This is a genomic window from bacterium (assembly GCA_021372615.1).
Lineage (GTDB): Bacteria > Armatimonadota > Zipacnadia > Zipacnadales > UBA11051 > JAJFUB01.
Genome location: JAJFUB010000037.1, coordinates 1 through 49,246, shown reverse-complemented (window position 1 = coordinate 49,246; position 49,246 = coordinate 1). Strand labels below are relative to the sequence as shown.

General features: G+C 69.3%; 31 protein-coding genes. 15 read left to right on the top strand and 16 right to left on the bottom strand.

Translation table 11 applies throughout. The features are described from left to right. Window positions 1–29: 29 nt before the first annotated feature. Both LLH23_06060 and LLH23_06055 read right to left on the bottom strand, forming a co-directional pair. Entirely contained in the window at window positions 30–2,354 is a 2,325-nt protein-coding gene (locus LLH23_06060) for a beta-N-acetylglucosaminidase domain-containing protein (GenBank protein ID MCE5238039.1), read from the bottom strand. Between the two features lie 99 nt (window positions 2,355–2,453). After that, complete coding sequence (locus LLH23_06055) at window positions 2,454–3,200, bottom strand: hypothetical protein (protein MCE5238038.1); 747 nt, start codon at window positions 3,198–3,200, stop codon at window positions 2,454–2,456. A gap of 214 nt (window positions 3,201–3,414) precedes the next feature. On the opposite strand from LLH23_06055, the gene LLH23_06050 reads away from it, so the two are divergent. The 11 genes from LLH23_06050 to LLH23_06000 all read left to right on the top strand — a co-directional run bounded on the left by LLH23_06050 (window position 3,415) and on the right by LLH23_06000 (window position 20,900). Beyond that, on the top strand, window positions 3,415–4,548 hold the full coding sequence (locus LLH23_06050) for an aldo/keto reductase (protein ID MCE5238037.1): 1,134 nt from the start codon (window positions 3,415–3,417) through the stop codon (window positions 4,546–4,548). Between the two features lie 144 nt (window positions 4,549–4,692). Next, a complete protein-coding gene (gene smc, locus LLH23_06045) occupies window positions 4,693–8,274 on the top strand; it encodes a chromosome segregation protein SMC (GenBank protein ID MCE5238036.1) in 3,582 nt (1,193 codons plus the stop codon). 29 nt (window positions 8,275–8,303) lie between these two features. Continuing rightward, complete coding sequence (locus LLH23_06040) at window positions 8,304–9,626, top strand: DUF3696 domain-containing protein (protein ID MCE5238035.1); 1,323 nt, start codon at window positions 8,304–8,306, stop codon at window positions 9,624–9,626. Window positions 9,627–9,630: 4 nt separating this feature from the next. Further along, the gene (locus tag LLH23_06035; protein ID MCE5238034.1) at window positions 9,631–10,083 is read left to right on the top strand and encodes a hypothetical protein; all 453 of its coding nucleotides are present in this window, start codon (window positions 9,631–9,633) and stop codon (window positions 10,081–10,083) included. Next, window positions 10,071–12,710, top strand: a complete 2,640-nt coding sequence (locus LLH23_06030; GenBank protein ID MCE5238033.1) for a right-handed parallel beta-helix repeat-containing protein — start codon at window positions 10,071–10,073, stop codon at window positions 12,708–12,710. The genes LLH23_06035 and LLH23_06030 overlap by 13 nt, the downstream gene beginning before the upstream one ends. 33 nt (window positions 12,711–12,743) lie before the next feature. Beyond that, complete coding sequence (locus LLH23_06025; GenBank protein ID MCE5238032.1) at window positions 12,744–14,261, top strand: hypothetical protein; 1,518 nt, start codon at window positions 12,744–12,746, stop codon at window positions 14,259–14,261. Window positions 14,262–14,298: 37 nt separating this feature from the next. Next, window positions 14,299–15,165 carry a signal recognition particle-docking protein FtsY gene (gene ftsY / locus LLH23_06020; protein MCE5238031.1) on the top strand — a complete coding sequence of 289 codons (867 nt, stop codon included), beginning with the start codon at window positions 14,299–14,301 and terminating at the stop codon, window positions 15,163–15,165. Between the two features lie 72 nt (window positions 15,166–15,237). Continuing rightward, window positions 15,238–16,689 (top strand): TldD/PmbA family protein, encoded by a 1,452-nt coding sequence (locus tag LLH23_06015; GenBank protein ID MCE5238030.1) that lies wholly within the window; start codon window positions 15,238–15,240, stop codon window positions 16,687–16,689. 283 nt (window positions 16,690–16,972) lie between these two features. After that, entirely contained in the window at window positions 16,973–18,298 is a 1,326-nt protein-coding gene (locus LLH23_06010; GenBank protein MCE5238029.1) for a TldD/PmbA family protein, read from the top strand. 42 nt (window positions 18,299–18,340) lie between these two features. Further along, on the top strand, window positions 18,341–19,627 hold the full coding sequence (locus LLH23_06005) for a glycosyltransferase family 4 protein (GenBank protein ID MCE5238028.1): 1,287 nt from the start codon (window positions 18,341–18,343) through the stop codon (window positions 19,625–19,627). Between the two features lie 274 nt (window positions 19,628–19,901). Next, on the top strand, window positions 19,902–20,900 hold the full coding sequence (locus LLH23_06000; GenBank protein ID MCE5238027.1) for an aldolase catalytic domain-containing protein: 999 nt from the start codon (window positions 19,902–19,904) through the stop codon (window positions 20,898–20,900). Between the two features lie 40 nt (window positions 20,901–20,940). Here the strand turns inward: LLH23_06000 and LLH23_05995 are convergent, their stop codons facing one another. The 11 genes from LLH23_05995 to dacB form a co-directional block, all read right to left on the bottom strand. Then, window positions 20,941–22,854 (bottom strand): hypothetical protein, encoded by a 1,914-nt coding sequence (locus LLH23_05995; GenBank protein MCE5238026.1) that lies wholly within the window; start codon window positions 22,852–22,854, stop codon window positions 20,941–20,943. 1 nt (window position 22,855) lies between these two features. Further along, the gene (locus LLH23_05990) at window positions 22,856–24,286 is read right to left on the bottom strand and encodes a hypothetical protein (protein MCE5238025.1); all 1,431 of its coding nucleotides are present in this window, start codon (window positions 24,284–24,286) and stop codon (window positions 22,856–22,858) included. 42 nt (window positions 24,287–24,328) lie between these two features. Then, complete coding sequence (locus LLH23_05985) at window positions 24,329–27,247, bottom strand: LamG domain-containing protein (protein ID MCE5238024.1); 2,919 nt, start codon at window positions 27,245–27,247, stop codon at window positions 24,329–24,331. Window positions 27,248–27,370: 123 nt separating this feature from the next. After that, window positions 27,371–29,167, bottom strand: coding sequence for a hypothetical protein (locus tag LLH23_05980; GenBank protein ID MCE5238023.1), 1,797 nt, complete (start codon window positions 29,165–29,167; stop codon window positions 27,371–27,373). A gap of 31 nt (window positions 29,168–29,198) precedes the next feature. Beyond that, window positions 29,199–30,032, bottom strand: a complete 834-nt coding sequence (locus LLH23_05975; protein ID MCE5238022.1) for a ribonuclease H-like domain-containing protein — start codon at window positions 30,030–30,032, stop codon at window positions 29,199–29,201. 14 nt (window positions 30,033–30,046) lie between these two features. After that, window positions 30,047–31,747 (bottom strand): tetratricopeptide repeat protein, encoded by a 1,701-nt coding sequence (locus LLH23_05970; GenBank protein ID MCE5238021.1) that lies wholly within the window; start codon window positions 31,745–31,747, stop codon window positions 30,047–30,049. A gap of 316 nt (window positions 31,748–32,063) precedes the next feature. After that, window positions 32,064–32,915, bottom strand: a complete 852-nt coding sequence (locus tag LLH23_05965) for a hypothetical protein (protein ID MCE5238020.1) — start codon at window positions 32,913–32,915, stop codon at window positions 32,064–32,066. A 2-nt stretch (window positions 32,916–32,917) separates the two neighbouring features. Continuing rightward, window positions 32,918–33,658: a hypothetical protein gene (locus LLH23_05960; GenBank protein MCE5238019.1), complete on the bottom strand. Its 741-nt coding sequence runs from the start codon at window positions 33,656–33,658 to the stop codon at window positions 32,918–32,920. A 170-nt stretch (window positions 33,659–33,828) separates the two neighbouring features. Then, the gene (locus tag LLH23_05955) at window positions 33,829–34,671 is read right to left on the bottom strand and encodes an ABC transporter permease (protein MCE5238018.1); all 843 of its coding nucleotides are present in this window, start codon (window positions 34,669–34,671) and stop codon (window positions 33,829–33,831) included. Further along, window positions 34,643–35,605, bottom strand: a complete 963-nt coding sequence (locus tag LLH23_05950) for an ABC transporter ATP-binding protein (GenBank protein MCE5238017.1) — start codon at window positions 35,603–35,605, stop codon at window positions 34,643–34,645. Before LLH23_05950 ends, LLH23_05955 begins: the two co-directional genes overlap by 29 nt. Beyond that, window positions 35,602–36,708, bottom strand: coding sequence for a D-alanyl-D-alanine carboxypeptidase/D-alanyl-D-alanine-endopeptidase (gene dacB, locus LLH23_05945; protein MCE5238016.1), 1,107 nt, complete (start codon window positions 36,706–36,708; stop codon window positions 35,602–35,604). The genes LLH23_05950 and dacB overlap by 4 nt, the downstream gene beginning before the upstream one ends. A 262-nt stretch (window positions 36,709–36,970) precedes the next feature. Here dacB and LLH23_05940 point away from each other — a divergent pair, with 262 nt between their 5' ends. Further along, the gene (locus LLH23_05940) at window positions 36,971–37,807 is read left to right on the top strand and encodes a ComEA family DNA-binding protein (protein MCE5238015.1); all 837 of its coding nucleotides are present in this window, start codon (window positions 36,971–36,973) and stop codon (window positions 37,805–37,807) included. After that, a complete protein-coding gene (locus LLH23_05935) occupies window positions 37,804–40,236 on the top strand; it encodes a ComEC/Rec2 family competence protein (GenBank protein ID MCE5238014.1) in 2,433 nt (810 codons plus the stop codon). Before LLH23_05940 ends, LLH23_05935 begins: the two co-directional genes overlap by 4 nt. On the opposite strand, the gene LLH23_05930 is transcribed toward LLH23_05935, so the two are convergent. The 3 genes from LLH23_05930 to LLH23_05920 are packed head-to-tail and all read right to left on the bottom strand — an operon-like array spanning window position 40,233 to window position 44,183. Next, the gene (locus tag LLH23_05930) at window positions 40,233–41,375 is read right to left on the bottom strand and encodes a uroporphyrinogen decarboxylase family protein (protein MCE5238013.1); all 1,143 of its coding nucleotides are present in this window, start codon (window positions 41,373–41,375) and stop codon (window positions 40,233–40,235) included. The genes LLH23_05935 and LLH23_05930 overlap by 4 nt on opposite strands. 12 nt (window positions 41,376–41,387) lie before the next feature. Further along, entirely contained in the window at window positions 41,388–43,451 is a 2,064-nt protein-coding gene (locus LLH23_05925) for a hypothetical protein (protein ID MCE5238012.1), read from the bottom strand. Then, window positions 43,452–44,183, bottom strand: coding sequence for a glycosyltransferase family 2 protein (locus tag LLH23_05920; GenBank protein MCE5238011.1), 732 nt, complete (start codon window positions 44,181–44,183; stop codon window positions 43,452–43,454). A 110-nt stretch (window positions 44,184–44,293) separates the two neighbouring features. Between LLH23_05920 and LLH23_05915 the strand changes: the two genes are divergently transcribed. Together LLH23_05915 and LLH23_05910 are read left to right on the top strand one after the other, a co-directional pair. Beyond that, window positions 44,294–45,478, top strand: a complete 1,185-nt coding sequence (locus LLH23_05915; GenBank protein ID MCE5238010.1) for a hypothetical protein — start codon at window positions 44,294–44,296, stop codon at window positions 45,476–45,478. Window positions 45,479–45,679: 201 nt separating this feature from the next. Next, a complete protein-coding gene (locus LLH23_05910; protein ID MCE5238009.1) occupies window positions 45,680–49,126 on the top strand; it encodes a heparinase II/III-family protein in 3,447 nt (1,148 codons plus the stop codon). Window positions 49,127–49,246: the final 120 nt, after the last annotated feature.

Genomic DNA, 49,246 nt, shown 5'->3' with positions numbered 1-49,246 from the left:
GGATGTCCCGGCCCACGCGACCGGTCGCCCTATGGTTTCTGCTGCAAGCTCGCGGCCTGGCTGCGGCCGACATAGACGTCGTCCACATAGACCTCGCCCAGCCCGCCGCCCTGGTCGGTGTAGCCGTCAATGTTGATCTTCAGGCAGCCACGCGCAGCCGTTAGCGGGGTCACGAACTTGCCGGTCACGCGCGTCCAGTCGGCGGTCGGAGTGACGGCTACCGGCTTGGCAGGCACGCTGACGCGACTCTCGCGGTCGCCCTTCTCATCCCAGGTCACGAAGCTGACGACGACCCGTGGCGCGGTGCCCTTCATCCAGAAGCTGTAGTAATAGCCGTGCAGCGGGAGCACCGGTGGGGTCTTCTCACCCACGAAGCCATTGCTGTCGCCGACCATCAGCGCGACGTTGATGGACTGGCGGCCATCGCCCCACTCATAGAGTTTGGTGGCCGTCAGCTTGCCGCACGAGCCGCCCTGGCGGCCCGGCGCCACGCCCAGCGTGCCGGAGCCTGCGCCCGTGTAGAGCCCCCACGACGCGGGTCGCCCGTCCGCGACTTGCTCGGCAGTGGCGTTGGGGGCGATGTTGGCGGCGTCGGCAGCGGTCAGCGGCGGCAGCTTGGCCAGCAGCGCGCACGCCTCGCGGTATGGATCGTGCAGTCTGCAGCGCTGCTGGATTTCCTCGGCGAGGGGCTTGTTGGGGCAGCCGGTGGCGATCTTGTCGGCGAGTGCCCTCTCCTGGTCCAGGGCCGCCGTCACCTCCGCCAGCCCGGCCTCGTCGAACGGCCGCGAGGTCATCTGCTTGACCCGGGCCAGGAAGGCCGTGCCCTTGCCGAACTGGGCGGCATAGCTGTCGTAGATGGTGTAGAAGGCATCGCGGAAGGCCAGAAGGTCGCCCACCTGGTCGGGGCCGGCCAGGGCGGCGATGGCGTTGCGGAGGGACTTCTCGGGGTCAAAGGCCTGCGGGTTCCACAGGTAGTCCGCCGCCGACAGCACCCCACACTTGTAGATGGGGCCGCCGCCAGTGTTCAGGTGCACCTCGCCGGTCGTCAGCTTCCAGAAGTCCTCGGCGTACTTGGTGTGGAACGTGTCGAGCAGATAGTGCGGCGGGTTGTGGTGCATGTAGATCGTGTTGTCCCACAGCATCACCTTGCGCCCGCCGAGCAGCCCCTGGTAGGTGTCAATCTGCGCCTTGCTGATGATCGCCGAGCGCACGCTCGGGCCGGTCCAGACGACCGTGACCGCCGGGTCGAGGCCCTGGCCCATCGCCTGCAGGTACTTCTCGCCCTCCTGGCGGTAGTAGCCGCCCGGGTTCCAGTAGTATGGGAGCACCACGTACAGCTTGCACTGCGGGTAGGCCTGCTTGAGGCGCCGGGCCAGGTCGTTGACCATGGCGAGGTTGACGGCGGCCAGATCGTCTCCCCAGCGCTCCTGGTCGCGCTTGCTGCGCACGTGGTAGAGCTTCGGCCCCTGCTTGTCCGGCTCGCTGGCGAAGTCATCCAGACAGAGCATCACCCGCGTGCCGCCGGCCTCCGGGCCGATCCGGCAGGCCTCGAAGAGCTTGGCGAGGTCGCCCTCGTCCGAGGTCTCGATGTGCTCCTTCCACAGGTAGTAGGGGTTCACGAAGGGCATGCAGTCCAGGCCACGCGCCTTCATGGCCCGCGTCGTGTCCGTCACGAACTGCCGGTACTCAGGGGAGGGGTTCACCCACTTGTCGGCCCCCAGGGCGGTATAGCAGGTGTTGTAGCAGTTGAACTTGGCGAAGGGCGCGAAGGCAGCCATGTCAGCGGCTTGCGACCCCGGATCGAAGGCCCCCCCCGTCTTGAACGAGCGCAGGGGGTAGACCGGCCAGTCGCGGATGGTCGCCGGGTGCAGCAGCAGCCGGTCGCCCTGGCGCTCGAAGAGCTGCACGAGGGTCTGGGCGGCGAAAGTGAGGCCGGCGGCGTCGCGGCCCAGGGCGACCAGGCCTCGCGCCCCGCCCTGCTCCCAGGGCCGGATGACATAGCCCTCGGGCCGCTCGGGCGGTGTGGCCGACCCGGGCAGGCCCAGGGCGATGAACGTGCCCCCGCCCCCGGTGGGCAGGCTACTCACGCGCCGCACCTGCGGCTCCGCCCCGCACAGGAAGCGCACGCGGGCGGCGATGTCCTCGGCCGCCAGCCGCTCCGCCTCCCCGGCCTCCCGAGGCAACAGCAAGGAGAGTTGAAGCGACTTGCCGGCGCCGATCTCCCAGGCCTGCGGGGCCATCGTCACATGCTGTGGCGTCGGGATGATCGCGCCGGTGTAGAAGCCGGCATAGGGGGCGGCGGCGCAGACCGCGCCGCACAGGAACAAGGCCGACAGCAGCAAGCAGTTGCGCACAGAGGGCACCTCGGGGGGACATTGGAGCGCGGCCGCGGGCTGGGAAGCCCGCGCTCCGACGGCTACGGCTGCGGGCTGGAAAGCCCGCGGTCCAGCGGCTCAGGCGAACAGGTCGGCCGGCCAGTGCTCCGCCCAGCAGGGGCCGGGGGCGTCGCCGCTCAGGATGGCGGCCAGGTCGAGCACGCAACGGCGGGCATCGCCCAGCGGATAGTACGAAGCGTGCCAGTCCTCGCTGCCCTCGCCGTCGTGGTTGGGCAGCACCCAGTCAAACAGGGGGGCGTACTGCAGCTCGGCGTAGGCCGCGCCACAGCGGGCCTCGATGTCGCGCAGGTCCGGCTCCCCCAGGAGGCCCTTCTGCATCTGGGTGCGGCGCAGCAGCTTCCGCCGCATCAGATCGCACACCAGCCGTTCGAGGCTCACATGGGGCTGGCCGCGCAGGAACTGCACCTCGTCGAGGGCCAGGGGGGACAGGAAGACAGATACCTTGGGCACGTCCGCCAGCTCCGGCGCCCGCAGAAGCGCCTCGGCGATGTAGACATTGCCCTCAAAGAACGGTTCGCGCCCGGCTTCGAGGATCGCCCGCACTTGCGCCATCTCCAGGGCCTGCAGGTCGTGCCGCACGGGCAGCACGACAAAGCCCGGCTGGCCCCGCAGGGCCTCAATGGCCTCACGCGGGCGGAAGTGATATGTGACACCGTCTTGCTCCCCCGGACGCGGCTCACGGTCGTTGTAGAGCACCAGCGGGTGCATCCGCTCGGCTAGCTCCGGGTAGAACTTCCGCAGCGCGGCCAGCAGCGGTGACTTCCCCACACACGACGGGCCCGTCAGGATCAGCAATCGTGACATGCCTACCCCCTCCCTCGATCACCAGTACAAGCTTGTCTGCGCCCACCTGAAGGTTCCGCGGACGGTCGGCAGCCTCCTGCCCGAGCTTGCCTTTTGGCGGCGTTTTGTGTACCTTACGGACATGGGGCGCGCCTGCCCGCCGGTGCTCCGGCGGGCGCATGTTATGGCGCGTGGGCGCGCTAGCGCCCACCCGTGGGTTCTCGTGGAGGTTCCCGTGAAGTACCGCCGCGTCGGACGCACCGACCTCGAGTTCTCCGTCATCTCCTTTGGCGGCATGCGCTACGGCCACGACGACCTCGAAGAAGAGGGTATCGCCATGGTCCACCGGGCGCTGGACCTGGGCGTCAACTTCTTCGAGACGGGGCCGCTGTACAAGAACAGCATGGCATGGTTGGGCAAAGCTTTCCGCGGGCGCCAGGAGGAGATCCACGTCTGCTCGAAGGCCATCTGCCGCCCGTCCGAGGAGTGGAAGCCGGGCTGGATGATGACGGCGGATGACGCTCGCCGCAACATTGACTGGTCGCTGGAGACCCTCGGCGTCGAGCGCCTCGACCTCTTCGGCGGCTGGTCGCTGTCCAACAACGAGATGTGGGAAGCCTTCTTCGCCAAGGGTGGCCCCCTGGAGGGCATCTACAAGGCCATTGACGAGCGGCTGGTCAGCTACGTCTACGCCACCTCGCACGATGTGCCCGAGAACGTAGTCCAGTGGCTCAAGACCGGCGAGTTCGCCGCGGTGACGATCCCCTACAATATCGCCAAGCGGCACTTCCGCGTCGTCATAGACTACTGTCAGGAGCACCAGATCGGCTGCTTCACCATGCAGCCGACGGCCGGAGGCCTCCTGGCCTCGACAAGCGGGCAGCTGGGGCAGCTGATTGCCGAGCACGTGGGCGAGCAGGACCCGGCCCAGGCCGCCCAGCGGTGGCTGCTGGCCCACGCGGGCATCACCTGCGTCCCGGTCGGCTTCACCTCGCTCGACCAGGTCAACTCCAGTTGTGAGATTGCCGACGAGGCCGACGCGCTCATGGCCCGCGGCGAAGACGCCGTGGACTACCTGGCCGACTACGCCGACCTGGCCAGCGGCCTGTGCACCCGCTGCGGCTACTGTGAGCCCTGCCCGCAGGGCCTCCCGCTGCGCAACGCGATCCAGCCCTTCCAGATGTGGAAGATCCTGGACGATGAGGAAGCCCTGAAGGCCTACCTGTCGCGGCTGAAGGTGGACCCGGCGGAATGCGTGGCGTGCGGCCAGTGCACGGAGAGATGCCCGCAGAGCCTGCCCATCGCCGACTTCATGGCCGAGATGGTCGAGCAGATGAAGCGGCTGGGGATCAGCGTGCCGGCGCAGTAGGCGGGAGACGGCGAGAGCCGTTGGAGGGGCCGGCTATTAGCCGGCCCGCCGTTCAGACCATCAGTCGTCAACTTGCGGTGCCGACGACGGGCCGGCTGATAGCCGGCCCCTCCGAGCGGCATCACCCCGAGACGGTGAACACACTTGTACCTCAAACGCCTCGAAATGCGAGGGTTCAAGACCTTCGCGGACAAATCGGAACTGGAATTCCATCCCGGCGTGAGCGCCATTGTCGGGCCGAACGGCGTCGGCAAGAGCAACGTCACCGACGCCATCCTGTGGGCGCTGGGCGAGCAGTCCGCCAAGACGCTGCGCACCGAGAACCTGCAGGACGTCATCTTCGTGGGCTCCGAGCGCCGGCGGCAGCTCAACATGGCCGAGGTGCACCTGACCCTCGACAACTCCGACCGCACGCTGCCCACCGAGTTCTCCGAGGTCGTCATCTCTCGCCGCATCTTCCGCGCTGGCGATAGCGAATACCTCATCAACAACACCGCCTGCCGCCTCAAAGACGTGCGGGAGCTGCTGCTGGACACCGGCGTGGGGCCCAAGGCGTACTCCGTGGTGGGCCAGGGCGAGATTGACGCCATCCTGTCCATCCGGGGCGAGGACCGGCGGGAACTGCTCGAAGAGGTCGCCGGGGTGCGCAAGTACCGCGTGCGGCGCACTGAAGCCGAGCGGAAGCTGGAAGCCACGGAGATCAACCTGACCCGCGTGGCGGATATCGTCCACGAGCTACGCAGCCAGCGCGAGCCGCTGGAGCAGCAGGCCGAGCGGGCCCGTGCCTACAAGACGCTGGATGAGAAGCTGCAGAGCCTGGAGCTGTACCTGCTGGGGGCCGACTACCGCCGTCATGCCGAGAAGCGCGGGCAACTGGCCAACGAGGTGGCTGTCGCCACCGCCGACCTGCAGATCACCCGCAACCTGATGAGCGAGCTGGACGCCGAGCACCAGAAGCTGCAGGCGCTTTCGCTCTCGCTGGAAAACGAGTTGGAGAAGCTGCGCCTGGAGGCCCTGCGCCTGCAGCGCGTGGCGACCGAAGCGCGCGAGCGCCGCGCCGTCAACCTGGAGCGCCAGCGCACACTGACGGCGCGCCAGGAAACGCTGGACGAAGCGCTGGCCGAGCACCGGCGGCGGCAGGAGAGCCTGTCGCAGCAAAATGACGCCCTGCAGGCCGAACGGCAGGCTCTGCAGGACCGCCTCGGGAGCGAGGACAAGGGCCTGCGCGAGCAGCAGTCCGAGTACGACCGACGCCGCAACGCCGCCCAGCAGCAGCAGCAGCGCGCCCAGCAAATGGAGGAGCAGCGCGTCAAGACCCTCCAGCAGATCGCTCGCCTGGAGAACGAGGCGGCGGCGCTGGCCAGCCTGCAGGCCGATCTGCAGGAGCGCATCGGGCGGCTGGAGAGCCAGCGCGAGCAGTTCGAGGAGCGGCGGGAGGCCGTCGAGGCGCAGGCCGGGGAGTACGAGGACGGCATGCAGGCGCTGCAGACGGCGCTGCAGGAGACCATCGCACGGCAGCAGGAGGCCGAGGCCGACGTCGCCTACGTGCAGGGCGTGGTGCGCGACCAGAACCAGAAGCGCAACATCCTGGCCGAAGCCGTCAGCGCCCTGGAGTCGCGGCGGCGCGTGCTGCAGGAGCTGCGTGACAGCTACGAGGGCTTCGAGGAGGGCGCGCGGCAGGTCATGCAGGCCGTCAGCGAGGGCAAGCTGAGCGGCGTGCGGGGCCTGCTGGCCGAGGCTCTCGACGTGCCCCAGAAGTTCGAAGTCGCCATCGAGGCGGCCCTGGGCGACAAGCTGCAGTGGGTGCTGTGCCACACGCAGGATGACGCCCTGCGCGGCATCGAGTATCTGCGCGCCAACACGCTCGGACGAGCCGCCTTCCTGCCGCTGACGCTGGGGGCGCGCCATGCGGCGGAGCCGATCAACACCAGCGGCCTGCGCAGCGGCTGCCTGGGCATCGCCGCCAAGCTCATCAAGGTGGACCGCCAGGTCGGCGCGCCGGTCGAAGCCATCCTGAGCCGCATCGTCATCTGCAGCGACCTCGAAGCCGCCGTGGACACCTTCCACCGCCTCAACGGCCGCTGCACCGTCGCGACACTGGCGGGGGAAGTGCTCGAGCCCGAGGGCGCCGTCTACGGCGGGGTCATGGAGGGCGGTGCTGGACAGGAGTTCGGCCGCCAGCGCGAGTTGGACACGCTGGACGAGCGGATCGAGGAGCTGAAGACCTGGCTGGGCCGCATGTACCGCGTGGACGAGCAGCTTGAGGCCGAGGTGAACCAGCGGCGGCAACTGGCCGCCGAGGCCGTCGAGCAGGTCAACCAGTTGCGGAGCGACCTGCGTCAGCAGGAGGGGGAAGTCAAGCACCAGCAGGACCAGATCCGCGCGGCCGTCGAGGCCGCCGGGGAGATGGCCCAGGAGATCAAGCGCCTCCAGCAGCGCCTGCAGGAGAGCGCCGAGCGGCAGCAGGACACGCTGCAGCAGGCCGAGACGGCGCGCGGACGCATTGCCGAGCTCCAGCAGGAGATCGAGCAGGCGCGGCAGCAGGCCGGAACTGCCGCCGAGCGCGAGACGCTGCGGCAGGCCCTGACCGAGCGGCAGGTGCTGGTCGCTGAGCTGCGCCAGCAGATCGCGGCCAACCAGGGCCTGTGCGAGCGCGCCGCGGCGGACCTACAGCAGGCGACGGCCGCCCGCCAGGCCGCCGAGAACGAGCTGACGCACATCGCCGCCGAGCTCAAACGGATCGAGGCCGAGCTGTCGCAGGGCAGCGACGAGGCCGCGAACCTGGAGCGCGCCGCGGCCCTGGAGACCGAGGCCGATGAGAAGGCTGAGCAGCTCGCCCACCTGCGTGACAAGGTCGCCGAGGCCGATGCCAAGCGGCGCGAGCTGAGCCAGGCCCAGGAGCAGCAGACCGAGCGCCTGCACGTCGCCGACCTGGCGCTGGCCCGGGCCGAGGCCAACCTGCAGGCCGTCACCGAGCGCCTCCAGGACATCTACCAGATGCCCATCGAGCAGGCGCTGGACGTGAAGCTGGAGGGCATGAGCGAGAGCCAGGCCCGGCGCGAAGCCGCGCAACTGCGCTCGGAGATGCGCAACCTGGGCTCGGTCAACCTCGGCTCCATCGAGGAGTGCGAGCGCCTGCGCGCGCGCGAGACGTTCCTGGAGAACCAGCAGAATGACCTGATCGCCGCGAAGACCGACCTGCTGCAGGTCATCGCCGAACTGGACGAGGCCGCCCAGGCCGCCTTCATGGAGACCTTCGAGCGCGTCGGCGTCGAGTTCGACGAGATCTTCAAGCGGCTCTTCGGCGGCGGCGACACGCAACTGGCCCTCTCCGCGCCGGAGGACCCGCTCAACTCCGGCGTGGATGTCATCGTCACCCCGCCGGGCAAGAAGCAGCAGAACCTGCTGCTGCTGTCGGGTGGCGAACGAGCGATGACGGCGCTGGCGCTGCTCTTCGCGCTGCTGCGGGTCAAGCCCAGCCCCTTCTGCGTCATGGACGAGATTGACGCCGCGCTGGACGCGGCCAACACGGACCGCTTCGCGGACATGCTGCGCGAGTTCGCCGAGCGCAGCCAGTTCATCGTGATCACGCACAACCCGCGGACGATGGAGAAGGCGGACGTGCTGCACGGGATCACGATGCAGGAGCCGGGGTGCTCCAAGCTGATCTCAGTGGAGCTGGAGCAAGCCCAGAAGGAAGCCGAGCAGCGCCAGGCGGCGGGGTAGGCATACGCGGCGAAAGGGACGTGTGCACGATGCTGCGGAGACTGGAGTTAGGCAACTTCAAGTCATGGGAGCGGCTTGAGATGGACCTCAAGCCGATCACACTGATCTTCGGGGCCAACAGCTCGGGGAAGACGGCGATCCTGGACTCGCTGCTGATGCTCAAGCAGACGGCCGAGAGCACGGATCGAGGAAGGTCAATTGCGTTCAGGGGTGCCTATCGCGACTATGGCTCCTTTGCGGACCTGATCCACCGGCATGATAGCAGCCGACCGCTCAGGGCACGGGTGGACTGGGTGCCGCGCCCGCATATGTCATTCACCGAGCCGGAGCGCGAGAACATAACCATGGGTGAAGTCAGATACGAGGCCGAGTGGCGTCTGGATGGCGACGTTGACATTCACCACTTGGCCTACGCACTGGCGGCACCTCGGTTCCGCTTTAGCCTGGACAGGCAGGACAGCAGCAGGTACGCGGGCACACTCACCAGCGAGGATGGTCCGGTCTTGCTGGACGTAGGCTTCCCGACCCCGGAGAGTTGCTACGCGTTACCCAGAGCAGTCTCCTCGATTCTGCCCGGTTACAGTCTGCTGGAACTCAACCGGCAGTTCGAGTTGGTCACGGGGCGCACCCGGTACCTGGGGCCGATCCGGGAACGCCCCCGGCGTGTATACCAGTGGTCCGGCGAGGTGCCAGGAAGCCTGCTTGAGGACGGTAGCAGCGCAGTGGATGCGCTCATAGCCAGTGTGCGCGAGGTTCTGACAGACTACGATGGCCAGCCCGGCCTGATCGATGAAGCAGCGAGATGGCTCAGGGAATCTGGCCTCGCGACCCGCCTCATGGTGACGCCGATTGGCGCAGATACTCGCTACCACGAGGTGAAGCTGGTCGTGCCCGGAGCCGACGACGTGGAGACGGTACTCCCGGACGTCGGCTTTGGGGTGTCGCAGTTGTTGCCGGTACTCGTCCAGATGCTCTTCGCCCCTCAGGGATCGATCCTGCTCTTCGAGCAACCCGAGATACACTTGCATCCTCGCGCAGCCGCAGAGCTAGCGGACCTCTTCATCGAGGTCGCCGGACAGCGTGACCTCCAACTCATCATCGAAACGCACAGTGAGTACCTCCTGTCCCGCCTACAGCGTCGGATAGCGGAGGCGCAGTCGGAACTCGCCAGCCCGGAGAACATCGCCATCTACTTCTGCGAACTGCGTGAGGGGGCGTCACATCTGGAGCCGATCCGCCTCAATGAGTACGGTCAGATCGAGAACTGGCCCAACGACTTCTTCGGCGACAGCATCGGCGACCTGGAGGCGATGACGAAGGCGATGCTTGCGCGGAGACGGCAGGGGGGGTAGCTGCATGGCCGTGGTCATTGACACCAACGTGTGGGCCGTCGCCGCCGAGATGGCCGAGCAGGCTGACGAGGACTGCGTGGAAGCCTGCGTAGATACCATCGCCGCGTTGCGGACCACACTGGTGCTCGCCGTGGATGACAGTGAGGAGATCATCCATGAGTACTTCCGCCGTCTGCCGGAGAACTCGGCGCAATGCAGGACGCTGGGGCAACTGATCCACAGGTCAGGTCGCATCGAGTACCGTCCGTGCCGCCCCGAGGCGTCCGGAGATTGGCGGCTACCCGATTGCCTGGACCCGCTGGACCGTAGCGACCGCAAGTTCGCCGCCGTGGCCCTGACGTATGATCCTCCCGCCCCGATCTACAACGCGGTAGACACCGACTGGCGCGAGTGTGCCGCCGGCCTCGCCGAGGCCGGCCTGGAGGTCACCGAGCTATGCCCGCAATGCCTAAGGTAGTGCTCGCCGCTCTCGTCCTGTCCTGCACCGTCACCTTAGCTGCTGAACTCAACCTCTCGGTGTCTACCACCGGCCCGATCAAGTCGCTCTCCCAGGCTCTGGATCAGGCGCGCGCTTCCCGCAAGCCTGGCGATACGGTGCGCATCCATGTCGGCCCGGGCACGTACGCGCTGAGTGAGACGATCACCCTTGGCCCCGCCGACTCCGGGCTCGTCATCGAGAGTGCGCCCGGCCAGGAGCCCGTCCTCTCCGGCGGGCGGCGCGTCACCGGGTGGAAGCCGTGGCGGGGCAAGATTCTGCAGGCCGACCTGTCCGGGCTGGACCTGCCGGACCTGAGCTTCCGCGAGCTGTACTACAACGTGAAGATGCAGCCGTGGGCGCGCGTGCCCAACTTCGACCCGCAGCACCCGCGCACCGGCGGCTTCCTGCAAAGCCAGGGCCTCGTCGAGACGAACACCAAGACGAAGTTCCGGTATGCCGAGGGGGCGTTACACCCGGAACGCTGGGCTCATCCCGAGCGGGCGTGGATGATGTTCCACGACAAGCTCAACTATGAGACCCAGTACTGCCCGGTCAAGAGCGTGGATGCCGCCGCGCGCGTGATCGAGGCCAGCAGGGGCGTCTATGTGCTCTCTCCCGGCAACCCGTTCTACCTGTGCGGGCTGCTGGAGGAACTCGACGCGCCGGGCGAGTGGTGCGTGGACCCTGACACCAAGACGCTGTACTTCTGGCCGCCGTCCGGCGACCCGAATGGCAAGGACCGGGTCATCGTCCCCGCGCTCACCTCGGCCTTTGTCTTCCAGGGCCAGCCGGCCGAGAAGCAGTTCGTGGAGAACGTGCGGATCAGCGGCGTGGATGTCCGCGACTGCCGCGGACGGGCCATCCAACTGACCGGCGCGCAGGGCTGCGCCATCACGCGCTGCGACCTGCGCAATGCCGAGGTCGGGGTCTACCTGGGCGACGACACCCATGCCTGCACCGTACGCGGCTGCGACATCACCGCCACCCAGGGCGACGGCGTAAGCCTCATCGGCACGAGCAAGGACCACGAGCGCGTGACCGACCATGTGATTGACAACAACTACATCTGGGACATCGGCTGGGGGCGCATTCACAACCGCTGCGGGGGCGTGTACGGCCACCGCATGATGCGCTGCAAGATCACGCGCAACCTGATCCACGACACCCCGCGATATGCCATCGGAATGGACGTGGGCGGTGGCTGTGAGATCGCCTACAACGTCGGCCACCACTCCAACCTCGTGACGCTCGACACCAGCATCATCGAGGCGGCGACGGCGCTGGACTGGGGCCTGCCGATGGATGAGCAGATGGACCGGAACCGCAGATACAACTGGGGCAACTCGATCCATCACAACCTGATCCACGACTCCGGCGGCTGGGGCGCCAACGCCGAGGGCAAGCTGCAGGCGCCGATGTTCTCGTGGGGCATCTACCTGGACACCCACTCCAGCGGCTGGCACGTCTACGACAACGTGTGCTACAACACGGTGCTTGGGGCGTACATGGTCAACGGCGGCATGGAGAACGTGTTCGAGAGCAACATCTGCGTGGACGGCCAGCAGCACCAGGCGTACCTGAGCACATGGCCCAAGTACGAGTGCCGCGGCAACCGCGTGACGCGCAACGTCCTCGTCTCGCCCGGCCAGAGCGCGACCGGCTATACGGCTCGCAGCGCCGACAAGGCGGTCTACACGTTCGATCACAATCTGCTGTGGGCGGGCGGCGACCCCATCCGCATCACTGCCCCGGGGCTGGTGAGGAAGGGCTCGTGGGAGGCGTGGCAGGCACTGGGGCAGGAGGAGGGGGCGCTGGTCGCCGACCCGCAGTTCGTGGACCCGGCGCACCGCAACTATGCCCTCAAGCCCACCTCGCCGGCGCTGAAGCTGGGCTTCAAGCCGATTGATCTGTCACGCACGGGCGTCTACCAGAGCCCTGAGCGGCGCACGTGGCCCCGGCCTGAGGTCAAGGTCGTGCGCGACGTGACCGACTACCGCCCGACAGCCCTCGTCAAGCCCGCCCAGGCCCCGCTGCGGACGTACGAGGACTACGCCGTCAACGAGATGGAGCGTAACGCGCACGTCGGGGAAGAGGGCGACCTGGCGACCGTGCGCGTGACCGAGGAGACGGCCGCCTCCGGCAAGCACAGCCTGCGCGTCGCCGAGAAGCCAGGCGTCAAGCTCAGCTTCGTGCCGTACATCACCTACCCGCTGGAGTTGGAGGACGGGGTGCTGCGGGCCGGCTTCGACCTGCGCTGGGAGCAGGGCGCGCTGTTCGTCTACGAATGGCGCGATGACCCCTACCACTACAGTCTCGGCCCGCACCTGGCGACCGACGCCGAAGGGCATCTGAAGGCCAGCGACCAGCCGATCATGGACCTGCAGCCCGGCCAGTGGGTACGGTGTGACATCACCTGCGGCCTCGGGAAGCAAAACACCGGCAAGTACGAACTAACCGTCAGACCCGCCGGCGGCGAGGCGAAGACGTTCACCCTTGCCCATGCCGAGAAGTTCGAGACACTCAACTGCGTGGTGGTGATGTCGGTCACGCAGGGCGAGTCGGTATTCTATCTGGATAACGTGGAGTTCCGGCCGGCGGCCCGCTGAGCTGGGAATGACGCGCCCATCGGAGGTGTCGTGATGCGCCGTGACTGGCTGCTCGCCGTCGTCGCGTTCGCACTGGGTATTGCTCTCACTGCCGGCGTGCAGGAACGCGCGGCGGCCCGGACGCTGTTCGTGTTCTACGAGCAGCGGGACAAGGCCGGCGGCGCCGACGCCAACGTGGATATCCATCTACAGCGTCTCACCGAGACCGGCCAGACCGGCTGGGCGGGGCACGCCGACCCGGCGCTGGTGGCGACCGCCAAGGACTTCGAGACGGCGCCGGCAGCGTGTGAAGACGGCGCCGGCGGCGCCATCGTGGCCTACGAGTACCGGTTCGCCTCGGGCCAGGATGCCGGCGACAAGGACATCGTGGCCCAGCGCGTGGATGCCAGCGGCAAGGCGCTGTGGAACAACGGCGACAGCCCGGTGCCGGTGGCCTCCTCCAAGGGCACCGAGCGCCATCCCGTCGTGGTCAGTGACGGCCGCGGCGGAGCCATTGTGGTGTATGAGTGGCTGGGCGAGAAGAAGGACGTTGACCTCATGGCCCAGCGCCTGGACGGGCAGGGCCGGCCGCTGTGGCGAGAGGGCAAGCAGTCCGTTGCCGTTGCGGCCTCGCCGGCGACCGAACGGCGGGCAGTGGCGGTGCCGGACGGCCAGGGCGGCGTGATTGTGGTGTTCGAGTGGGAAGGCGAGAACGGCGACATGGACGTCATGGCCCAGCACATCTCGGCCTCGGGCGAGGTCCTGTGGAACGAGGGCAAGCGAGCCACGGACATCGCCGCCACGGACAACCCCGAGCGCCGTCCCTGCGCCATCTCGGATGGCGCGGGCGGCGTGATCGTCGCTTTTGAGTTCGAGTACGCCGCGGGGGAACACAAGGGCGATGTGGACATCATGGCCCAGCGTCTCTCCGGCGACGGCAAGCTCCTGTGGAGCGGGGCCAAGGATGTGTGTACGGCCAAGGGTCTGGAGCGACGCCCTGTGGCCGTCAGCGACGGGATGGGTGGCGCCATCGTGGCCTGCGAGTATGAGCCGACGGAGGGCGAGAACGCCGGCGACATTGACGTCATGGCCCAGCGTCTGAACGCCCAGGGCGAGATGATGTGGAACCAGGGCGACCGCTCCGCGACGGTGAGTTCCGGCAAGTCCCAGGAGCGCGCCCCCCGCGCGCTGGCCACCTCGGACGGCGGCGCCATCTTCGTCTTCGAAGTCGAGGCCCGCACCGGCGAGGAGGCCGGCAACGTCAACGTGATGGCCCAGCGCCTGTCCGCAACGGGTGCGATGATGTGGAACCAGGGCGACCGCTCTGCGGCCGTGTGCACCTCCAAGTGGCAGGAGACGGGCCCGATCGTGCTGCCCGACGGGGCCGACGGCGCGATCGTCGTGCTCACCATGGTGGGGCCGAAGGGCGAGTTCGAGGGCGATGAGGACGTGGATGCCACGCGCCTGGCCGCCGACGGTACGCTGTCGTGGAATGAGGGCAAGAAGCCAGTGGACATCGCCGCCGGCGAGGCCCTCGAACGCAATCCGTGCGCCGTGATAGTCGCCAACTGACAACCGGCGCAGCTATAGCTGGGAAGGATGAAGTCCCTTGCGCAAGTTTCTCTCCCGCGTCAGCACCGTGCTGCGCGGGCGCAGTGTGATTGATGACGAACTGCTCGAAGAACTCGAGGAGGCCCTGATCCAGGCCGATGTCGCCGCCCCGCTGGCTGTGAAGCTGGTCGAGGAGCTGCGAGACAAGGCCGAACGGGAGCACATCACCGACCCCGCCGGTCTGGAAGGGCTGCTCAAGCAGCGCGTCAAGCGCATGTTGGCGCCCTGGGAAACCTCGCTCAACACCGGCGCGATCGCTCCAACGACGTTCCTGGTCCTGGGTGTCAATGGCACCGGCAAGACGACGACCATCGCCAAGATCGCCAACTGGTACCAGTCGCACGGCAACAAGGTGATGGTGGTAGCGGCGGACACGTTCCGCGCAGCGGCCATTGACCAGCTCCGCGTCTGGGCCGAGCGCATCGGCTGCGACATCGTGGCCCAGAAGCCGGACTCGGACCCCGGCGCCGTGGCCTATGACGCCCTGCAGGCGGCCAAGGCGCGCGGCACGCAACTGGCGATCATTGACACCGCCGGGCGGCTGCACACCAAGACGAACCTGATGGAGGAGCTGCGCAAGATCGGCCGCGTCGTCGAGCGCGAGCTGGGTCGCCCGGCCGATGAGCGCCTGCTCGTGATGGATGCCACCACCGGCCAGAACGGCCTGAACCAGGTCAAGCAGTTCCACGAGGCCATCGGTGTCACCGGCATCGTGCTGACGAAGATGGATAGCACCGCGAAGGGCGGCGTCGTGCTGACGATTGCCGACCAGCTCGGCATCCCGATCAAGCTCATCGGCGTCGGGGAGAAGGTCACGGACCTCAAGCTCTTCTCGGCGCAGGAGTTTGCCGAGGACTTGTTCTGACATTGGGCCGCGGGCTTCCCAGCCCGCGCCTCCCTCGCGGGCTGCAAAGCCCGCGGTCCACGGTGGTGACACATGGAAGACCTCACCCAACTGGCGCTCGAGGCCGCGCAGGACGCCGGCGCCTCGTATGCCGACGCGCGCTTCGTGAGGCAGCATGACGAGACGGTGCACGTCAAGAACGGTTCGGTCACGGGGCTGTCATCGCGGCGCGACCAGGGGATCGGCATCCGCGTCATCACCGAGGGTGCCTGGGGTTTCGCCAGCACCACCTCGCTCCAGCCTGACGCCATTCGCCAGGCCGCGAAGCTGGCGGTGCGCATCGCCCGGGCCAGCGCCACCGCCAAGCAGCGGGAGGTGGAGTTGTCCCCGGTCGAGCCGGCCCGCGCCCGCCTCAAGGCGGACGTGCGCAAGGACCCCTTCGAGGTCCCGCTGGAGGAGCGCATCGCCCTGCTGATGGACTGCGACCAGGCGATGCACGGGCCGAGCGAGATCAAGGTGCGTACCGGCTTCATCCGCGCACTGCGGGAGGAGAAGCACTTCGCCAGCACCGAGGGCGCCGACATCACCCAGGAGCGCATTGAGACCGGGGCAGGGATTGACGCCCGGGCGGTGGCGCCCGATGGCTCGGACACGCAGGTGCGGTCATACCCGTCCAGCCACGGCGGCAACATGGGCGCGCGGGGGTGGGAGATGGTCGAGGAGATGGACCTGCCCGAGCACGCCGAGCGCATCGCCGGGGAGGCCGTCGAGTTGCTGGAGGCGCCCCACTGCCCCGCCGGGGAGCGTGACATCATCCTCGAGGGCTCGCAACTGGCCCTGCAGGTCCACGAGTCCTGCGGCCACCCCATCGAGCTGGACCGCGTGCTGGGCATGGAAGCCTCCTTTGCGGGTACCAGCTTCTTGACCACCGACAAGCTGAACAACTTCCGCTACGGCTCCGACGCGGTCAACATCGTGGCCGATGCGACGGTGCCGGGGGGCCTGGGGTCGTTCGCCTATGACGATGAGGGCGTGCCGGGCCAGCGCACGGACATCGTGCGCGAGGGGCAGTTCGTGGGCTACCTGTCCTCGCGCGAGACGGCGCCGACGATCGGCCGGACGAGCAGCGGCACGATGCGCGCCGACGGCGCCAATCGCCTGCCGATCATCCGCATGACCAACATCAACCTCGAGCCGGGCGACTGGGGCCTGGACGAGATGATCGCGGACACGCAGGACGGCCTCTACCTGCTCACCAACACCTCCTGGAGCATTGACGACAAGCGTCTGAACTTCCAGTTCGGCACCCAGCAGGCCATCGAGATCAAGGACGGGAGCCTCGGGCGCGTCTACAAGAACGCGACCTACGCGGCGATCACCCCGGAGTTCTGGGGCAAGTGCGATGCGGTCGGCAAGCGCGAGGAGTGGGTCCTGTGGGGCGTGCCCAACTGCGGTAAGGGCGAGCCGATGCAGACTGCCCGCGTCGGCCACGGCACCAGCGCCGCCCGCTTCCGCAAGATCAGCGTCGGGGTGATGAAGGAGTAAGGCGGGAACGGGAACGTCCGGAACACGGGAACGTCGGGAATTCGGTCCTCTTGAGTGGGGGTAGTGCGGGCTTCCAGCCCGCTCCAGGTAGGGCCGTGTGGCTTTGGCGGGCTGGAAGCCCGCACTACGGTCGAGGTGAGCGCCGGAGGCGCGGCTCAGTGAGACCGGCGCAGGCGGTCTCCAGGCGGGGGCGGGAGCCCCCGTCACTCGCGGCCCTCCCCTTTCCTGATATCGCTACGGCGGTCGTCGTCCTTGTCTCTCTCGGCGCAAAGGATGGGCGCTCATGGACCAGCAGCAAGCTCTTGACCTGTGTGACCTCGTCTTGCAGGCCAGTCGCGCCGATCAGACGGAGGTCGTGCTGTCCACCGAGGCAGCGGCTCTCACGCGCTTCGCCAACAACGCCATCCACCAGAACGTGGCGGAAGAGGGCGTGAGCGCGACCGTGCGGGCAGTCGTCGGTCAGCGCGTCGGCGTGGCCAGCAGCACGGACGTGTCGCCCGAAGGCCTGCGCGAACTGGCCGACGCCGCGTACCGCCTGGCCCTGGTGTCGGCGGCCGACGAGGACTTTGTGTCCCTGCCCGGGCCGCTGCCGTACACGGGCGAGACGGACTTCGCCGATGCCGCCGCGGCTGCCTGTGACCCCGAGCAACGGGCCGCCACCGTGGCCGAGGCCATCGCCCTCGCCGCGGCCGAGGACTTCACTGCCTCGGGCGCCTGCAGCACGGGCCTCATCGAGATCGCCGTCGCCAACTCCCTGGGCGTGCGGGCCACGCAGCGGCGCAGCATGGCCGAGATGTCGCTGGTGGTCAGCGGCGCGGGCGGCTCGGGCTATGCCCGCACCTCCAGCCCCAGACTGGCGGACATCTCCGGCGGCAGCCTGGGCCGCGTCGCCACCGCGAAGTGCCGCGCCTCGCGCGACCCGCAGGCCCTGCCACCCGGCGAGTACACCGTCATCCTCGAAGCCGAGGCCGTCGCCGACATGGTCATGATGCTCTCGATGTACGGCCTGGGGGCGCTGGCGGTGCAGGAGGGACGCTCGTTTGTGAACGAGCGCCTCGGCGAGAAGATCTGCGGGGACAACATCACCATCTGGGACGACGGCCTCGACCCGCGCGGCCACCGCCTGGCGTACGACTTCGAGGGCGTGCCCAAGCAGCGGGTGCCCCTCATCACCGGCGGCGTGGCCGAGGGCGTCGTCTGGGACTCGTACACGGCGCACAAGGAGGGACGGCAGAGCACGGGCCACGGCCTGCCGGCGCCCAACTCCTGGGGGCCGGTGCCCATCAACCTCCTCGTCGCCGCGGGCGACAGCAGCGTCGCGGACATGATCGCCCAGACCCAGCGCGGGGTGCTCGTCACGCGCTTCCACTACACCAACATGATCCACCCGATCAAGACGGTGCTGACCGGCATGACGCGGGACGGCACGTTCCTGATCGAGGACGGGCAGATCGCCGGGGCCATCAAGAACCTGCGTTTCACCCAGAGCATCCTGGAGGCGCTCTCGTGCGTCTCGCTGATCTCGCGGGACGGCAAGCTGGCCGACTACGTCTGGGCCCCGGCGATGCGCATAGACCGCTTCACCTTCAGCAGCGCGACGGAGTTCTGACGTACCACCAACTGCTGCACTGCGAACAAGGGATTCCGTGCCATGCCCATGACGACCGCCCGCATCCCGTATGATCTGCCCGGCCTGCCGGACACCTTCCGCTGTCCGCCCCCGGTGCAGAACGTCAGGCCCCCCGCCGAGACGACCGTCGTGGTGCTGACCGGGGAGCTGACCGGCACCGGGCGCCAGAAGAGTTCCATTGACCTCACCACCGGTCTCGGCCTGCAGGGCTACCGGGCTGTCCTGCTGGCCCACCCGCACAAGCCTGTTCCCGCCGGTGTGCGGGAGCAGCTCGAGGGGGCGGGGGCCAGGCTACAGACCTTCCAGCCCGGCCGGACCGACTTCGGCCGCACGCCGCTGCGCCTGGGGGCGGCACTGCGCGCGTTGCGGCCGGACGTACTCATCGAGTACAGCGCCGATGCGCTGCCGTTCCTCAACTGGGGCCGCAAGTCCGTGGGGAACCCCCGGCTCATCTTCGCCAACCGCAACTTCTGTGTGCCCAGCGGGCCGCTGGGGCCGCTGGTCGCCCGCGCGCTGCAGCGCGTGGACGCCATCGCCTGTGTGTCGGCGGCGGTGGCCAGCTACTGGACGCTGGCGGCGCCCTACCTGGACCAGTCCCGCCTGTGGGTCACGTACAACGGTGTGCGGGTGCCCCCGGCGGAGGCCTACCCGACGCCGGCGGCGGCGCGGGCCGCACTGGGCCTCCCCGCACAGGCTCGCATCCTGGGTACGGTCGCGCGGATGGTGCGCGGGAAGGGGCAGGAGTTCCTGATCCGGGCGCTGCCGGACATCGTCGCCAGCGTCCCCGAGGCCCTCCTGGTCATGGCGGGGTCGGGTCCGTACGAGCCGGCCCTGAAGGAGCTAGCCGCCACGCTCGGGGTGGCCGACAAGACGCACTTCCTGGGCTGGCGGGATGACATCCCGCAGATACTGCCCGCGTTTGATGTCTTCGCGCACACACCGACGCTGGAGACCCACCGCCAGCCCCGGGGCCTGCACCTCCCGGACTGCCCGGCCCTGGGCGGCGAAGCCTGCGGGCGGACGCTGCCCGAGGCGATGGCGGCCTCGCTCCCGATCATCGCCACGGACTCGGGGGGCAATGCCGAGCTGGTCCTGGCCGGAGAGACCGGCTACCTGGCCGGCGCGGAGGATGTCGCGGCCATCGCGGAGGCGGCGGTGAAGCTGCTCAGCCGTCCGGACGAGGCCCGGCGCATGGGACTGGCCGGTCGGGAACGGGCGGTGGCGGAATTCTCGCTGGAGGCCCTCGGCCTCCGGTACCACTACCTCATCCAGACCCTCTTCGGGGCTCAACCCGCCCCGAGCACATAGGGCGGGCCCCGGTTCTCCCCCTCCGTCGGTAGTGCGGGCTTCCAGCCCGCGCCATGGAGCGCGGCTCTCCAGAGCCGCAGCCGTCTGCGCACACCTGCGCGCGTGGGGACACGCGCGCCCACGCGACCATCTCCCCATCCCGCCATCCCGCCACAAACCACTGTTCCCCCGGGCGATCTTGGTGTACGATACTGCTCCCCTCGAGTCAAACGAGCGATGGGCTGCACGGAGGGTCAGCCGAGCCGTGAGGGGCTTTGTAGTAAGGAGTTCCCCAATGGAGGAGAACACCGTGTCGCAGACCGATGGCAAAGGCACCTGGGTCACGTGGCGGCAAGAGATCAAGGTGCTGGACTGCAGTATCCGCGATGGGGGGTTGATGAACGACCACCAGTTCGAGGACAGCTTCGTGCGCGCCGTGTACGACACATGCGTCGCGGCAGGCGTGGACTACATGGAGCTGGGGTACAAGTCGTCCCGGCGCATCTATGCGCCGGGGGAGTTCGGCGCCTGGAAGTTCTGCAGCGAGGACGACCTGCGCCGCATCGTCGGTGACAACCCCACCGACTTGAAGCTCTCGGTGATGGCCGACGTGGGCCGCACCGACTACCACGAGGACATCCTGCCGGCCGACGACAGCGTCCTGGACATGATCCGGGTAGCCACCTACATCCACCAGATCCCCGGCGCCATCGAGATCATTCAGGACGCCCACCAGAAGGGCTACGAGACGACCGTGAACCTCATGGCCGTCTCGGCAGTGCACGAGAGCGATCTGGACGACGCGCTGGAAGCGGTGGCTCAGACCAACGTGGACGCCATCTACCTGGTGGACAGCTTCGGGGCCTTCTACTCCGAGGAGATCGAGGCACTGACCCGCAAGTACCTGGCCATCACCGACGCCACCGGCAAGCAACTGGGCATCCACACCCACAACAACCAGCAGCTGGCGTACGCCAACACGATCGAGGCCATCGTGCACGGCGCCAACTACCTGGACGCCACGATCGGCGGCCTCGGACGCGGCGCGGGGAACTGCCCGCTGGAGCTGCTGATCGCCTTCCTCAAGAATCCCGCCTACCACCTGCGCCCGATTCTGCAGTGCCTGGAGCAGCAGATCGCCCCCCTGCGCGAGAAGGTCCACTGGGGCTATGACCTGCCGTACCTCATCACCGGGATGCTCAACCAGCACCCGCGTGAGGCCATGCGGTTCATGGATGCCGCGCAGCGTGGCAGCATCGTGGAGTTCTACGATACGCTGACCGAGCAGGTGTAGCCCGGCCTCGTCCACTCACAGGCAGGCGAGGCCGCCGGCCCTATTGCGGGGCCCGGCCTCGCTCTGCCCGCCACTCCGCCACCACCCGCCGGATGTCGTCCCACATGTGGAAGTACAGCACGTTGCCGAACTCGTGGAAGCAGGTGCCGTCGAGGGTCGGGTTGCGCAGCATCTGCTGGAGACCCTGCACCCAGGCGGCGTGGCCGACCTCGTACTGCGGCGAGAACATCCCCGTGAAGGTCGTCAGCCGCACCCGGTTCTGGCCCAGCACCCGCCAGCGCGTCAGGTCGGCGTTAGCCCCCGACAGGAGGCACAGCTCGTCCACGATGCGCTCGCGGCACAGGTCGTCGGCCGGCACGTACATGCGCGCCGCCGTCGCCGGGTCCACTGCGTCCCACGAGGCGTTCATCGAGAGTAGCTTGCCCCGGGCCTGACAGCGCTTGTGGGCTTCGGTCAGGAACTGCTTGAGGAACTCGCCCTTGAGCTTGACGAAGCGCAGCTCTTCCAGGCTGCCCGGCTTGGCCTGGCGAGGATCGCTGCCGTAACGCCGCTGGTACTCGGCGATGACCGGCGCATTATAGCCGTACTCGCGGGCGCCGGAGCCGTCCTTGGGCCACGGCGAGTGGCTGCGCATGGACAGGTAGATGCCGTCCACGCCGTAGCCCAGGATCTCCTCGATCTCCTTGAGGCGCAGCTCCCGCACCTCCGGGTAGGCGTAGCACGGCACGCCGGGGATGTGCTTGGTCCCGTCGCGGCTGACCCACGTGTACTCCGGGTGATCATGGAAGAACTCCCCCTCGGGCGCGTAGTACAGGCTGTCATAGACGGTGATCCAGCCCCAGACCTTCAGCCCGTACTTGTGGCCCAGCTCCACGCAATCGCGCAGCGGGTCGGTCGCCTTCATCAGGTCCGCCATCCGCGGGATGTAGCATGGCGTGTTGGCCACGGGCGTGTCGAGCAAGTCCCGGTGGTAGCTGGCGAAGGCCTTGTCATCGGCCACGTACATGACCTTGGAGCGATAGCAGACGACCCCGCAGATGGACACGCGGAACAGGATGCGGTCCACCCCGGCATGGGCGGCCAGACGCATGATGCGGTCCATCTCGCCGCGATGGTCGGCCATGTCCCACGTGTCGGTGCTGATGGACACATCGAAGAAGTCCAGGTTGAGCGTGATCTCCTTGCCGTCAGAGAGGTCTGTCCCCGGAGCCACCGGCGCAGGGGGCTGACCCCGGTCTGGGGTGATGGGGTCAGCCCCCTTTGCGACCGCTGCGCGGTCGCTCGGGGACAGACCCCCCGCCGCCGGGGCAATGGTGACATCATCGAGCACGCCCCGCATCTGCGACCGGCCCTGCAGGCTCCCCAGCCACAGCCGGTCGGCCACGACCTGCGGGAACTGCGTCCCCGTAGCCGCCGCGACGCACCGGCCGTCCACATAGAGGGCGGCCTCGCCCCGCGCGCGGCTGGCGGTGACGCGCAGCTCGTGCCACGTGCCGGCGACCCACCGCAGTGGCGGGCTCTTCATCGCGAACCAGTTGCCCGCGAAGTCCGCGCCCTTGGCCGCGCCGGTGTCGTCGCTGAGCGAGAACAGCAGGTAGTCCGTCCCGGCGCGCTTGATGAGGCTGATCCGGTTCCGCCAGTTGGGCGTCTCGTGGTACAGGTAGACCAGCTCGTCATACTGGTAGTCGGTCAGGGCCTTCTCATGCCACACCCACAGGCGGATGTCGAAGCCATCCTTGAGGAAGGCCGGGGCCGGGATTGCGAGCTTGCTGTCGGGGCCGAGGCCCACCGCGTCCCCGCTGTGGCCGGGCGACTGGGTGAGGCCTTCGGCGACCAGCGGACGCACCGGCCCGGCTTGCCAGTCGCCCTCGAAGCCCAGGCGGACGTCATCGGCGCCGCAGACGACGCCGGGAAGAAGCAGCAGGCCGAGCAGCCACCGTCGTGCCGTCATCATGTCACTTCCCCTCCGCGAAGATGGCGAAGGCCCAGTCGTGGGCCCCGTAGTCATACTTGCTGCTCCAGGCCTGGCCACCGTCATAGCCGCCGCCCTTGGCCAGGCGCCACATGTAGCTGCTCGTGGCGCCGTGTGGGTCGGCGATATGGAGCCAGTACGCCGTCCCCGGCTGCAGCGCCAGCGGGTGATCCAGCCGGGCATAGGCCCAGCGGTAGCCCGGCTCGGCGGACAGGCCGTCGGCGGCGATCGTGGCCGTGGCGAGGGCCTCGCCCGCCGGCTTGCCCGCGGCATCGGCGCGGATCGTGACCGACAGCGGCGCCAGCGAGAAGGCGTCCGGACCGCGCAGGGCCAGCAGTAGACCCACGGCCGCGATCTGGGTCGTCTCCGCTACCCGGAAGCCCTGTGCCACCCCGTGCACCGTCGCCTGATCTTCCTTGCCCTTGGCCTCACAGCCCGCTACCTGCCTGAGCTGCCCTGACTGGATGGCCTGCTCCAGCGCCGCCTGCGTCTCCCGCTGGGCCCGGACGGCAGCCTCGACCTCGCGGACGAGGCGGACGATGTTCTCGGGCGTCCCGGCTGTCTGCACGACGATCCCATCCAGGGCTGTCGCGCGGAACGCCGCCACCAGCACGGGCCGCAACGCCTGCGGGGTCGGCGCCGCACACCACGCCCACGCCGGCAGCGGCGCGTCCGTCTGCAGCTTCAGGCCCATCAGGTCCGGCGTCGCCGCACCGCTCACCATCGCCTCATCCAGCAGCCCCTGCCCCACGTACCCGGGCACATCCAGCGCGGCGCCGGTGGCAGTGTAGGGCACGAGGTCGCTGCGCGTGCAGGCCAGCGCCAGCTTCAGGCGGGGGCACTGCTTGCGGATCGCGCTCAGCAGCTCCCCGATGGCCTCCGCCTGCAGACCGGCGAACAGGGCGCGGTCTACGGAGGTCTCCCCAGCCGCGAGAGGATCGCGGCCGTAGCGCGCCTTGAACAGGGAGACCACCTCGGGGTTGAGGCCGAAGCCACGGACGATGTTGGTCTTCGCGGGCCAGTCGGCGCGGGGGAGGGCGCTCAGGCATACCCCCGCCGCCCCGGCCTTCGCCAGCGCCCCGATCTGCGCCGCGCGCGCCTGCCGCACCGGCGCCAGCCCATAGCACGGCGTGGCCTCCAGGCGCGTCTTGCCGTCCGCGCCCAGGGCCAGCCAGTCGGGGTGCGCGGCCAGCAGGTCCTTGCCTTGCGCGTCAGGCAGCGGGCCGAACAGCTCCACCAGCGGCCACGTCTCCGGCGCGGATGACTTGCCGCCGAACTGGCACACGAGGACCCGCTGCAGCCCCGGCGTCGCCGCCACCGTTGGCCCCTCGGCCACGATGGCGAGGGGCACGTCGGCACAGGCACAGGCCGCCACAAGCAGTAGCACCGGCAGTGCACGGCAGAGGAGCTTCATCCGCTTGTGCCTCCATCGGGACGGGCGCGATGAATCGCGCCACTACTTGAGGACGACGAGACGATATCCGAGCCCCGGCACCGCCAGCGTCAGTGTGCCGTTGGGCATCGGCAGCGCGGCCTGGTCCGGCCAACTCACGGCCGTTGCGGTCTTGAGGCCCAGGCGCGCGAGGTCCACTTTCACCGCCCCCTCGCGGTTCTCGCGGCCGAGGTTCGCGACCACCAGGAGCGTCGAGTGATCGGCCCTCTGGTAGGCACTGACGTAGACATCCTGCAGGTCCGTCGCCGCCGGGGGCTTCGGGTCGAAGTAGGGGATGAAGGTGGAGTCCACCCAGCCGAAGTCGTCGAGCGCCTTGAGGGCCACGTCCACGACCTGGCCGTTGCACCAGATGGGCCAGACGGCCACATCGTGGATCATCAGCAGGGCCATCAGCCCGCGCGTGGGCTCGACCTTCGGCCGGTTCTCCTCGTCGAACTCGGGCAGGAAGAAGGGCATGATGCCCCACTGTCGGCCCATGTACTCACAGCGGAAGCTGTCGAGGGTCATCACATCCAGGTAGCTGTCCTTGACGACCCCGCGGAAGTGCTCGCCATCCAGATACGAGTCCTCGTAAGCCAGGACCGGGATCGTGATCTTGCCCGACATGTGGGCCTGCAGGAACGTGGGCTTGCCCAGCCCCTTGAAGAGGGCGTAGTTGCGCCGGTACAGCTCGCGGTAGCCCAGGATCGGCGTGCCCCGCACGGGCAGGCCGTCCCGCCTGTAGCCCACCCCGGTCGCCACGGCGTTGGACATGTACGGGTGGGTCTGGTCGTGGTAGCTCCCGTCAATGCCGTAGCGGTCCACGAACTGCTTGGTGCGGTACATGATGAAGTCCTGGTAGCCCTTGCCGTTGGGCGAGACGAGGGCGAAGGCGTGGCGCCACCCGGCCTCCGGAATGCTCGAGTCGCGGCCGCCCATGTCCCAGTCCGGCCGGAAGAACTGCCACTCGGGCGTGCTGTCGGTGATCCACGTCAGGCACAGGTAGGGCACGGCCAGGAGCTTCTGGTCGTGCAGGCCGTTGATGTGCTCAGCAAAGAGCTTCGGGTCGGCGGCCTCGGGCCAGCCGAAGGCCGCCAGCGAATCCTGCTTGTTGGCCTGCGGCCACACGATCTGCACATTCTGGCGGGCGGTCACCTTGTTGCCGGCCAGGACGCCTGTCATGCGCCACTTGCGCCAGTCCCGCGGGATCGGCTTGACCGGCGTCGCCTGCAGCCCGAACACGAGCTTCCAGTCCGCGGGCAGCTTCTGCCCCTTGCCGAGCAGGTTCAGCCGCAGCACGATCTCCTGCCCCTGCCGCACGATCTCAATGGCGTTCTCCGCCTGGCCGTCGGCCCAGGCGGCGTCATGCTCGGTGAACCAGAACAGCCCCCGGTCGTTGTCCCCGAGCCACGCGAATGGCACCCACTTCGTCTTGTCCACGACGCCCTCGCCGGGCGGCACGTTACCGGAGGTCGGAATCCACGTGGGGCCATAGCGATGGCGGTAGATCGCATTCTCCGCCCTGACAGGTATCTCCAGCGTCAGGCCCTCCAGCGGGGCCTCGTTGAGCTTGTCGCACGCCATCTCAAAGACCAGGAGGCCGTCATACTCAGCTGTGATCGCGGTGCGGAAGCGGACCGACCGACCGCCCACGTTGGCGGAGGCGCTGGCCTCCAGGGCGGCCTTGGTCGGGCTGCTGCTGAGCAGACGTACCTGCTGTGTCTGCCAGGGCACCGGCTTGCCGCCGCTGACCAGGTTCAGCGCCACCGGCCGGGACAGCACCTGTGCCCCGGCGGTCCTGATCTCCGCCGGGAGCATCGTGCGGCCGCCACCGAAGGCGTACGTCCGCCCCCACATGCTGATCTCCGTCCCCTTCGCCTGCAGCGGCGTCCAGGGCGGCAGGACCTTGTCCTCCAGCCCGATCCTGTTGCCCAGCCAGTCGGTCTTCGGGATCGTCACGGTCCGCTTGATCTGGAAAGCCGGAGCCCCCTCGGGCATGACCTCGGCGATCAGGTCATAGTCGCCGGGCTCGCGCGAGGGGAACGGCAGGACCGCTCGCGCCTGTCCGCCCTGCACGGGCAGCACCGGTCCCACCGGCACAGGCTGCCGTCCGGCGGGCAGCAGGCGGAGACGGACCTTGAGCTGCTCGTCCGCCACGTCCGCCCCGCCGGTGTCCAGGCAGGCGGCGACCGTGTAGTCCTTGGGGTTGACATCCGCGCTCACGTGGCAGGTCTGCGCGCTGAGCGGCACGGTGAAGTTGAAGTCACCTTTGGCGTGGGCCGCGATGTGGGCGGGCGTCAGCGCCCGGTCGTAGATGCGCACCTCATCCACGAGGGAGGACGACTCGCGGGGGAACTGCCACTGCTCGTCGCCAACGCGGAAGGTCTCGCCAAGCTGTGTGGGTAGGTCGCCGAGGGCCGGCAAGGCCGCCGCCGGCTTCCCGTCCAGATAGACCATCACGCCCTGGCGCGACCAGGTGCCGGCGATGTGACGCCACACACCGGGCTTGAAGTCCGTGGGGATCTGGCTGGAGGCATACGGCCCGGCGACTTCGGGGCAGGTGAGCATCAGCAAGCGGTCGGTGCTGAAGTACTCGTACAGGTACAGAGCGCCCTGTCCGCGGGTCTCGAAGAAGACGTGGAACTTGCCGTCATCCGACTGCCAGTCCACCGGGCAGACCCACATCTCCACGGTGCCCGAGTCGCGACTGAGGACACCCTTGGTGGGGTAGAGGACATGGCCGAACTTCGGGCCGCACTGGAGGGCCTGGCCGACCTTGCCGGGGGCCAACTCCGGCTTGCCCTCCGGCGTCCCGGCAATGGCGCCGGTGGGCGACTGGGCGCTGAAGTCCCGGTCATAGCTCATGAGGGCGACCGGCTGGACCTGCGCGAGGCAGGGCAGGGACACGAGCACGAGGGCAAGCAGGGCGATGAACCAGCGCATGGTGAACCTCCGGTAGAGCATGGTCTATGCTTCCCGCCGAGGGCGTGTTCTCCTTCGCCAGAACGCGGACAGGACAGGCAAGTGGCCTGTCCTGTCGATCCGTCCGATCACGCGGCCCCGGCGCTACGGCCGGGCACGCAGGTTCAGCTTGATGCCGTTGTCGCCCGTCCCGCCCACCGTGGCCCCCTGAGTCCCTGGCTCCTCGGTCATCCCCAGCAGCTTCCGTGCCTCGTCCACCAGCTTCTCCGCCTCCGCATAGTCGCGGGCGTAGAGAGCCTGGCGCGCTTTGGCGAACAGCTCCTCGGCCGGCGCGGTGTCGTTCCCCTGCAGCTCCCACTGCTTGAGAACCTTGGAGGCCTCCAGCATCTTGGCCCGGACCCGCTGCTCGGGGTCGGTGGGCAGAGGCGCCGGCTGGGGGGCGACGGCCGTGTTCGGGCGCGGTCGCTCCAGCACTGCCGCCACGATGCTGCGGATCAGCGACGGCCGCTGCGCCTGGTAGTCCGCGTCAGACAGCTTGCGCGCCTCATCCAGAATGGGGGTGAGGCGCTCCAGCAGGAGGGCGAACATCTCGCGCCGTTGCTCTGGCGTGAGTTGCTGGCGCCGTGCCAGTTGCGCCAACGCGCCGCCGCCGGGCCGCCCCTTGGCGTTCCGACTGCGCATCGTCCGGGCCAGCTCCTGGCGGCGGTTCGACATCGTCTGCATCTCGCCCAGGGCGCGGTCTATGAGCGGGCTGAGTTCCTCGGGCTCGGCCGGCTTCTCGGGCGTATCGCTCAGCACCCACTGCCGCATCTGCAGCAGATCCTGGGTGACGGCCTTGAGGTTGGCTTCCTCGGCGGCCATCACGCCCAAGAGCACGCGGGCAAAGGGGGCCAGCGGGTTGGCGCGGCCCTGGCGCATGTTCCGCATGCGTCGGGCGAAGTCTCCGCCGCCGCGGCCACTGCGGCGGGGCGCACTGCGCACCGCGGCCAGCGCCTGGTCTATGTATTTCTCGGCCTGCTCGAAGTTGCCCGCCTCGGCAGCCTGCTCAGCCTTCTTCATCAGCGGGAAGACGGCGCGCACGTCGCGACCGCGTTTGGCCGCGCGGTCGACGGCGGCCTTGAGGCGCTGGGCCTTCTTGCCCAGCGGGCCACGCTCCGCGCCACCCATCTCCCCGCGCAGCATCCCGTACATCTGCTGCATGTACTTCTCGACCTCAGGCTGCTGGCCCAGGCGCGCGGCCTCGATGGTGCGGTCGCGCACCTTGCGCAGCTCATCCACGTTCTTGCCCTGCGCCTTCAGCTCCCTGGCCTTGGCGCACATGAGCAGGAACTTGCGGAACAGGTCCTGGTGCGCGCGGAAGAACTGCGCGGCATCGGGCGGAAGGTCGCTGTAAGCGGTCTCGGGGATGGCTTCCCCGCCACCGGCGGCCCCGGCGGCGCCGGGCTGCTTTTGGCCCATGGCCGCGCGCAGCGTCTCCAGCCGCTGGGCGGCCTGGTCGGCCTGGCCCGAGGTCAGGTAAGCCTGGATGTCGGACATCTCCTTGGCCAACTCCGGCGGGGCCCCGGCCGAGATCAGCGCCAGCGCCTGCTGCGCGGCGTTCAGCACCATCGCCCGCTGCCGGTACTCGCGGATGCCCCACAGCGTAGCCGCGATCAGCGACAGGGCCAGGACGCCGACCACGACGCCCGTCAGCAGACCGCCCGACGAGCGCGCCGGCGGCGGCAGCGGCTCGACGTAGTCCGGGTCCATCCATACGGAGCCCTCGTCCGCGTCGGCAGGGGGGAAGGGCGGCAGGGCCTCGCCACCGTCCGGGGTCTCATCCCCCGGCGGGGGCGCTGCCTCCTGCGGCTCCTCTTCCCAGTCTATCCGGTCGCGGCTGTCCTGCGGCTCGGGCGTCTCGCCCTCCGGGCGCCGGTCATCGCCGGGCGGTATCGAGTCCACGATATGGTGTCCTTTCGCGGGGGCAGGTCCCTCAGTCGGTCAAATGCGCGGAGAGTTCGGCCAGCGTCACGATGTCATAGGCGTTGTGCTCGATGATGCGCCGCATCTGCCAGGCGTCGCCATCGGCCACGAAGTCATGGTAGGCCTGCGGGATGTGCTCCCCGGCGATGTCATGGCCACGCCGGCGGCGGCACAGGTGTAGCTCGAGGGTCTGCAGCTTGCAGTTCCCCAGCGACCGCCCCAGACGCCGCCGCGCCACCGGCAGCAGGTCCAGATGGCCCCGCACATGCAGCGGGCCGAGCCGATGGTAACGCAACCGGTCGCGCAGGTAGGGCAGGTCGAAGCTGTTGCCATTGTAGCTGACGGCCAGGTCGGCCGCGTGCAGCAGCCGCCGCGCCTCGGCCAGCACCGCGCGCTCCTCGGCATAGTCGCGGGCCAGCAGTTGGCGAATGACCGGCCCCTCCTCGCCCAGGGCCAGGGCCCCGACCAGGAAGAGCGGCGCGTTACTGAGTGCGGTCGTCTCCGTATCGAAGAAGACGACCTGCTCGGGCGGCACATTCCTCGCCGGATGGGCCGCCCCGGGGAAGCGGCCATCGCGCGCGGCCTGCTCCCAGGTGCGGATCGCCTCGGCCGCCCAGTCGCCCAGCGCGGCCACCGGCACGGTCAGCTCGTAGAGTTCACCCTCGTCCAGCTCGCGGACAACCCCCGGCAGCAGCTCGTCGAGCGCGCCGTGGAGTTCCTCGGGGTCTCCGACCAGGCGCACGCCCGGCGGACGGGACGGAGACGTCACGAGAGGGGCCGCCGGGTCAACACCCTCGCGACCCAGGGCCGACAGTCGCCGTCGGGTGGTGCGATCGAACTCCATGGTTGCTCGCAGACCTAGCGGGCCAGGGACGCCACCTGCTGCAGCGCGCGCTCCTCTGCTTCCTGCATCTGCCGGGCCAGGGCCGCGGCCTCGGGCCAGGCCTGGTCCGCGGCGGCCTCGGCGGCGGTCGGCGCCGTCAGCGCCAGGACCCGCTCGCGCAACTGCTGGCCCAGCCCCGCCACCTCACCATAGCCCTGCGCGGCGCTCTGCAGCGTCTCGCTCAAGTCCGGCACGGCGGCGGCTGCGTTCGCCAGGAAGCGGGCGATAGCCTGGCGCTCGGCCAGGATCTCGGGCAGGCGATGCTCAGCCCACGTGCGCAGTTGACTGCGCTGGGCGTCAGTGGCGTCCGCCGCCCGCGTCGCCAGGGCGTTGGTCAACGCCTCGTAGCCACTGGCCACACTCGACCGGTTCTCGCCGGCGCGCCGCGCCATGGCCCGGACGACGGCCGACGGGTCGGGGGCGGCAGTCCGACCGCCGAGGGAAAGCTGGAAGTATGGCCCGGTCACGCAACGCGCATGGCCGGCTGCGCTCCGCGCCCAGCGGCTGAGGAACTCAGTGCGGGCCATCGCTCGCGGTGCCCGTTGTCCGGGACCAAGAACATAAACAAGATCCTCGGCCGGTTTGTATCCGGCGACGATCCACCAGTTCCCCCCGCTCGTCACCGGCACCATGGCCGGATGCCCGGCCGCGATGGCCCCGCTCAGGCCCGCGAAGCTCGCCTCCGCCGAGGCGACGGCGCTGACATTGACGCTGAAGCCATACTGCTCGGTGGCGTCGCTGAGTGCATTGCGTGGCAGGCGCAGCCGGGGCGCATCAGGCTGGTCGGCCTCGAACCAGAAGTCGAAGGCGGCGCCGCAGGCAACCAGCAAGGCCTCCGGCGGGGCGGTCACGCCCTGCGCGCCCAGGAGGCTGCTCAGGCACGCCATGGGCTTCAAGCGCGGGCTGCTCTCGGCCGACACCGGCGGGATGTTGCCGATCACGCGCGCCAGCCGCGCCTTGGCTTGCTGCTCGGCCTTCATCTGCTGCCCGCGCAGCCCGTAGTACAGCCAGCCGATGGCCCGTTTGGCCTCGACGGCGCTGGGGGTGTCGGGGTAGCGGCTGACGATCTGCTCATAGGCGCGCACCGCCTGGTCGGACTGCTTGCCGCCCCGCTTCTCCAGGATGCGGGCCAGGACCAGCAGCGAGGCCGCGCACTGCCGCTCCTGGCGCGGGTAGCCCGCCGTCACGGCCCGTGCCTCGGCCTCGGCGGCGCTGAGTTGGCCGGCATTCAGCAGCGCCCGCGCGAACTCCACCTGTGCCGTGGCGCACACGCGCTCGTCATCCGCGAAACGCTGGCGAATGATGTCGCGCGTCTGGCGCATCCCCGCGATGTCCTTGAGCTGCGCGCCCTGGATCTGCAGGATCCACAGCCACGCCTCGTCGGCATAGGCGCAGTCGGGGTAACGCTCTGCCAGCACCCGGTAAGTCTGGATGGCCTTCGGCGGGTCGTCATACTCCTCGCGGTACAGGTAGGCGAGCTTATAGAGGGCATTGGGCGCGAAGCTGGAGCGGGGGTACTTGACCGCCAGGCGATAGTACTCCGCGCCGGCCAGCTCGGGCTGCCCCTGGCTCAGGAACATCTCGGCGCGCTGGAACAGGCGCTCGGTGCGGCTCATGCAGCCGCTCAGGAGCACCAACATCAACGCTACCGGAAGGATGGTGGCTAGTCGTCTCATGGTCTTCTCGTCAGCGATGCGGCGGCGATTCCGGCCCCCGACCAACGAGTGGGAGGGGAGGAGGGGCCGCGGGTGACGGGGGCTTCCGCCCCCGCCTGGAGACCGGCCACGCCGGTCTCACTGATTCGTGCCTCCGGTGCTCACCTCGACCGTAGTGCGGGCTTCCAGCCCGCCAAGGCCACACGGCCCCACCTGGGGCGGGCTGGAAGCCCGCACTACCCCCACTCAGAAAGGCCGTATGCCTGCCGTTCCCGTGTTCCCGCCTCATCGTTCCCGCCTCACCGTTCCCGCCGTTCCAGTTCCCGCCGTCCCACCCCTACAACCCCTGCACTTCCTCCAGCACAAGCTGGGTCTGCATCAGCTCCTGCCGGGGGACGCCCTCGTACTCGGTGGCGATCTCTGCGACCTGTACGGGCAGGTCCTCGCGTTCCAGACGCTGGCTCAGATAGCGCAGAGACTGGCGGCCCGACGCGTTGACGATCTCCTCGAGGGCCAGCGAGGCCTGCTGGAGTGTCCGGGCCCGGGCGCGGTCGGCGCCCTGCGGGTCCGGCAGCGTGGCCGCGAAGTCGCGCAGGCTCTCGATCAGCTCGCGCCGCACGATGCGTTGCTGCAGGCAGGTCAGGTGCAACTCCTGCCCGGTCACCGCCGGGCCCACGAACAGCCAGCCACCGTACAGGAGCACCAGCAGCCCGGCCGCGCCCACGGACTGCAGCACACGCTGGCGCAGCGCCTGCCGCTCCTGCCAGGCCGTGGCGATACCGGGGGCGTAGCGCTGGGCCAGGTCCACCAGCGGCTTGACGGTCTCATCCGGGATCGGCAGGAGCGCTTCCTCGTCCTCGTGGGCGGCGTTCTGCAGGGCCCGGCGGACGGCGTCCCGATCGCCGTAGTCCAGCAGACGCTGCCCCAGCCGCCCCAGGGCCCGGCCCCGCAGGCCCCCGCCCACATGGTGCCGCGTCAACAGCGCCAGCGTGTCCTCCCAGGCCAGGACCACCGCCGTGGTGGCGGAAGCCTCATCGGGCGCCACGAACGAGGCCGCCGTGTAGAGGCGGTCCATGAGACGGTAGGCGAGCGTCGCCAGCGCCGCGGCTTCCCCTCGGCGGCAGCGGAAGTACAGCGCCCGCTCCACGCGGCCGCCATGGCTCTCCGGCGGGGCCACACGCGGTGACACGGCTACTTCTTCTCCTTGAACAGGTCGTCGGACAGGCCGGTGTTGGCGCGGACATTGCTGAAGGTCACCGACACGGTGCCCTCGCTCTGCCCTGCCTTGTCGGGGCGCCACTCGCTCAGGCGCGCGACGATGGTCCGGGGCATCCAGAACCGGCCGCTGATGAGCTGGTAGGTCCACGCCACGGACAGCTCCTTGCGCTGGCCGGAGTAGACCTCCATGCGCTCGACGGTGTAGCGGTCCCCCCGCACCCACACCAAGAGACGCTCCTGGCTGTGCCCCCGTGCGGGCGGAGCGGGTTCGTCCGGATCGGGTGGCCGCCGCCGGGTGGGTGGGGGCGCCGTCTGCTCGTTCGGGATCACCTTCAGAGCGTACACAACAGCCCCGCCCACGGTGCTCTTGCCGACGATCTGCACCTGTGTGTCCTTCGTGATCTCCGTCCCCAGGTTGCCGGGCATCAGCGCCCGCTTGGGGATCATGACGACCCCCCGCGACTTGATGGCGACCTTGTTGGGGCGCTTGTAGTACACCTTCGCCGTGCGGCGGGGCACCTGCACCCCGGGCAGGTTCATGACGGCCACCACATCAGCCGAGTAGTCCTGGATGGCGGCGCTCAGGTCCAGCGACCGGCGCAGGATGTCCTTGCCGCTCTGGGCGCCCAGGCCAATCGAGGCGGTCAGGACCAGACCGGCCAGGAGGAGTGCCAGCCTCTTCACATCGGAACGGGACATCTGTGGTTCGGTCATGATGCCTTCAGTCACTGCGGCGCACTCTGGCGGGCGGGAAGGCTGCGCGCGTGGGGACACGCGCGCCCACGCGATCATCTCGCCACCCGGTCGCGGTCGGTGACCGCTCCCACGCCCTCTCCATCCCCTCATCCCCTCATCCCTCCATCACCTCATCCCCTCATCCCGGCTCACGACGTCACGTCCCGCCGCCAGAAGATGATCGCGCCCAGTACATACGGTACAAGACAATACCCGGCAGCGCAAGTGAGCGCCGCGCGGAAGTCGGCGAACTGCAAAGTGGCCTTGAAGGCCTCGCCATAGACATCCAGGTAGGTGGTCAGCAGGTACGGCTCCAGGCACTTGAAGTACTCCATGTGCTGCAGGATGCCGCTGACCGGAATGACGGCCACCGCGCAGCCCGCGGCCACCAGCGGGTTCTCGAAGATGACCGACGCCAGCAGGGCCAGTGAGGCGATGCAGCACATCAGCAGCGCGGCCACGCCATAGGCCACAGCCATCCGGGGCCAGGCCAGGCCCTCCTCCAGGATGACCAGCCCGTCGCGGCTATAGGTGATGAGGTCGCCCCCGCCAAAGACCGCATAGCCCACCGCCAGCGCGAACAGGCCCAGGAACAGCGACAGGGTGATGGCGTAGAGGCCGCCGGACAGGCCCTTGGCGGTGAACAGCGTCAGCCGCGAGACCGGCCGGCAGAGCCAGGTACGCAACACGCCGGAGCGGTGCTCGGCGGCCACCAGCCCGCCGCACACCATCGCCACCAGCATCGGCACCAGCACGAGGAAGACGGGGTCCATCAGGTGTCGCGCCACGGTGAAGGCCGTGACGAGGTTCCCCCCCACGGCCATCTCCGTGCCGGCGCGGTGGCTGACCTGCAGGCGGTGCGGCGCGCCGTACTGGTGCAGGCCCCATACGGTCAGCCCGGTCACAACCGCCAGGATGGCATAGGCGACATACGTGCCGCGCTGGCGGAAGATCTTGACCAGTTCAAGACGTAGGCACACCAGGAGCTTCATCGGACTTCACCAACTCCAGGTAGAACCGCTCCAGGTCCGGAGCCGCCGGCGCCAGGGCCGAGACGCGCAGGCCGGCCTGCACCAGCGCGGCGTTCAGTTCGGCCGCCGTGCCCGGCTCCACGACCACCCGCAGGGCCTCCGGCGTCATCTCGACCTGCCGGACGGAGGGCAGCGCCCCGGCCACTTGCCGCGCCCGCTCGGCGTCGTCCACCTCCACCCGCAGTTCCGTCTCGCGCCGGGCAAGCAGTTCCGTCACCAGTCCGGCCGCGATGAGCCTCCCGCGCCGCACCACCCCCACCTCATCGCAGATGAGTTGGACTTCGTGCAGCAGGTGGCTGGAGAGGAAGATGGTCATCCCGTGCTCGTCACGCAGGCGGCGCAGCAGGTCGCGCACCTCGACAAGGCCCTGGGGGTCCAGGCCGTTGGCCGGCTCATCGAGGACGAGCAGCCGCGGGTGCCCCAGCAGGGCCCCGGCCAGGCCGAGCCGTTGCTTCATGCCATGGGAGAAGGTCCTGACCCGGTCGCTCTGGCGGGAGGTCAGGCCCACCAGCTCCAGGGCCTGGTCCACCGCCCGGTCATGGGGGCGCCCCTGTAGGGCGGGGGCTCGTACCCCGCCGGATAGCGCCCAGAGCATCTCCAGGTTGCGCCGGGCCGACAGGTAGTCCACGAAGGCCGGCCCCTCCACGAGCGCCCCGACCTCGCGCCGGACCGACGGGTGGTCCGGCCGGGCGGGCCGCCCGAGCAGGAAGGCCTCCCCCCCGGTGGGCCGGATCAGCCCCAGCAACATGCGAATGGTCGTACTCTTCCCGGCGCCATTGGGCCCCAGGAAGCCGTAGATGCAGCCGACCGGCACGCGCAGATCGAGGCTGTCCACGGCCTGAAGGCGGCCGTAGCGCTTGGCGAGGTGGTGGGTCTCCAGGGCGAGATCGCTCATGGCCCACAGCTCCTGGCCAGCGCCGCGCAGGCGCGGTTCTGGAGGGTGCGGATCACATCCCCGTCCACCGTATGCCCGTTCATCAGCATCGAGAACACCAGCCGCCGGTCGTTGCGGTCCACGTAGCCTGACAGCGTGCACGCACCGGTCAGGAAGCCGGTCTTGGCGCGGACCGTGCCGGCGGCGCACGAGTTGCACATCCGCTTGCGCAAGGTCCCGTCCACCGCCGCCACCGGCAGCGTGTGGACGAAGGCCCCCGCCTGCGGGCTGTCGGTGCGCATCGTGCGCAGCAACCCCACCAGGAAGCGGGCCGTCAGCCGGTTGCGGCGCGACAGGCCGCTGCCGTCCACGAACACGCAGCCGTCCAGGTCGAGCCCCAGGTGCCGCCAGGCCTGCTTCATCAGAGCATCAACGCCGCCACCGTTGGCCTCGTGCGCGATCATCAGGCTGCGCATCAGGCCATCGGCAATGCGGTTGTTGCTCGGCTTGTTCATCCGTAGGGCCAGCGTCTCGATGGTGTCGGACTCCCAGCCGCGCAGCCTGCAGGCCCCCTCCGGCAGTTCCCCGGCCCGCGGCACGCCCCCGACGGCGACCCCCTGGGCTCGCAACGCCTGGTCCACCAGTCGCGCCTCCTGCAGCTCCCGGTCTGCGTCCAGCCCGTTGGTGATCCGCCGCACGCCGACCACCGACCCCGCCACGCCCTTGAGCTTGTCTCCGGCCAGAGCACGGGCGAGGCGGGCCAGGAAGTCATCGTCCAGCAGCGGATGGCCCGCGCCGACCAGATACAGGTTGCCCGGCAGCGTCCCGTCGGCCCCGAGGGGCTGGTCCCCGTAGACTGCCGTGCGGAAGCGGTAGTGGTCGCCCCAGGTGCGCAGCGCCAGGGCCGCCGTCACCAGCTTCATGTTCGAGGCCGGCATGAGCGGCAAGTCGGGCGCGCGTTCGTAGAGTGTCTCTCCCTCCAGGGTCGTCACCAACACCCCCGCCTGCGCGATGGCCCTGTCAGCGAGGATGGCGTCGAGGTCCTGGTGCAGGTCAGCCAGCGCCGGACCGATACAGACTAGAACCAGCAGGCCAGGGAGAAGGGTCCGTCGCCAGGGGAGCATGGCGGGATTATAGCCTTCCGCGCGGGGGCGGGGAAGGGGAGGGTGGGGGCGGGGATGAGGGGATGAGGGGATGAGGGGATGAGGGGATGAGGGGATGAGGGGATGAGGGGATGAGGGGATGAGGGGATGAGGGGATGAGGGGATGGCGCCGTTGAGCGCCGGAGGCGCGGCTCACGCTAGGCGGGGGCGGAAGCCCCCGTCTCACGGGCGTTTCCCCTCCTTCCCTCCGGATTGAGGAGCGGGCTGGAAGCCCGCACTACCGATGGTGCTCGCACTACGGGTGGAACTGGAGCAGGTGCATGGCGGATCGGTGGAGAACAGACCCCGCGACACGCGTAGCGCAGCTCTACCGAAGCGCGTAGGGGTTCTCGTCCTTGTGGGGGTACTGAACCGCCACACGGGGAGGCGAGTTCAACTGACGGAGCTATCGCGGGGCCAGAAAGGCCTCATCCTGATCGGCCTGGCGGCCATCCTGCTGGCCCTCCTGGTGCTGTCGCTGAACCATGCCGGCCGCGGCCGCGCACAGGCGACCGTCGAAGTCGTCGCCCCTCAGCCGCAGAGCGCCCCGCCACTCGTGGCCGTACATGTCGTCGGAGCCGTGCGACAGCCCGGACTGTACTGGTTGCCGGAGCACTCGCGGGTGTCCGAAGCCGTGGCACTGGCAGGCGGGCTGAGCCCCGAGGCCGACCCCGCCTCGGTGAACCTGGCGGGCTACGTGCAGGACGGGGATCAGGTCAAGGTCGCCTTCGCCGCCCAGCCGCAGCCAGCCACCGAGGCTGCGCCCCGCGCCGCCGTGGCGGCGCCCCGGACCACCACCGCCCCGCCCGCTACCGTGCCCGCCGCTACGACCACCCCTGCCGCGTCGCCGACGCGTCGCCCCGGTCCCGCGCTCGATCTGACCCGCCTCAAGCCCGTCAGCCTCACGAGCGGCAGCCGGGAGGAGTTGGACGGGCTGCCCGGCGTCGGGGGCCAGCTCGCCGCCGCCATCATCCAGTACCGCACCCAGCATGGCCCCTTCCGCAGCGTGGACGATCTGCAGAATGTGCCCGGCTTCGGCGAGGAGCGCGTCGAGACCCTCCGGCCCTACGTGGTGCCATGACCCGCCCCCCCGACGCGCCGGGCTGGTGGCCCCTGCTGCGAGCCGAGGCGCAGCCGCTCCTGCAGCGCCCCCTGGTGTGGCTGACCGTCGCCCTGCTCCTGGGCATCGTCTGGGCCGATGGCTTCCGCCCCCCGCCGCTCCCCGTCACACTGACCTGTGTCGCGGCAGTGCTGCTCACGGCCTGCGCCCTCGGCCGCGCTCCCCGCGTCGCCTCGCGGCTTCTCCTGCTGTGTGTCTTCCTCCTCGGCGGCGCGCTGCACGCCTGGCGGATCACCCCGAACCCAGACGTGCGGGCCCTGCCCACGCAACTGAAGCTGCCGGAACTGGAAGCCCACGTCTGCAGCGTCGAGCGACGGGCGCCGTGGGGGCAGAGCGTCGTGCTGGACCTGAAGCCCCTCGTGCGCGGCCGGGCGCACTGCTCCCTGCCAGCCGAGCCCCTCGTGCATGGTGGCGATGTGCTGGCGCTGGAGGACGTCACGTTGACATGCCCCGGTCCGCGGGGCCATGGCGTCAAGCGGGAAGACATGGCGCGTCGGGGCATACACATCGAGGGTCGGGCCGAGACCATCGCCGAGGTGCGGGCCGGCCAGCCCTGGCGAGCCGGCCTCGAGGAGCGGCTGGAGCGCTGGCGGGAGCGCCTGCTGGACGTGCTGACTCGGGCCACGCCCGGGGCCACGCCCGAGACCTACGCCTCGCTGCTGGCGAGCATGGTCTACGGGATGCACGCCGCACCGGTGCCGGATGGCATCGAGGCCCTCTTCAGGGGCAGTGGCACCATCCACCTGCTCGTGGCCTCGGGGTCGCAGGTCACGATCATCGCCTTCTCCCTGATCTTCCTGGTGCGTGGGACCCGGCGCGTGCTGCCGCTGTGGGGGCTGGTGGTCGTGACGGCAGGGCTGCTGGTGTTCGCCCTGCTGGCGGGGCTGGGCGCCTCGATCAACCGCGCTGTGGCCATGGCCGTCGTTCTGCTCGGTACGTTCGCGTGGGGGCGCCGCTACGACCTCCCGACTGCCCTTGCCGCCTCGGCCCTGCTGCTAAGCCTGCTGGACACCGGCACGGTCTATGATGTGGGCGCCCAGTTGACTTATGGCGGCACCATCGGGGTATACCTCGCCTGGCCGCCCGGCCTGGGGGCGCAGCGCAGCGGCCTGCGATCGGTGCTCCTGGCGGCCGGGCTGGGCAGCGTGGGCGCCTGGCTGCTGACCACTCCGGTCATCATCCAGCACTACAACTCCCTCGTCCTCGGCGGCCTGCTGGCCAATCTGGTGGCGGTCCCGCTGGCGGCCCTGTTGCTCTACCTGGGGCTGGTGGCGATCGGCGCGGGGCTGGTGTGGCTGCCCCTGGCCGTGCCGCTGTGCGCCGTCGCGCGGACGCTGCTGGATGTCATGCTGTGGAGCAACACCTTCTTCGCCTCGCTGCCACTGGCCGTGCTCGGGCCGATCCACCTGTGGTGGCCGTGGTTCGTGCTCTGGTACGCCTTGGCGGCAGCCCTGTTCCTGATCCTGCGGTCTGCGCCGCTGCGACAGCGTGTGCTGGCGGTTGATGCGCGCTGGGCGGTCGCAGCGGGGGTGGCTGTGCTGGGCGTGGCGCTGCTGTGGGCGGTGGCCGTGCAGCTGCCCGCCGACCGGCTGCGGGTGCACGTGCTGGATGTCGGCGCGGGGCAGTGCGTACTGGTGGAAGCCCCGGCGGGGAAGGTCCTCATTGACGCGGGGGCCGACCCGATCCCCGGCCAGGCCGAAGAGATCCTGCGCCGGCGCGTCCTCCCCTTCCTGGCGTTGCGCCATGTGCGCGCCCTTGAGGCCATCGTCATCAGCCATGCCCACGAGGATCACTGCAACCTGGCGGCGCCCCTCATGGAGTCCGTCCCCACGCGGCGGCTCCTGCTGGGCCCGTCAGCCGGGGCCGAAGCGGGGTGGCTACAGATGCTCCAGAGCGCCCGCGCGGAGGGCATCACCACAGAGACATTCGTGCCGGGCAGTCGGATGCGGTTGGGCGCCCACACGTGGCTCGAAGCGCTGGGCCCCTCCGCTGCCGCCTCGTTCCGCGACGACGCCGTGAACAACGGGAGCCTCGTGCTGCGCCTGGCCCATCAGCAGACGGTGATGCTGTTCCCGGGGGACATCGCCGCTGAGGGGGAGGAGCGGCTGCTGCACTACTACCCACAGCCGGGGGCGCTACACGCTGACGTGCTGCTCGCACCGCACCATGGCAGTGGTGGGTCGTGCACGGAGGCCTTCCTGCAAGCGGTGAGCCCGCGCGATGTCATCGTCTCGTGCGCTGGCGACGACCGCAGCCCACCGGAGAGGACTCTGCAGCGCTTCGCCAAGCTGGGCCTGCAGGTGTGGCGCACCGACGTGAACGGCGGGGTCACCGTCACCAGCGACGGCCGCACCGCTACCGTCCAGGGCAGCGCCCGTCGCGGGCCCTAGCGCAGCCGCTTCCACTCGTCAACCATCGCCAGTGTGCTCTCCCATGGCATGATGCTGTGGGCCGACACGCAGGGCGACAGGACCAGGCCCGTCTTGCCCATGACGTCGAACGTGAGGCGCACCGCCTCACGCGTGGGCTCGGGGCCGTTCCAGAGGTGGTAGGTGCTGGAGGGGCCCGTCCACAGGCTGCTGGTCGGGGCCAGTTTGCTGCGCACCTGCGCGGGGACGACGCCATCGAAGGCCAGGTCAATGCCGCAGTGGGCGTCGAGGCCCAGGCCGGCCAGGTAGTCCAGGATCGGCATGACGCCCGTGTGGACGGTGTAGGTCATCAGCATCCCGCCCGCGTGGGCCGCGTCGCGCTCCGCCCGGAGGCGATCCCCCAGGAAGCGCTCCAGCATCGCCGGGCCGTAGAAGTCCGCCGTCTCGTAGAAGCCATTGCGGCGCACCATGTCCACCCCCAGGCCGGCCAGGCTGCGCAGAGCCAGCAGGTTGAGCTGGTGCTCGTGCTCCACGTAGGCCTCCACCAACTCCGGCTGCTCCACGACCATCAGGCACAGCTCTGTGGCGCCGAAGAGTTGCAGGGCCCCTGTCAGGCCCGTCCCGACGCTGGCGACGGTCGCCAGGTCCCACTGCCCCGCCAGCGCCCGGGCGCCTTCCACCGCCCGGATGGCGCTGGCCCGCGCCTCCTCAGCAGGCAGCGGCTGCCGCACCTGCATGAGCGCCGCCAGGTCCCCCTCGGTCTGCAGCCATGGCTCGACGAAGTGGCCGATGTTGAAGTCGCTGTGGAAGGGGATGTCCTGCCCGTGGGGCCACATCTCGTTGATCCGCACGGCGGCGTGCAGGTCGCCCGCAGGGGTGTGGAATGTCTTGTGGAGCACATCGCCGTCGAGGCGGACCTCGCTCTCCACGCCCGGGGCGGCCTGCGACACGGTGCAGCCGAGGTGCACGACCTGGTCGAGACCCAGCTCCCCGACCTGGTAGGCGAGTTGCTCGACCGTCGTCGTCTCCGGGGCCCAGGGGAAGTTCCACGAGCGGCCGCGCCGCTGCGCGGCGGAAAGAGGGTTGAACGGCATACAGCAGGGCACATAGTCCACCGGCTGGCGGCGGGTGGCGGCGAGAAGGCGCTCGCGGGAGGTCATGGTCGTTCCTTCCTATAGCCCGGCCTCGAAACGCTCGACCATCTCCTCCTGCACCGCCGGGGACAGACCGACGAAGCGGGCGCTGTAGCCGGCGATGCGGACGGTGAGGTCGCGGTGTTCGTCGGGGTCGGCGAGGGCCGCGCGAAGCTGGTCGGCGGTCACGCCGTTGACCTGCACCTGCAGGCCGCCGCGCTCGAAGTACGTCCGTAGCAGGGCCTGGAACTTGCGGCGGTTCTCGGGCGAGCGCAACGTCGCGGCCTGGAGCGACAGATCGAGGGCCTGCCCGCCGTCGAAGTCGCGCTGGTCGAAGGCGGTGGCCGAGAGCACGAGCTTCGTGTGTCCCTGCCGCGCCAGGCCGGGGGTGGTGCCGACATTCTTGGCCAGCGGCCGGCCGGCACGCCGTCCCTCCAGGCCGCCGCCGAGTTGCGCGCCGGCCGCGATGTGCGCGTTGAGCGTGTGGAAGGACGGGGCGACGTAGCGGTTGCCGGACGAGTGCGGCGCCACCCACGCGGCGACGTGCTCGGCCAGCGCGCGGAGCTGCTCATCCGCCTCCGCCTGGCCGTTGCCGTACTTGGGCTGGGCCAGCAGCTCCTGCCGCAAGTCCTCGCGGCCCGCGAAGTCATCCCGCGCGGCCGCCACGAGGGCGTCGAGCGTGTAGCGCTGCTGCTCGTACACCAGACGGCGGACGGCGGTCAGCGCATCGGCCACGTTGACGAGCCCCATCGGTTCCACAGTGATGATGTGGTAGCGCGCCCCGCCCCCGGCGCGATCCAGGCGGCGCTCAAGGCAGTCGGCAGTGAGGGCGGAGAGGAACGGGTTGGGCCAGTGCTCCGCGATCCAGTCGGTGCGGGCCGCGTTGCGCGCGAGCGCCCACTCCAGCAGGGCGTCGAAGTGCGCCAGGAAGCGGGCATGGAGGTCAGCGAAGGTCACCGGCGCAGGACCCTCGGGCACGCCGAGGGCCAGCGGCATCTCGCCGCGATACGGGGCGCCGCCGTTGGTCGCCAGTTCCAGCGCCAGCGGCGCGTTGACCACCGCCGCCCACATGTCGCTGATCTCCTCCCCCGGCATCATCAGCCCCATGCAGCTATTGGCGACCCAGCGCGGCAGGTCCGTCTCGGGCACGCCACGCCGCCGCAGCGCCTCCCGGCAGGGCAGTTCGCCATAGAACGTCGGCTGTCCCATCTCCAGCAGCGCAGGCTGCGTCACGGCGTCGAGCGTCTCGGGCGCCATGCCCTCGTGCATCCGCACCGCCAGCAGCGGCGCGGGCAGGTGCAGTCGCACCGCTGTGCGCAGGATCAGGTCAGACAGCTCGTTCCACTGGTCGTGGCCCTCGGCATCCGCCCCGCCCAGGTTCACCGTCGAGGCCGGGTCGCCGAACTCGTTGAGCGCCACGAAGAAGTCGGCCAGCAACTCCTCGAGTTCCGGCTGGGGCACCCCCGCTGCCAGGTCGTCGCGGTAGAAGGGCAGCAGGTCCTGATCCAGCCGGCCCAGTGACAGTGACGCCTGGCTGCGCTCGGAGAGGCCCACCGCCAGGCGCATGAAGAGAACGGCCTGCAGGGCCTCGTGGAAGGAGTGCGCCGGGTACCAACCGATCAGCCGACAGGCTTCGGCGAGGCTCTCCAGGCGCGTCCGCTCGTCGCCCCGGGCTGCCTCGGCCGCAGCGCGCGCCGCCTTCCAGTGCCGCTCGATCCAGCGACACACTGCCGAGAGCGCAATGGACATGCCCGCCAGCATGGGGTCCGTCGGCTCGTCTGGCTCGGGTTCCAGGGAGTGCAGACGCTCGATGAGGCTGCCGAGGCCGTGATGCAGGATCAACGGGTGGTTGAGGGTGGTGTGGGCGAGGCTGTACTCGCCGAAGGTGAAGTACCGCGCGCGCATCTGCGCGGCGTCTTCGGGGATGGCGGGCGGCGCGGGTGCACCCAGGGCGATGGCCTGCTCGGCGAAGTTGCCCGCCAGACCCAGCCTGCCGACCAGGCGGCCGGTGGCCGGCAGCTCGATGCGGGCGTTCCGGAGCAGCTCCTCGAATATGCGGGCTTCGCGAATGGGCGCTGGCAGCGAGGAGTGATCGGTAGCCATCTACAGGTCCCGGTGCAGGCGCTTGACGCGCAGCAGGTCGCGCACCATCTTCATCCCGTCCGTCAGCATCTTCACCTTGCTGTTAGGGTCGTTGATCCACGTCACCGGGACCTGCGCGATCTTGAGGCCCAGCTTGCGGGCGATGTAGAGCAGTTCGGCGTCGAAGGCCCAGCCGGCCAGCTTCTGGTGCTCCAGGATGCGGTGGGCGGCCTCGCGCGTGAAGGCCTTGAAGCCACACTGGCTGTCGGGAATACCGGGGAGGAGCACAAGCTGGTTCAGCCTGCCGAACGCCCGGCCGCCGATCTCGCGGTACCAGGGCTGGTGCACCGCCAGCTTCGAGCCCGGTAGCTGCCGCGAGGCGATGGCGACGTCGGCCCCGGCCCGCAGCTCGGCCAGGAGCTTGTCGGCCTCCTCGATGGGCGTCGAGAGGTCCGCGTCCGAGAAGAGCAGGTAGCGCCCATGGCCCTCCAGCAGCCCGCGCTTGACCGATAGCGCCTTGCCCCGGTTCGGCTCGTTGCGCAGGATGCGGTAGGCGGTTCGCCCCTCCAGCAGTTCGCGGGCGAGGTCGCCCGTCCCGTCGCTGCTGCCGTCATCCACGATGACGACCTCGGCGCGGAAGTCGCACGCGCGCAGGTAGGCCAGGATCTTCCCCAGGCTCGGCTGCAGGCGCTGCGCCTCGTTGTACGCCGGAATGATGAGAGAGAGGTCGGGCTGGTCGTCCTGTCGAATCATGCTGCACTCGCAAGGCCGGCGGCGGCCGAGCCCGGGCCGTCCCCGGCAGGATCGTGACTCAGTACTTCAGCGTATGGCGACGGGGCGGAGTTCCCCCCAGGAGGGGCGCAATGACCGGCCGTCAGTGCCTCGAGAGCATCCTGCGCCACGAGACGCCGCCGCGACTGTGCTGGACGACGCTCGTGGACAGTCTCACGCGCTCGGTCATGCCTGAGCCCGTCCGGAGCCTCCCCGTCCTGGACTTCTACCGCCACATCGGTTGTGACATTCTCCAGTTCGGCAACTATGGCCTCCCTGCCGACCAGCAGGTCGTGTCACCGGCGCGGCGCGTCGAGCCGCCACACGAGGTGGAGACCGCGACCCAGCCCGACGGCACGGAGGTGACGACCGTCCGCACCGCATGGGGGGAGCTGACTTCCTGCACGCGCCGGAGTCATCCGCTCAAGCATCCGGTCGAGACGCGGGCGGACCTGCAGGTGGCGCGGCGCATGTGGGAGGGGACGCGCTACGAGGAGGAGACTGTGGGAGCGGTCACCGACCGCGATGCTGTCGGGGTCGGTGACCGCTCCCACGCCAGCCGCGAGAGCTTCACCCGCGCCGAGGCCGCCCTGGGCGATCAGGGCGTGTATATCCCCACCCTCGCCCCCTCGCCGGTGCAGCAGTTGCTGGAGCTGGACATGGGCCTCGTCGCCTTTTACGGGCTGTGGCAGGACTACCCCCGGGAGGTCGAGGCGCTGCTGGACGCCATGCAGCAGGCCCGCCTGCAGGAATGGGAGATCGTGGCCCGGTGTAGCCCCGCCCGGGCGCTCATCCCCGTCGAGAACACCAGCTCCACGATGATCAGCCCGGCGCTGTATCGCCGCTACAGCCTCCCACAGCTACGCGCGGTCGTAGATGTCTGCCACGCCCACGGCAAGCTGGTCATCTTCCACATGTGCGGGCACCTGCGGGACCTGCTGCCCATCATCCGCGAGACGGGCCTGGACGGCGCCCATGCCACGACCCCGCCGCCGCACGGGGACACCACGCTTGAGCAGGCGCTGGATGTGTGCGGCGAGGACTTCATCCTGATGGGCGGGGTCTTCGATGGTAGCATCTTCCAGGCGTCTGAGGTGACGGCCGAGCAGATGCACCGGGCGCTCGACGCGCTGTACACGCCGCGCCTGCGAAAGGCCAAGCTGCTGCTGGGGCTGGGTGCCGATGGGCTGCCGACGCCGCTGGAGCGGTTCCTGGCGGTGGGGGAGTGGTTTGCGGCGAACGGTTCGCCGGCCCCTTCGGGGGGGGCGGCCGGATAGAGAGGTGAGGAGGGGTGCCGGTGTCCCCCGCGGGCTCCCGCCCGTGGCTACACACGTCGGCGCCTGCGGCGCGGACGGCCCCGGCCGCGTGCCGTCGGCCCCCTCGAGGCGGGCGGGCCGGTTCGTATGTCGTCGGCCCCACAGGGGCCCGCGTATGTAGCCGTGGGCGGCAGCCCACGGATCGTCCCGGGAGGTGTCTCTGTGGATCGTCTGTTGCCCTGTGCCGCTCTCCTGGGCGGACTGACCATCGCCCTGATGGCTCCCGCCCTCGCCCAGAAGCCCGATCCGTATCACCTCCAGCCCGAGCCGTTCATCGGGCCCGCGGCCGTGCCCGTGATGGAGCAGGTATTCTTCGTGCAGCTCAACCAGCCGCCCGGCGCGCCGATCCAGGCGACCTGCCCCGAGGGCGTCAAGCTGCTGGACCAGACCAAGCCCGGCCCCAACCGGCCTTTCACGCGGCTGTACTTCCGCTCCGACCGGGGGATCACGGCGGGCAGCATCCTGCTGGCAACCGGCGACGGCAAGCAGCTCACCGTCCCCCTGCGTGTGTTCTCCTACCGCGAGGACATCGAGGACAAGGTCAAGGACACACCGCAGCTCGATCGGTCGGCCCGCAAGCAGGGGCGGTCGTTCTACACGTCCGAGCGGGTGAAGATCGCCCGGCAGAACCTGCAGCAGTACCCCCAACTGGGTGAGGCCCTCAAGGGCGCTTCGTTCTTTGAGAACATGACCGATGACCAGGTCTTCGGCTTCCTCCCCTCCTGGAACATGCCCCGCCAGTGCTACAGCACCTGGCCCTGCCCCGCGTGCGGCGAGAAGATCTACGAGAAGAGCGCCTTCTACCCCTGGCAGCACGTCACGCGCGGGACCTACAAGGCCAAGTGCCCGCTGTGCGGCAAAGCCTTCCCCAGCAATGACATCACGAAGGACGACTTCACCAGCGGCGACACGCCCGATGACGGCTGGGGCTACGACCCGACCGGCAACCGCGACCGCAAGCAGATCGCCGGCTGGGTGGGCTTGCACAACCACCACACCATGTGGCTGTCCACCGGGGGCGAGATGAAGCGCCTGGGCGAGCGCTACCTGCTGCTCGGGGACGAGCAGGCTGCCCACAAGGCCGGGTTGCTGCTGGCGCGCTTGGCGTACGTGTACCCCGGCATGGACATGACCTGGCAGCAGGTACAGACCGGCTACCTGCGGCCGGGGCGGCTGCTGGTGGACGGCAACTGGGAGCGCACCGGGCTGACCGTCCCGGCCGCCCAGTGCTATGACGCCATCTTCGACTATCTTGACCGCGACACCGCCCTGGTCAAGTTCCTGCAGGCCAAGGACCCCGCAATCAAGACGCCCGCCGATGTGAAGACCCTGATTGACACCTACCTGATCCAGCTCTTCGGGTGGGACTGGGTGAACAACCGACTGTCGGGCGGCAACCAGGGCGCCCGCGAGCGCGACGCGGCCTACATCGCCGTCTGCGCCAACATGGGCGCCCCGAGCGATGCGTGGATCGAGAAGCTGTTCACCAACTCGTACAACAGCGGCCTGAGCAAGGGCGGCTTCGATGACGAGATGCTCGTGAACACCCTCACCCGCGAGGGCATCACGCTCGTCAACGGCTTTGACTACGCGCTGGGTTACGTGTCGGCCAAGTCGGGTTTGGCGGAGATCCTGTCCCAGGTGCAGTCGCCGAAGTGGAGGGCGCGCTGCAACCTGTACGACGTGCGGCAGTACCCGAAGCTGCGGGCGGAGTATGACGCCTGGACGGAGATGCTCGTGGCCGGGGACCACCGGCCCTGCTACGGCGACGACGGCAACGCCGCCGGGGCCAAGCTGCCGCAGGGCGCGCCCTCGATCCGGCGCGTCGAGTACACCCGCGCCTATCACCGATGGCCGACCGACACACTGGCCCGCGCGCTGGCCCTGACCGGACGGAGCGCCCCGGATCTGTTCGAGCCGGACGTGTGGCCGGAAGTGGCCGAGCAGGTCAAGCAGGTCGGTCCCGCGCCGCCGCTGCGCAGCCGCGTGCTCGATGGCGTGGGCTTTGCATTCCTCGAGTCGCGCCCCGATGCCGAGAAGGTCGAGCAGCGCGCGGGCCTGGCCTTCCGCTACGGCTACGGCGTCGGCCACCAGCACCAGGACAACCTGAACGTGGAGTTCTGGGCCCATGACGCGCCGCTGGCGCCGGAGCTGGGCTATCCGTGTTGGGCACACCCGCTGGGCGCGACGGGCCATGTCGTTCACCACAACACCGGGATGATTGACCGCTCGCCCCAGTACAGCGGCGGCACGGCGCATGGCACGCTGGAGCAGTTTGCCGCCGCGCCCGAGGCGTCATTCGCCGACCTCTCGGCCGAGCCGGCCGGTTTCCCCAACCGCGTCTACCGCCGGGCCGTCTGCCTGGCCGATGCGCCGGGCGGCAATGTCTACCTGTTCGACGTGTTCCGCATGGCTGGCGGGACGACCCGCACGTACTGCTTCCACGGACCGGCCCACAAGGACTTCCAGTCCAGCCTGACTTTCGGCCCCAAAGCCACCGAGCCGTTCGACATCAAGAGCATGAGCCGCCATCTGAACAACAACATCCTCGAGCCGCAGGAGGCTCAGGGCGATGGCGACGCGTGGGCCGACTGGCTGTATGACAAGGCCGATGTCCACCTGCGGCTGAACCTGCTCGGCCAGCCCGGCCGCAAGTACTTCACCGCCCGCTACGGCAAGCCCGACTCGCCGCCCATCCGCTTCCTCTTCCCTGAAGACACCGCGCCCGACGGCGCCAGCGAGTTCGTCGCGGTCTGGCAGCCGTATGTGGGACAGCCATTCATCGAGAAGATCGAGAGGCTGCAAGTGTCGGCGGGGCCCGCCGCACAGGGCGCGGCACCCGCCGACTTCCCGCCGGTCGCTGTGCGTGTCACCCTCGCCGGCGGACAGGTGGATACGTTCCTGTACACCTTCGACGCGACCACACCCGTGAAGTGCGGCGAGTTCACCTTCCAGGGCAGCTTCGGCTACTGGTCCGAGCAGGACGGCAAGCTCCGCTGCGCACATCTCGTCAACGGCATGAAGCTGCTGAAGAACGGCGTGGGCATCGCCCAGGCCGCGCCGGCACAGCGGCTGAAGATCACGGCGATTGACGTGACTGACAACATCGTCACCCTCGATGGCAAGCTACCCGTCGGCGACGCGCTCAAGGGCCGGATGCTCTTCCTGCGCGGCGGGAAGCACCGCACGGCCTGGCGCATCGCCGAGGTGCTACCGCCAGGGGACAAGGTGCGGCTGGAGTGCAACAGCATCCTCTTCCGGTCACGACTGGACGGCGTCAGCGACGACAAGCTCACGGTGTCCACGGAGCTGGCCCCGCCCATCGAGGCCACGCGCGGCGTCAAGCCCGGCACCTATGACGGCGCGCTGGTGACCGATGAGTCTCAGAAGGCGCGCTTCCGGGTGGCACGGGTGGCGGAGGGGAAGATCGTGCTGGACCGCCCCTGCAAGCTCGAAGACTTTGCCGACGCCGATGGCGACGGACGGCGGATGCTGTTCATCTACGACCACGGCGAGGGCGATGAGGCCGTGCTCTACAACAACGTCTTCGTGCGCCTGGAGAACGGGAAGCCCCGGCAGGAGGGTGAGGCGCAGGTGCAGGGGCTGTAGAGCGTAGGGCATGGGAGACAGGACGTGGGGCTTAGGAAGCAGGATGTTGGTGTAGGAAGCAGGATGTGGGAGCGGTCACCGACCGCGACCCGTCGCGTGCTACCAGCCGGTCGCGGTCGG

Bases quoted from the DNA above. Each gene is read 5' to 3' on its own strand.
- LLH23_06055 (MCE5238038.1), bottom strand. From the start codon at position 3,200: ATGTCACGATTGCTGATCCTGACGGGCCCGTCGTGTGTGGGGAAGTCA.
- LLH23_06040 (MCE5238035.1), top strand. From the start codon at position 8,304: ATGCTGCGGAGACTGGAGTTAGGCAACTTCAAGTCATGGGAGCGGCTT.
- LLH23_06035 (MCE5238034.1), top strand. From the start codon at position 9,631: ATGGCCGTGGTCATTGACACCAACGTGTGGGCCGTCGCCGCCGAGATG.
- LLH23_06030 (MCE5238033.1), top strand. From the start codon at position 10,071: ATGCCTAAGGTAGTGCTCGCCGCTCTCGTCCTGTCCTGCACCGTCACC.
- LLH23_06025 (MCE5238032.1), top strand. From the start codon at position 12,744: ATGCGCCGTGACTGGCTGCTCGCCGTCGTCGCGTTCGCACTGGGTATT.
- LLH23_06015 (MCE5238030.1), top strand. From the start codon at position 15,238: ATGGAAGACCTCACCCAACTGGCGCTCGAGGCCGCGCAGGACGCCGGC.
- LLH23_06010 (MCE5238029.1), top strand. From the start codon at position 16,973: ATGGACCAGCAGCAAGCTCTTGACCTGTGTGACCTCGTCTTGCAGGCC.
- LLH23_06005 (MCE5238028.1), top strand. From the start codon at position 18,341: ATGCCCATGACGACCGCCCGCATCCCGTATGATCTGCCCGGCCTGCCG.
- LLH23_06000 (MCE5238027.1), top strand. From the start codon at position 19,902: ATGGAGGAGAACACCGTGTCGCAGACCGATGGCAAAGGCACCTGGGTC.
- LLH23_05995 (MCE5238026.1), bottom strand. From the start codon at position 22,854: ATGATGACGGCACGACGGTGGCTGCTCGGCCTGCTGCTTCTTCCCGGC.
- LLH23_05990 (MCE5238025.1), bottom strand. From the start codon at position 24,286: ATGAAGCTCCTCTGCCGTGCACTGCCGGTGCTACTGCTTGTGGCGGCC.
- LLH23_05985 (MCE5238024.1), bottom strand. From the start codon at position 27,247: ATGCGCTGGTTCATCGCCCTGCTTGCCCTCGTGCTCGTGTCCCTGCCC.
- LLH23_05975 (MCE5238022.1), bottom strand. From the start codon at position 30,032: ATGGAGTTCGATCGCACCACCCGACGGCGACTGTCGGCCCTGGGTCGC.
- LLH23_05970 (MCE5238021.1), bottom strand. From the start codon at position 31,747: ATGAGACGACTAGCCACCATCCTTCCGGTAGCGTTGATGTTGGTGCTC.
- LLH23_05960 (MCE5238019.1), bottom strand. From the start codon at position 33,658: ATGACCGAACCACAGATGTCCCGTTCCGATGTGAAGAGGCTGGCACTC.
- LLH23_05955 (MCE5238018.1), bottom strand. From the start codon at position 34,671: ATGAAGCTCCTGGTGTGCCTACGTCTTGAACTGGTCAAGATCTTCCGC.
- LLH23_05950 (MCE5238017.1), bottom strand. From the start codon at position 35,605: ATGAGCGATCTCGCCCTGGAGACCCACCACCTCGCCAAGCGCTACGGC.
- dacB (MCE5238016.1), bottom strand. From the start codon at position 36,708: ATGCTCCCCTGGCGACGGACCCTTCTCCCTGGCCTGCTGGTTCTAGTC.
- LLH23_05940 (MCE5238015.1), top strand. From the start codon at position 36,971: ATGGTGCTCGCACTACGGGTGGAACTGGAGCAGGTGCATGGCGGATCG.
- LLH23_05935 (MCE5238014.1), top strand. From the start codon at position 37,804: ATGACCCGCCCCCCCGACGCGCCGGGCTGGTGGCCCCTGCTGCGAGCC.
- LLH23_05930 (MCE5238013.1), bottom strand. From the start codon at position 41,375: ATGACCTCCCGCGAGCGCCTTCTCGCCGCCACCCGCCGCCAGCCGGTG.
- LLH23_05925 (MCE5238012.1), bottom strand. From the start codon at position 43,451: ATGGCTACCGATCACTCCTCGCTGCCAGCGCCCATTCGCGAAGCCCGC.
- LLH23_05920 (MCE5238011.1), bottom strand. From the start codon at position 44,183: ATGATTCGACAGGACGACCAGCCCGACCTCTCTCTCATCATTCCGGCG.
- LLH23_05915 (MCE5238010.1), top strand. From the start codon at position 44,294: ATGACCGGCCGTCAGTGCCTCGAGAGCATCCTGCGCCACGAGACGCCG.